We start from the raw sequence: 57671 nt of genomic DNA on the forward strand, positions 1-57671 counted from the left end.
CGGTGTTGGTGCCTCTGTTGCGATAGATTTCGAGCAAAACCGCGCCGAAGCATCATTGCAAGACAACTCCACACTCACAAACGCAGGTAAGTTGACGCTTGCCGCCACCTCAGACAATAGCAGCGCTACAAGTGCCAAGGCTGGTTCGGCAGGTAAAATCTCTATCAGCCCGACAGTGGCACTAACAATTGTCAGCAATAATACTTTAGCCACAATTGGTACTGGTGGGACACTCACAGTTGGCAGCTTAGATGCTGTAGCCAAACATTCTGGTAATACGAGTACAACTACTGATGCTGCTGCCGCAGGAAGTACAGTCGGGATTGGTGCAGCACTGTCACTCAACATCGTTGATGACACGACAATTGCAACGACAGCAAGAAACATCACCTCGACAGTAGGTGACATTAGCTTTGGTGCATATGCTTATGCAGCTACAGGTGCGACCGCAAAAGCTGGTGCTGCTGGTGCTGACCCTGATGCCGAGCAAAAAGAAGGTGAAAATACAGCAGAAGACCAAGCTGCTGATCAAAAGCCTAAAAAGACATCTGAAGACCAAGCGAATGAACAAATAGATAGTGTTGAAGACAACCCAAATGCTGACAAACATAAGGGTGCGATTAAAGGCAAGGCGAAAACGAGCAGTGGCTCGGTATCAATTGCCGCAGGATTAGCGCTTAACCTAGTTGATTCCACTGCCAAAGCATCACTCGCAGATGGTTTAATAATTAACTCTGCAGGCTCATTTAAACTCGCAACATCAAATGAGACAGATGCAGGTGCAATTGCTGATGGTAGTGCAGTTGGTGGGGTGTCGGCGATTGGTGTGGGAGTTGCAGTTGCGCTCAATATCGTTGATATCACCAACGAAGCCACAATTGGTCAAAGTACAACAGGTACAGCCAACGTTACGGCTAAAGGCGTCATCCTCGAAGCTAAGATGAGTGATTCATCACTCAAAGGTGATGGATTTAGTAACTTTACTGCCCAAGCAACCGCAGGCGCAGGAGCTAACAATGTTGGAGTCGCTGGTTCGTTTGCCCTAAATGCGATTGGTGAAAACTCAAGCATCGCTTTAATTAAGAGTGGGGCAATTGTCGATGCTGGTGGTGGTGATGTTGAGATCATCGCCCAGAACAACACCAACTCGGTAACTTTAGCAGAGGCAGTGCAAGTTGCTAGCCCAGATGGCACACCCCAAGTCGGTGTTGGCGCCTCTGTTGCGATAGATTTCGAGCAAAACCGCGCCGAAGCATCATTACAAGACAACTCCACACTCACAAACGCGGGTAAGTTGACGCTTGCTGCCACCTCAGACAATAGCAGCGCTACAAGTGTTAAGGCTGGTTCTGCAGGCAATATTTCTGTTAGCCCCGCAGTAGCGCTGACGATTGTTAGCAACAACACAAAAGCTACCATTGGCAGTGGTGGAACACTAACAGTCGCTAGCCTTGATGCTGTAGCCAAACATTCTGGTAATACGAGTACAACTGCGGATGCTGCTGCCGCAGGTAATACAGTCGGGGTTGGTGCAGCACTGTCACTCAACATAGTTGATGACAACACAATTGCAACGACAGCAAGAAACATCACCTCGACAGCAGGTGAGATCAGCTTTGGTGCATATGCTTATGCAGCCACAGGTGCGACCGCAAAAGCAGGTTCAGCAGGTGCTGACCCTGATGCTAAAGAAGAAAATGATAACAACACACCCGAAGACCAGGCTGGTGAAAAACGTAAAAAGACATCTGAAGACCAAGCTAACGAACAAATAGATAGTGTTGAAGACAATCCAAATGCTGAGAAACATAAGGGTGCGATTGGAGGCAAGGCAAAGAGTAACAGTGATGGCGCGGTATCAATTGCTGCAGCATTAGCGCTAAACCTTGCTAACTCGACGACGAAAGCAATATTGGCAGATAACCTTGTAATCAATGCTGCTGGTGCATTTAAGCTAGGCGCATCAAACGAAACCGATGGGTCTGCAATTGCTGATGGTAGCGCCGTAGACGGCTCGAATAAAGTCGGTATTGGGGCAGCCGTCGCTCTAAATATCGTGAATGCCTCTAATCAAGCAACCTTAAGTACTGGAGCAAAAGTATCTGCCGATGGGGTGACTCTCGAAGCCAAGATGAGTGACGAAACCCTCGGAGGTGATGGGGTCAGTGCCTTTAAGGCAGAGTCAACATCTGGTGCAGGAGCACAAAACGTTGGTGTTGCAGGTTCATTTGCCCTAAACTTTGTCAACAACAGTAACGAGGCAGTTATCAAATCAGGCGCAAACGTCAACGCAGGCTCTGGAGATATTACCCTAATAGCAGCAAATAACGAAACTGACGATGTTAAAGCGACCTCAGATGCTAGTGGTGGTAATGTTGGTGTTGGTGCTTCCATAGGCATGAACCTCTTATTGAAAAATTCAGTCCGTGCCGAAATAGAAGATAACGTAATACTTTCAGGCGGTGGCTCGCTGACGTTAGATGCAAAATCAGAGCGTGCCGTTACAACAACCGTTGAAGCTGGAAGTAGTGGTGGCGTTGCGGTCAGCCCTGCGGTAAGTATTGCGATTGTTAACAATGATACAACTGCACGACTTGGAGCAGGTGCTGGCACGCTCGATTTGAGTGGCAATGTAAGCATAAAAGCTGAACGTATAGGCTCGGTTATCACTGAAGGTAACGCAACGGCTGCAGGCGATAAGGTTGCCGTGGGTGCGATTGTAGCAGTGAATGTCGTAAAAGATAACACAAGCGCTGCGTTAATGCGCGACATCACAACGAGCGGTGGAAGCGTAGTCGTTGCATCGACATCTAACCTGACCAGTAACGCTCTGGTTTTAGCCAGCGCATCAGGGAACAAGCAAGATGGAAGGGAGGCTGACGATGAAGCATCCGCTCAATCTGGTCAAAAGACAATGCCCAGCGCCAAAGACAGCGTTAATCAATCTAATAGTAGCGCTAGCTCATCATCTGGCGGCACTGGCGGTGCTGGTGTCGGTGTGGCAGCCGCAGTTGGCGTGAACTGGCAGATAGCTACAAACAAAGCGATAATCGGTAGCAATGTGCGCGTGATTACCAAAGGCGGTGCGGTTACTGTCAGCGCCACAAATCAAACTAATGCTAAAGCAAGAGCCATCGGTACCAGTATGAGCGACACAGCCACAGCGAACGTCAGCGCTGCTGTGGGACTTAATGTTGCGGATGTGAACAATATCGCCAGTGTTGGCTCGCAGGCTATCATCAACGCTCAAAGCACCGATGGTAAAAAAGGCGATATTAAGATTGAAGCGGTAACACCCGATGAAAGCACTAATGAATTCATAGTTTGGGGCTTCGCTGCTTCAGGTGGTAATAGCGAGAACAGTAAAGCTAGCGTTGCTGGTTCAATTGGTGTAAACGTACTAACATTCAACAGCCAAGCTTTGGTAGGAAATGAAGCGCAACTAGCAACATCTGGCGCAATAGATGTTATTGCGAATAGTCCAATTAGCTTACAAAACTTGGCGATTTCAGGAGCATTCTCGACAAGTACTACTGGTGGGGCAGCAGGTGCGGCGATCGTAGTTAATGTTGTTACGCAGAGTAGCATAGCTTCAATCGGTGCAAACGCCACCCTCGATGCATCAGAAAGCATCTCCGTAAGTGCCGAATCTTCACTAAGTCCGCGCGCAGCAAATATTGAAGATCTTCTAAGCATTGTTGATGCTGTCAGCGGACAATTAGGTTCTTTAGCCCCAGAGATACCTGGTCTCGATGAACTATTTGCTCCTCTCCAAGAAGTGGAACAACCTCTAGTAGATCAGATTCGCACAGTCATTAACGAGCAGAAAAATGCCTTCCCACCCGAACTTACCCCACCAATATACGATTTAGCATTGCAAGAGCTGGATAACTTAGTCGCTCTGAAACAACAAGGTCTAGTAGATTTAAAGACATACCTACAAGAGTTAATTGATCTAGCTAAATCAATAGCCGCAGATTTCTTCAAAGATTTTGCAACTGAAGTACTCAACCTCGTGCCTTTCTCTAACGTCGCCATTGGTGCTGGTGTGAGCGATGGCAAGGTTGGCATTGGCGGCTCAGTGATTGTAAACATATTTAATGCCAATACCTTAGCCTATGTCAGTAGCGGCACACAAATCAATCAAGGCGCAAACACAACAGCAGGAAACGACCAAAGTGTCAACTTGTTCGCAAAAGATACCACCAAGGTCAAAAACGTTGCTGGTGGTCTAGGTGTAGGTACTGGTGCTGTGGGCATTGGTATTGGTGTAGATGTTGAAATCCTCTACCGAAATGTGGGCGCCTACATTGATTCGTCAACCACAACTGCAACCAAGGTTAAAGCAGCCAAGGGAGTTTCGGTTCAATCATCCACGGATCAAGACATCTTCAATCTAACGTTATCGGGTGGTTTGGGTGGAAAATTAGGTGTCGGTGGTACAGTCGCAGTAAATCAAATTACTAACAACGTCATAGCAGGTATTTCAGGAACCATCCAGACAGAAGGTGATGTAAGTATTGCTGCAATTGACAACTCGAAGATTCTAGCCCTTGCAGGTGGCTTGGCAGTTGCAGCCGAACTAAAACAAGCACCTGAAGGTGGTCCCAAAGCCTCCATCGGCGCAGCAGTAGCAGTCAACAAGATTGCCAGCACAACCTACGCCACTATCAATAGGGCAAATGTAACAACATCGGGAGCCTTGAACGTCAATGCGAATTCTAATGCCGAAATTAAATCAGTAACAATCGCAGGTAGTGGCTCGGTATCAAAAGGTAACAGTTCGTTATCATTTGCTGCAGGGGCTTCCATTGCAATTAACACGATCAACAGTTCAATCATTGCCGAAATCGCTAATGGTTCGACCGTTAAAGTAGGTGGTCAAAACACTCTTGCCATCAGCGCAAAAGACAACTCTAAAATCGAAGCCTTTGCACTTGGTGGCGCACTTGCAGTTGCCGTAAGTAGTGGTGGTACAGGAGGAACGCTTGCGATTGGAGTATCTGCCGCTAGAAACGAGATCAACAATACAACTGCAGCTTACATTGACAGCTCTACAGTTGGCTCATCGAACAATACCGATGTCAATATCGATCTACAAGCTTTATCAACAAATACTATCAGTGCCCAGTCAATTGCCGTAGCAATTTCTGTTGCCAAAGGCAGCACTGGTGTGGCTCTAAGTGGCGGTGGCGCCGGAGCTGGTAACTTTATTTTGACCAAGACTAATGCCTATGTTAAGGACTCGAACCTCTCCAACAATATTGGTAATGTTGCAATCAAAGCAAATAACACTTCCAATATCGACGCAACAGTGGTAGCAGTGTCAGGTTCAGTTGCGATTGGTGATAGTACAGGTGTTGGTGCATCGATTGGAGCAGCTGTCGCTAATAACTTCATCGGTTATGACGAAGGCAGTAATCGTAAGCCATCCGAAGTACAGGCTTATATCCAAAATTCGAGTGTGAAAGCCAATGGTAATCTCACCCTAAATGCACTTGCGGATGAAAACATCGTTGCGAGAGTTGGAGCAGGTTCCGTTGCAGTTGCGGCTTCAACAGGAGGAACGGGTCTAAGTGGAAGTGGATCGGGGGTCGTTACGCTTAACAAAATAGCCACCTTGATTAAAGCCTTTGTCAATGGCGCCACGAGCATTGAGGCAAAAACTGCGACTCTAACTGCCACAGACTCCTCAAAGATTAAAGCTGATGCAGGTGCTGCTTCAATAGCAGTGGCGGCGGCTAGTACTACTGGCGGCTCGCTCTCGATTGGTGTATCTGTAGCTACCAACTTGATTTCCAACGAAGTTGAAGCATTTATAAGTGGTGCAAGCAATGTAAGAACAACCACAGGTGGAATCTCACTTTCTGCGATTACTAAGCCAACAATTGAAGCTGTATCAGTTGCTGCTTCGATAGCAGTTGGAGCCGCTGGTACTACAGGTGTGGGAATTAGTGGAGCAGGCGCTGCGGCAATTAATACCATACTGACGAAGACCAATGCCTATATTAAAGACAGTGTTATCGCTAGTGCTGGTGCAATTGCCTTAGCTGCAACAAATACGGCAACGATTGACGCAAAGATTGCGGCAGTATCAGTTGCAGTTGGTGGTGGTGGCACTACTGGTGTGGGAGTTTCGATTGGTATGGCTGTAGCTAATAACTACATCGGCTATGACGACAGCAACCGTCAACCGAGCGAAGTACAGGCTTACATTCAAAACTCTAGTCTTACTGCAAATCAAGACCTAACGTTAAATGCGTTATCTGGCGGAATAATTACTGCAGGGGTCGGTGCAGGTTCAGCCGCAGTTTCTGGTGGCGGTACTACAGGAGTTGCAGCAGGTGGTTCTGGGGTCGTTACGCTCAACAAAATTGCGACTTTGGTCAAAGCCTTTATCGATGGAGATGGTAAAACGGGCATTCAAGCCAGCACCGCGACTCTGAACGCTAAGGACACCTCTAAGATTACGGCTGATGCTGGAGCAGCTTCCCTCGCTATTGGTGGTGGTGGCACTACGGGAGTTTCTTTATCGATTGGTGTATCCGTAGCTAGTAACTTAATCTCCAATGAAGTAGAAGCGTTTATCAAGAACGCGGGTAATCTGAAGACAACCACAGGCTTGCTATCACTAGCTGCTTCCACAGACGCAGCTATTAAAGCCGTATCAGTTGCCGCTTCGATAGCGGCTGGTGGCGGTGGTACTGCGGGTGTAACAATTAGTGGCGCAGGCGCGGCGGCGGTCAATACTATACTGACGAAGACGAATGCCTATATCAAAGACAGTGTGGTAACAAGTGCAGGGTCAGTTAATTTGGCTGCAACCAATTCCGCAACAATTGATGCCAAAATTGCGGCAGTGTCAGTCTCAGCTGGTGGTGGCGGCACTGCTGGTGTAGGAGTTTCGATTGGTGCTGCTGTTGCCAACAACTCTATTGGTTATGACGGCAGCACTCGTCAACCCGCCGAAGTACAGGCTTACATTCAAAATTCCAGTATGTCGGCTGCTAGTGGCGACTTAACCCTGAGTGCGATTAACAATGGAAGCATTACCGCAGGGGTTGGCGCCGGTTCTGCTGCAGTTTCTGGTGGCGGTACTGCGGGAGTTGCAGCAAGCGGTTCGGGAGTCAGTACAGAGAACAAGATAGCCACTTTGGTAAAAGCGTTTATCGATAAAGATGGCGCAACAGGCATTCAAGCAAAAACTGCCACATTGACTGCGAAGGACTCTTCAATAATTAGTGCTGATGCGGGAGCAGCTTCGGTAGCTGCATCATTTGGTGGTACGGCTGGAGTTTCTCTATCGATTGGTGTATCCATAGCCAATAACTTAATCTCCAACGAAGTCGAAGCATTTATCAGGAGTGCAAACAATGTCAAGACAACCACAGGAAATATTTCACTGTCTGCTACTACAGATGCAAGTATTAGAGCCGTATCAGTAGCTGCTTCCATCGCCGCTAGCTTCGGAGGCACTGCCGGTGTCGCAATTAGTGGAGCAGGCGCCGCGTCTATCAACACCATACTGACGAAGACTAATGCTTATATCAAAGATAGTGCGGTCAACAGCGCTGGTGCAGTTAGCCTCGATGCAAGGAACACGGCTACAATTTCCGCTACAGTGGCGGCAGTGTCAGCGTCAGTTAGTGGTGGCGGTACAGCAGGTGTGGGAGTCTCAATAGGTGCTGCTGTTGCCAACAACTCTATTGGTTATGACAACAATGGCGATCGTACTCCCGCAGAAGTACAGGCTTATATTCAAAATTCCAGTTTGGCGGTTGGTGGCGACCTAACCCTAAATGCGATTAACGATGGAGCCATTACGGCAGGGGTTGGCGCTGGTTCCGCCGCAATTTCTGGTGGAGGTACTGCGGGAGTCGCAGCAAGCGGTTCAGGAGTCAGTACAGAGAACAAGATAGCCACTTTGGTGAAAGCGTTTATCGATGGAGATGGCGCAACGGGGATTCAAGCAAAAACTGCGGCGCTGACTGCGAAGGACTCTTCAACAATTAGTGCTGACGCAGGAGCAGCTTCAATTGCGGCATCGTTCTCTGGTAATGCATCAGTTTCTTTGTCGATTGGTGTAGCCCTAGCTCGTAACACAGTTACTAACGAAGTACAAGCATTTATCCAGAACGCGGATAGCTCTGTGAGAACAACTACAGGAGATGTTTCACTTTCTGCCACCACTGATGCAAATATTAAAGCCTTATCAGTTGCTGCTTCACTTGCAGTTGGAGTTTCAGCCACTGCGGGTGTAGCAGTTAGTGGCGCCGGCGCTGAGTCTACCAACACAATCTCAACCAAAACGAACGCTTATATCAAAGATAGTGTGGTTAATAGTGCTGGCGCAGTTGGTATAAATGCTAAGAATACTGCTGGAATCAGCGCCAAAGTTGGTGCTGGTTCTGCTGCAGTCGGAGGTGGTAAAGGGGGAGTAGGAGCCTCAATTGGGGTGGCAGTCGCGCGGAACTTAATTGGCTGGGGAGTAGATACAACCGATAAAAACTACAAATACACTACTGGAAGCGGGACGCAATCTCTAAATAAAGGCGACAGAGTTCTTATCGCCCAAGGAGCTAGAGCTGGTGACATTTATGAATTTACTGGTGATCCTGCATCGATTGATTTGGAAACTGCCGACTACGCTAAAACGTCGGATTGGAAACAGGTCAACCTCAAGCAAAATGCGTCCGAAGTTCTTGCTTACGTCAATAGCTCTAGCATCAATGCAGGTAATGCACTAACACTAACATCGCTTTCAAGTTCCACCATCGAAGCAAATGTTGCCTCTCTCTCAGTAGCTGTCTCAGCCGGAATTGGCGGTGCATCACTCAGTGGTGCTGGGGTTGGTACTGAGAACAAAATTGCAACCAAAGTTCAGGCTTACATTGATGGAGATGGAAGTGCTGGCATTAAAGCTGGTAGCGTCGGCTTAACGGCAAATGATACATCATCGATATCCGCGTCGGCTGAGGCTGCTTCGATCGCCGCTACATTTGCCATCGGTGCCGCAATATCGGTGGGAGTATCTATAGCCATAAACGAGATTGCAAACGATGTTAGAGCGTTTGTCCAAAATGTTAAAAATGGTTTAACAGCAACAAGTGGTAGTATCCAACTAACGGCAAAAGAAACATCAACGATTACTGCCATCTCAGTAGCAGCATCGGCGGCAGTAGCTCTTGTGGGAGTTGCAGGCGCTGGTGCCGTTGCAACTAATACCATCACCAATGCAGCTAAGAGCTATATATCAAATGCTGCTCAGGTTAAAGCCAATGGGGATGTGGCGCTAACATCATCCGACACCTCCACTATTAGATCGCTGGCGGGACAATTCTCAGGTGGAACAGCAGCAGCAATAGGTGTTTCCGTTGCCACCAATACCATTAGCAACCAAATTATTGCGGAAGTCGCTAATTCCAATGTCATCTCTTCGACCGGAGCAATTGGTATAAATGCTACCTCGAATAGCACGATTGAAACCCTTGGTATAGGTGGCTCAGTTGGTGGCGCCGTTGCTGCCGCAGGTGCTACCACCCTTAATAGAATTACTAGTACTACCAGTGCCAATACGAGAGGAGTGTCTACCCTACAAGCGGCAGGCGCAGTCACCCTGGTCGCATCTGACGACTCAACCATCAAATCTTTAGCTGGTCAACTTAGTGTTGGTGGCGCCGCTGGGGTTGGAGCTGGGGTGGCAACCAATGACATCGCCAACACTATAATCGCAGAACTTGGTGGTACCGCAGTTACCGCTGGTTCTGTTGCCCTCAGCGCTACTTCAAATGGCTATGTTGGTTCGATTGCTGTGGGCGCCAGTAGTGGTGGTGCCTTCGCTCTTGGCGGTGCGATCACACTCAATAAGATTGCCAATGTAATCAGGGCAGGTACTAGTGGTGGTTCTTCGATCACGACCACAGGCAGTGTAAGCTTACAAGCTTCTGACACCCCAACGATTGAGTCATTGGCTGGACAGGTTTCTGATGCTGGCGGCGCCTCCGTCGGTCTCTCGCTCGCCAAAAATGAAATTAGTAGTCAGGTGATTGCTGAAATTAGTAACACCACGTTTAAGGCTAAGGCTGCCTCTGTTTCCTTAACTGCAACCTCTGTAGGTAGCATTAGGTCTGCTGCTGTGGGTGGCGCAGCTGCTGGTGCCTTGGCTGCGGGTGGTTCCGTCACCCTCAATACAATTCGCAAGGTGGTAAAAGCAGCTATCAGCGATGGCTCAGACGTTCAGTCGCAAGGCGCGGTGAGCTTAACTGCTTTTGATAACTCGCCCATTTTATCTCTTGCTGGTCAAGTTGCCGTCGCTGGCGCTGCGACAATAGGTATAGCAGTAGCAACCAACGACATAGCTAACCAAGTTATTGCTGAGGTTAATAATTCTAAAGCTACCTCGTTAACTGGTGTAACGCTCAATGCGACTTCTACAGGCTCGATTAAGACCCTCGGCATAGCTGGAGCAGTTTCAGGAGGATTTAGTGGTGCTGGTGCTGTCACGCTCAATAGTATTGCGAATGTAATCAAGGCTAATATCGTCAATGGCTCAGATATTCAATCTGCGGGCAATCTCAACTTGACAGCTAAAGAGGATGCCAAGATTGAATCTCTAGCTGGTAGTATATCTGTTGGTGGAGCAGCTTCTGTAGGCGCCTCTGTAGCTACAAACAACATTAGCAGTCAAATAATTGCTGAGGTGAACAATTCTCAAGTTGCAGTATCAGCAGGTGATATAAATCTCAGTGCAACTTCAACAGGCACAATTGATTCGCTTGCTGCAGGTGGCACAGACGCTGGAACCTTTGCTGCGGGTGGAGCAGTTACCGTCAATAACCTTAGCAACACAGTTCGAGCTAATATCGCCAATGGCTCAGATGTGCAAGCTCAGGGTAATGTCGGCTTAACAGCAACAAACAGCGCAACAATTCAATCTCTGGCTGGACAAATAACGGGTGCCGGAGGCGCCGCGATTGGTGCATCCGTTGCTATAAACAACTCTTCTAACACGACACAGGCGTACATCAGTGATAGTACAGTTGATTCAAAAGGACTTCTTAAAGCTGTTGCTAAAAATACAGGAACGATAAAGAGCGCTTCGGCAGGGGCTTCAATCTCTGGAGGCGTTGCACTAACGGGGTCTGTCTCAGTCAACAATATTACAAATACCACTGATGCCCATGCTAGCAATGTAACTATCTCTAGTTTGAGTGGCGTAGAAATTTCTGCTGTAGACGAAGCTACAATACAGTCTTTTGCAGGACAAATTAGTGTTGGTATCGGAGCGGCAGGGGTCGGAGCTGCTGTAGCTTACAACAATATTGGCAATATTGTTACAGCCTATGTCACAGCCGAGGATGGGAAAAACACAACTATCGATACATCGGGTAACGTGATTGTCAGCGCATCTGGCAAGGGCATAATTGACACAATTGCAGCTGGTGGTTCCGCTGGTCTATTTGTAGGTGCTGGCGCCTCGGTAGCAGTTAATCAGATGAGTAATAACGTCTCGGCTTCCGTCCAAAACAACAGCACTATTAAGGCTAAAGGCAGTGTAGGTGTATTGGCGGATTCGACGAACTCGATGACAACTAAAGGCGGAACCTTTAGTGCAGGCTTTATCGGCTTAGGTGGCACAATTGCGGTCAACAACCTGGAAAATACTACCCGTGCTTATGTAAATAATTCTAGTATTGATGCAGGTAGCGAACAAAGCATAGTTATTCCAAAAACCGATGGAAGTGGTACAGATGAATCTTTCCAAGGTGTCGCTGTACTGGCAACAAGCAAAGATAATCTCGGAGTCACGATTGGTACTGGTGGAGTAGGTGGATTTGCTTTTGTTGCCAGCGTCGCTGTCAATAACTTCAAAAATATAACCGAAGCTTATGGTAACAATGTCGCGATTAATGCAACCAGTGGTTCTTCAATTCCTCAACAAAGCGTTTACATCAAAGCTTTCAACGACAGTACTGTAAATGTCAATGCCGGAACAGCAGGAGGCGGTTTAGCAGCAGTTGGTGTTGGCATTGATATCACCACGATGAAGAATGCTACGTCAGCATACATCAACTCCAGCGATCTGATAAATTCTCCAGGGTCGATTGTAAACGCTAACAAAGACTTAGTTGTAGAGGCAAAAACTCAAAAATCCTTGAACTCCAATGTTGTTGCTTTGGGTGGAGGGTTAGGTTTTAGCGTTCAGGGAGCGGTCTCCATCATCAACGTCAGCAGTGCTATGTCTAGTGATGGCGTAAAAGCCGCTAGCGACACCCAAAATCGAGTCGAGCAGCAGTTAAGAGACTTGAATGGGATGGGTAAAGATAGTAATGGCAAGTCGAACATTAGTACCAAATCAGTCTCCAACAGTTTTGCTACGAGTTTACCGACCCTTCAAGGAACCACAGCATTCATTACAGGACGTGCAAGTGCTGGAAATAACCTGATTGTTAATGCCTATGAAACCACCAAGCTCAATGTTGCGGTCGGATCCCTATCTGCTGGTCTCATAAGTGTTGGTGGTGCAGTGGGAGTTGCTAATATCACGCACAATGCTTCAGCTTACGTAGGAGAGAGATCAAGATTAACTGGTGGCAATATTACAATTCAGTCAACTGGTTTTGTAGACTCTACGGCAGTGAGAGCTGTGGCTGGTTCGGCAGGAGCTGTGGGATTAGGGGCTGCTGTTGCTTATCTGAGTTCTGAAAACAACTCTAAGGCTTATGTTGGCAATTACGCTGTCGTCACTCAAGCAAGTAATGTCGATGTAATTGCTAGGTCGTCTTCCAATTTAAATGCACAAGGGTTAGGGGCATCTTATGGACTTGCTGCTGGTGGAATTGTGATTGCAAATGTTCGGGAAACTGGCACAACTCAAGCCTATATCGGTGACGAGGTTGCAGTCGAGAATACTGATAACCTGAATGTCAAGGCGATTGCTAACGAAGCGGTGACAGCGACTAGTCAAGCATCCTCTGGCGGTATTATTTCGGGCAATAGTACTGAGACTAGCGCTACCGTTAACCCTAACGTCGCTGCGTATATTGGTAACAACAGCACAATTAAAGTCGCCAAAGATGTAAATGTGGTTTCTGATGTCTCTGTGGATGGAGATGCGGCAAGTAAAGGCGGAAGTTATGGACTCGTAGGAGTTGGGTTGGCGTTCTCTCAAGTTAATGCAAATCCAGTAATTAATACTTACATCGGTACGAATACAACGATTGAAGCTGGCAACGTCACAATCTCAAGTAGCTTAGGCAAGGCGCCTGTTAGTGCTGATACATCATTTAATCCTGGCAATGCCGTTAACAACACTGCAGATAGCATTACCTTTACCAACAATCACGGGCTTAGAACAGGAGATACAGTAGTTTACTCGAATGGTGGCGGCGGTAACATTGGCGGATTAGAAAACCAAGCTAGTTACACGGTGATTGTTGTCAATGATGAAACCGTTAAGCTGGGTAGTGAGTTTACTGGAAGCGAAGTTGACACGAAATTCAACACTATTAAGTTTGCGAATGGACATAACTTCAACAATGGACAACAAGTCATTTTTGAAGCAGAGAATGGAAATAATGTCGGCGGTCTAACCTCTGGTCAAAAGTACTATGTCAAAGTAATTGATGGTAGCACCATTCAACTATCAAACACCTCCAACATCGACGACATTACTGAAGGCGCTCGTTTGAGTGGCATCACGACAGTGGCGGGCGCTACAACTATACAAGCCAACAAAGACAAAGATACTGCTAACATATTCCAAAATGGTGATACCGTTACGTACAAAAAACGTTCAGCCTTGTTTACAGTTGATGAACAACTTCCCGATACTGGCGGTAAACCAAATATCTTTAACCTCAATACTGGTGATATTGTTTCAAAGGATACAATTAATTCCGCTAGTCACGGCTTTGAAACAGGCGATCAAGTTATCTACACTGCGACTGGAACGGCTTTGGGTGGCTTAACTAGTGGTCAGAAGTACTACGTCAAGAAGGTTGATGACAATAAGTTCCAACTCTCTGCAACCCTAGGAGGCGCCACAATTGATATTATCGGTGCGACCGCAGGAACAAGTCACAAAATTACTGCTGTTGGACTAAGACTTGCGACTATAAGGAACTTTACCTATGAGACCGCAAATAACAATCTAATTAGTATGGCAAATCATGGCTTCAGTTCAGGACAAGCAGTTAGGTACAACAGTGGACAAAAATCAATTGGCGGATTAACAAATGGCGAAACCTACTATGTAATTAAAGTTGATGACAACAGTTTTAGGCTAACGTCTACTAGTGGTGGTGCGGCAATTTCTCTAACAGCTACTAATGCTTCCGGTTTGCAGTCACTGACAGCAGTTGGTCCCGAACTAGAAGAGGGTTTAAGTTACCACATTAAAAACTCGACAGCAACTACTTTCCAATTGTCTGAAACATCTGGTGGTCAGGCGATTAGCCTCGACACAGTGGGATTAACTGGTACAGGTGCAAGCCATCTGTTTGTCAAACAATCTGCTGTTGATTTAACTAGTGCTAGTGCAGGAAGGTACAACCTGCACCTCGACCTGGAGAATGGAACGGCAACGGGAACAAAACACTTGCTGTCATCGGGAGCTTCGATAGTTTTACCAAGCCAAGGCGATCAGGTATTCTCTGCATACTCTCAAGCATCTTCAGGAGCGGCTATCGCGGGTAGTGGAGCAAAAGCGGGAATTGGAATTACGCCTACAACCAATACCTATGTAGGTAACGGTGCTTCGATTCTGGCAACAGGTAATGTTAAAGTTCAGGGGCTATCCAACGTTCAAGTTACTGGAGCCGCAAGTACCAATACAGGTGGAATAGTCGGGGTTGGAATCGGTGAGCTTAATGCTAAGATTGAGAACAACAACAAGACGACTATCTTTAGTAACGCGATAATTAATGCTGCTGGCAACGTGACAATTGATGGTCAATCAACCCACAAATTCAACGTATCGACTGATAGTACTGCTGGTGGTTTGATTCCCATTGGTAGGGCTACAGCAACTGCAACTGTTATCCATAACACCATCACTGACATTGGCTCCCAGGCGAATATTACCTCCCAAAGAGATTTGATGGTTTACTCCGGAAGCGACACAAGTGGTTTTGTGAATGCAAGTGCAAATGGCGGTGGATTAATACCATTTGCCTATGGAACCGCCAATATAAATGTAGAGGGAGCTAATGAAGCCAGGGTCAATAGTGCAACCTTAACAGCAAGAAAATTAACAGTTGAGTCTGCTGTTGACAATCTAAATGTAAATGCTTTGGGTCTAGGAAAAGCTGGCGGTTTAATTGGAATTATCCAAGGCAAATCTAATATTAATTTGAATGGCACGAGAGCAATAACCACTATCGGTTCTGGAGCTTCGCTAAAAGCTGACGAACTTAATCTCAATGCTATTTTCAGAAATGTCAACAGTAATTCTACGGCTTTAGGTTATTGCGATGGATTAGGTGGCAAAACAGACTCAGATGCCACAAATTACATGAATCTGACGGCAGCAGTTAATACAGACGCAAACTCTACGTTAACTGTCAACTCACTCAATGTGAAGTCAGGCTTTGATATTTTCAACGAAACCACCTACGCATATAGTAAGAAAGCTTGGGAACTGAGAATTTGGACTCCATTTGGCGACATTGTAATTACCTTGGACTTTGGAAGAGCAAAATCAGATGATAAACAGATCAATCCTCAATCTTTCACCAACTTCAACTCAAACGTTGTTCGCCTAGCACGGCAAGTAAACCCTGTCCTAGTCGTTAATGCCAGTGGACAAGTCTCGCTTAAGAGCGACAACGTTACAGTTACCGATAATGGTACTGATATTAATGTTGGTAACATTAGTGCCACTGGTGGCGGAAAAGTAACATTTAGCTCCGGAGCAAAATCGACAGGTGGATCATTTATCGATAACGGTAAGTATTCGGCGACTGATCCTGCGTTCGACTCGGTTGAAATTCAGAACTATTCCAATAAAAACCTGATCATTAATGACATTGGCGCCATATCTACTGGTTCTGGAGTTTCTTTAGCTGACTACAGCAGAGTCAATGTTAGCAAAACGATTAATGCTACTACTTCATCTGGTCCCCTAGCAACCAACCCAACGTTAGTTACGATTAACAACTGGGGTAACTCAAACTTGATCCTTAAAGGCGTAATTAACAACCCTCACGACCGCACTATCCTTTATAGCAATGGCAACATTTTCAGTCAGGGCGCCACACAAAAAATTATTACTCGCGATCTGAAAATGACGGCGGTAAATGGTAGCATTGGCGCCAATGGTCAACGTATTGCCGCTCAGTTGAATCAAGGCTACACCCCAGTTACTTCAAATGTGCTTTCGAGTAATATCGCTCTAGATGTCGAAGCAGAAAATTCGACCTACCTAGACTTAACTGCAAAAGGTCTTGACGACAATCCACTAACGGTCAATATACAAAAAATGACCGCCAAGAGAGGAGAAGTTAATCTTACCATCGGTCAAACCACAAATAAATCGAACACCTCTATCTCAGCTCTTTATAAGTTTACCGGCAAAGATGCCTCTAACCGAGGGATTAGTGCGGGGACAAATATTGCCATCAATGCTGGAAGCACAACCACGAATATTAATACCACAACAGAGTTTTCTGGTATAGCAGGCTCGCTTGATGTAGTAACGGGAGGCTTGATTAAAATTGAAAACGTGGGCGAGGAGTTAAATATCAAACAGGCAGTCAGCCATCAAAATTCAGTCGAGTTAAGCGGAAAAAATGTAGCTTTAATAAATGATGCGTTAGTTCAAGCTGCAACAGACGTGACTTTAACTGCGACAAAGCTATCGATGTTAAATAATGCTAACTTGCAAGCTGCAACAGATGTGACTTTCTTGGTGGAAGAGAACTTCCAAATCAACTCAACGGCAACGGTCAATGCTGGTAACAACGTGATGATTCAAGGAGATTACAACAATAAAGCCTTGACGGGAACCTCAATCACAATTGACGGTTGGATTTATGCCCAAAACATGTCTATTTACGGTAACACCAAAAAAGACATTTTCAATATTCGACGACTCGCTACCACAACCAATGTTTATACAGGTGGAGACGACGATATTGTTAATATTGGCAGCAGTCAGAACCAGGTCAACGAAATTCAAAAACGCTTAAGTGTTTACGGAGGGATGCAGAACGATGTTGATACTTTGAATATAAATAATTCAGGAGATACCTCCAATAGTATTGGGGTGTTAACGAATACATCTGTAACTGGATTAGGTATGGGTGAAGGAATTTACTACGATGGCTTTGAGGTATTAAATATCAACTTAGGTGCAGGTAATGATGACTTTACAATGCTCAATACTAGCGCAACAACTAATATTGATAGCGGCGCCGGTAACGATAAGTTCCGTATTGGTTCCAAACTAGATGCGAATGGCAATGTATTGGATGAAACAATAGATGGAATTGTTATATCCGGAACTAACATCCTAGGAACAAGCAACGTTACTAATATCAAAACAGGAGCAGGAAACGACTATATCCAAGTCAACCGTAATACTGGTTTGCTGAACATTGAAGGTGAAAGCGGTGATGATGTTTTTGTAATCAATACCCCAATAGCTTATTCAAGCTCACTGGCTAATGCTACTGTTAATATCTCCGGGAATGATGACTATGATACAACCATGATCAATAGCTCTTCTCTGTTGGAAACTATCCAGAATAATGGGTCGTCAGTTAACGTGATCAATAGCCGCCTTATAAATCTGGCAACGATCGAAAACCTCATAATTAATCAAAATTCTTCTGGTACGAGCAGTTCATCAGGTTCGGGTGGTACCAACACAACAAGCGGTGGCGATGACACTTTGGATAGCCTCGCTGATAGAACACAGGTAGATTCAACCAATAACAGTAATACCAATAGTGGTATTAATGCTCTTTTACAAGCACTACTTTCTCGCTAATACAGGTTTTGTAATTGCTTCATTGAAGCCAGCGAACAAACTTTAAACGTTAAAGGTTAAAGAAAAAGGGTAAAGGGAAAGGTACATAGCCACCTTCCCCCTTACCCTTTTCTCTTTCCCTGGCTTTTTTCAAGTTTTTGCACCTACTTCTTCTGCAACCCGCTTGAGGCGCCCTAATTGTGCTTGCATATCTTGTTTGGTAAACTTTTCGGCAAATATCTTAAAACCCCAGGTAACAATAGGATTAGGTATTTGAAATTCAAATCTATTTAGTAAGCATGTACCGTTTGGGGTTGGTTGACATTCCCAGCGGTCTTTGCCTTTAAAAAAGCCTTCAAAACCCCAAACAACTAGTCCTGGCTGTCGTTCTACAATTGTACTATTTAACGTCGGCTTGATTAATGGGATTTCAATCACAAATTTGCTCTTTCCTCCAACATTTGTATTCCAATCTCCAGCGGGATAACATCGTAAGACTGGATTGAGCCAGCGATGCATTAAATTTAACTCAGTAATACAGCGTTCAACCGTTGTAGCTGAAGCATTGATTAGAATTGAATTCTCAATAACTTGGGTTTCGGACATATATTTTTGTTAAGACGAATAGTAAAGCGAGATACAAACAAACAATTCTTTTTTAAAAAAGGCACCATAGTCGTAGAATGTTCAAGATTCTAACTGGTATGCTACTAACTGCCTCTTTAAGGATATTTAAGCATGTCTCAACAGCCTTTTCGATATTCTACAATTGAGCCTGAAGCAAAGGCGCCAACTTTAAAGCGACTGCGACAGCTTGCACGGATACTTGATAAAGCCATTGTGATACCTGGTACACAAGTAGGTATTGGTCTCGACCCAGTTATTGGGCTGTTACCTGGTGTCGGTGACTTTTTGGGCGTGTTACTCTCTAGTTATATTGTCCTCGAAGCTGCACGCTTGGGGGCGCCTGGTCCAACTTTGGGAAGAATGGTATTTAATATAGTCATCGATGGACTTGCTGGTACAGTTCCATTAATAGGAGACTTTTTTGACTTTGCTTGGACTGCCAATATCAACAATATTAAGTTATTAGAAGAATATTTAAAATTTCCAGGAGCGAGGAAAGAAGCTAATAAATGGTTTATTGCAGGAGTCTTAACTATATTGTTACTAGTTGCAATTGTGCTTGTGGCAATACCCGTTATTTTAGTTAGAATGATAATGACAATTATAACAGGTACGTAAAGAAACCTGAGAAACCAGGTTTCTAGGTTTTAGTTGAGTCGAAAGATAAACTTTTTTTTCGTTCGATTCCACAAACTGATGTTTTGGATTAAAATCACTCAATCTAAAATCTTAAAATCTTAAAATCTTAAAATCTAAAATGACAGACTGGTGGCACGCTAATTTTCCTCTAGGTAAGCAAAGCTTAACTATTGCCGACGCAAACGGATATCCGGTCAAAATTGCATATGGCGAAGTTGGTAGCGGAAAACCGTTATTTTTACTACACGGTATCGGCAGTTGGAGTTATAACTGGCGTAACAGCATTAAACCTTTGTCGAAATACTTTCGAGTCATTTGTTTTGATGCTAAAGGTTATGGTTTCTCTGATAAACCGATATCGCGTCGCGAGCAACAAGGACATCAAGTTACAGAACTGGCTAGAGTAATTCGTGCGTTGTGTAATGAGCCTGCTATTATTGTCGGTGAATCTTTGGGCGCCTTAGTTGCTCTTGCTGCTTCGCAAAAGTATCCACAGTTAATTGCAAGACTAATAGTAGTAAATGTACCTATTTTTGCCAAGCGTTTACCGCATTGGGGAATGTCTTTGCTTTCTCAAATACCAATAGAAGTGATACAAGCTATTGACACTTCACGTTTAAGTTATTTGTTTGCTCCTTTAGTGCGTGAAGTTATGGCAATTGAGCGGCGTAGTGTTTTATACGACCCTTCAACATTGACCCCAGAAGATGTATATTGGATTACTTATCCATATATTGAGTTTCCTGGAACTTTAACCAAAGTAGCAGAAGAATTAAAAATTGCCGCGCAAGAAATTGAGCTAGCACAAGCTAACAAACCAAACTGGTTAACTAATACTCAAAATAATCTCTTTAAAATTAGCTGTCCTACGTTAATTTTATGGGGTAAGCAAGATTCTTGGTTTCCTGCAAGCGATGGTAAAAAGTTACAAGAATGTATTCCAAATTCATATTTAAATATCATTCCTAACTGCTGTCATGATGCTTCGTTCGGCGCCTCGGCTATTATAAATAAAACAGCAGTGAGGTTTTTACAAGAAAGCGGTTACTGCTAAGGCGCCAAGAAACCGGGTTTTTAAGCAAAATTATCATGTTATTACAATATTTTCACAAAAAAACCCGGTTTCTAAGATTTTAAATAATAAACGGATGTAACAGGTAATTTATTTGTTACATCCGTTTATTATTTTATGCACCGTAATTAACACCATAGAATATAATAACTTTATTCAATTAAAAAAAATTATTCGTTTGTCTTGAATAAATGTTCAAGCATATGGCGATTTTCATTTTGGACTCCTTTAACTTGTGAAACTATAATTTCAAAGTTTTCCTGAATAACCTCAAAATTTTTTTGAGTGAGATTCATAGCAGTAAATACATTGGAGGCAGCACTATTTAATTCTTTAATAGAAATTGTATTCGACTCTAAAATCGTTTCAATTCTATCTAGTCTTTTTGAAGATGCTAAACTTGCTTCTTCCAAACGAGCGATACGTTCCGACGCTGCAATATGTAAATGTTCTAACACTACCATACGCTTCGATGATTGGTCACAAGAATTCTCCATGAATGCAAGAACACGTTCAAATACTTCATCCAATTCTTTCTGTCTTCTATTAAACATAAATATCTTTGTATTAATCATAATCTTATATTAGTTTATTCCACTTAGTTTAAGTTGAGTCATTTGTATCTAAAGACTAATATTTTTATAATAACTTAATTTTATTTTGCAATTAATTGATGTAATCAAGAAACCGGGTTTTTACCTAAAATCTTTGTTTTTATTATAAGATGTCAGCGAAAAACCCGGTTTCTAATAAAGACTGAAATTCCCAACTTCTTTGAGAAGTCGGGAATTTTATGCTTTAAAATAAAACAGAAAATAAAAATTATGTCTTTTTTATACATTTAAAGACATAGAAGCTTAATTGCCTCCTTGCACATAATTATTCTTGTATACCAAACAAATGGTCAAGAATATTGCGACTTTCTGACTGAAGTCCTTTAATTTGGGAAACAACGACTTCAAAATTTTTCTGAATCACTTCAAAATTCTGCTGACTGATACTAACAATGTTAAATATATTAGCAACTGCTGTATTCAGTTCTTTGATAGAAGCAGCATTTGATTCAATTGCGGATTCTATCTTGTCCATTCTCTGTGATGCAGCTATATGTACTTCTTCAATGCGAGTCATGCGGTTAGATGCTGCTAGGTGTTCTGCCTGTAAGGTAGTGATAAGGTGTGATGTAACAAAATGCGCTTCTTCTAAACGAGTCAAATTCTGTACGGTTTGCTCGCTTTCATTTTTACTTTCTATGATTGAAAGAACACGGTCAACAATTTCGTCAAATTCTTTATATTTTTTTTCCGTTGACATATATAACTCCTTCTCTTTAATAACTATTCTAAATTGATTTATATTTCTTTGTGTGGCTGATAAAATAAATTTGATTAGCTTTTTATTACTTTGATACAAAGTTGAGAAACCGGGTTTCTACCCAAAGTTATCATTTTTATTACAGGATATCAACAGAAACCCGGTTTCTTGGTTGGGTTGCAGAAACCGGGTTTATACCCAAAGTTATCGTTTTTATTACAGGATATCAACAGAAACCCGGTTTCTTAGTAGGTTTATCAAAAAAAGAGGAGCGGGAGGAAGCATATCAAGCGCTTTTCACTCCCGCTCCAGCATTCACCGCTGAAGCGAACAGAAATTTAGTAAAACGTTGTCTCTTAGGGGGCTAATGTGTGGACAACAACGTTTTTACATTTATCTCTGATGCGATGAATACCAAACTTAAATATTTGGATAAGTAGATATTTTGATATTAGATAATATTACTTAAGTAAAGGTACTTGTTATCAGGTTGTAGATGCTTTTATATCATCAATATAATCTGATGATATAGTTGCCAGAGCTAATCTGGCAATGGTGTTTGGTAGTTGAGTACACCCTGATAACAACACCCTTGAAGTCGTTTATCTTTGTTCAAGATAACCGACGAATTCAGGGGTGAGTTGCCAATCTGGCAAGTTTCTTGATAATTTAGTTTTGAGTATTTTTCTTATAAAATAAATATAAAATTGTATATTTGCTTTCAGACATTCAAAAACCGGGTTTACTGAAAAGCCCGGTTTGTTGGCAAATATTGGTTTTTTTACTTGGACTGTTACTTACGCACAACAAAAGAAATCGGGTTTTGTTTGCGGGCTTCGACGGGTTGAGCTAAAGGTTCCTGGTGGATGCCTAAAGAATTGTTATGAGGTGGCAAGATAGTAACTGTTGTATTTGTCTTGCGTGTTGTCGGAGGACTATGTGTACTTGTTTTTGGTGGTACAAAAACTGGGGGCTTTTTAGGCGCCTGTGGTTCTGTTTGATAATAACGACGTTGAGCGATACGTTCTTCGTAACGGTTAACACGCTTTTGATTTTTTGAAGAAAGCTTAGAACTGTTAAGCCAGCGGAAAATAACCAAACACCCACCTCCACAACTCAAAGCAATAGCCATAACCACCCATATTGGAAATTGACTGCTTTTTTCAGCGGTTGGACTAGAACTAGACTCAACTATTTCTACTTGAGCTTGCTCAGTCATATCATTCGTCTGCGACTCTTCTATACGTCCTGCATATCCCAGACTATAAACTGATAGCACGGCACCACCAGCAAATAGACCAAGTAAAGCTACCACCAAAAGCCAAGGATGATAAGCAACCAAGCGTATAAAAAACCTTAACGCTGATTTGTGCTTTGATACAACCGTTTTTTTAGGTTTGTGTTCAGGCGCGTTTTCAGGTGCTGGAGTGCCAGCGTCACTTGTCTCCTGCTGTACTCTCTGACTGTTTTCCATGATTTTTGCGGATTTATACCCCTCTATCCGGCTAATTGTACATCTGGAATACACCTTGAGTATCCGTAGCAAAATGTGGCTCTTTGTAGCATTTTTCTGATACATCGGCTACAAAAAACCACTTTTTTGGCTAAATTTTGGTATTTATTTAGACTTTATGTGCCTAATCTACTGATGAAATAAAACGATTATCAGGACTTTGTTGAAGAATGCCGTTCGAGTGCGAACTGTATTAATTGGTCAACGAGGTTAGTAAAAGGTACTCCTGTATGTGCCCACATTTGAGGGTACATACTTGTCGCTGTAAAGCCAGGTAGCGTATTAATTTCATTAATCAGTATTTCTCCTGTTGATTCAACATAAAAGAAATCTACGCGCGACAACCCTGCTGCATCCACTGCGGCAAATGCTTGTATTGCCATCTCTTGTATTTGCGAGACAACAGAAGAAGGTAACGGCGCCGGAATCAGTAATTCTGCTAATCCTTCTGTATATTTAGTTTCGTAGTCATAAAAATCGCTACTGAAAGTAATTTCACCGAGAACAGAAGCTTTAGGATTATCATTCCCCAAAACCGCGCATTCAACTTCTCTAGCAATTACACCTTGTTCAACAATAATTCGACGGTCATAACTGGCAGCATTATCAAGAGCAGCTTCTAGCTCAGTACGGTTACGAACTTTGGCAATTCCAACAGAAGACCCCAAATTTGCAGGTTTAACAAAGCAAGGGTATCCCAAATTAGCTTCAATATCATCACAAAGCTTTGGAAAAACACAAGGATTAGAATAAACCTGAGCGCGTGTCACCACAACATACTTAACTTGAGCCAAACCAGCTTGTGCAAAAACATCCTTCATGGCAATCTTATCCATACCCGCCGCTGACCCCAGTACACCAGAACCAACATAGGGTACTTGCATCAGCGTCAGTAAACCTTGAATAGTACCATCTTCACCATTAGGCCCGTGGAGGATAGGGAACCAAACATCAACTTGATTGGCTTCAGCAGGGAATTGCCATAAATTTGGAGAAGGGGCAAGATTTTGTAGAGCTTTACCACTATCTAAAACTTGTTGTGCAGTTGCAGGAGCTTGCCATAAACCATCTTTTTGAATATAAAAAGGCAGCACATCATATTTACTAGCATTTTCATCAGCACTTAAGGCGCCTTGTATAGCGCGTGCAGATTTTATTGATACTTCATGCTCGCCCGAACGACCACCAAACAAAAGTCCGACTCGCAGCTTCGCCATGACAACCTCCACTTCTCCATCAAATCCTGAATAGATTACCACAACATGGCACTTTTACTACAAGAGCAAAATATAACATTTCCTTTCCTTTCCATTCCATGCAAAACACAACCACTGCCCCCCAGCTGGTAATAAGCACTTCAGTGCTTCCCCCTCATCACCCACCAAACTCCCCCAACCAACCCCATCAAACTAAAAACAGCCTGCAAAACACAATTCCTAACCCTCAAAAAACGAAAATAACTCCCCGCAAGTAAATGCTGCTCCCGCGCAGTACTCCACAACTCAGACAAAACCAAATACCAAACCCCCACCAAACCCCAAACTCCCCCAACACGCATAGCATCCCAACACATATCCTCAAACACCATAACCATCTGCTCACCAAACTCACATCGAAACCCAACAGGATAAATAACCAACAAACAACTATAAATTCCAACCGATAACTTTAACGCTAATCGTGACACCAACATAACCTTCCTCCTTTGATTAGCGCATTTAAATCGATGAAAGCAAATTTTTAGTCCTAGCCATATCCACCAACTCCTCCAACCGCCGAGCCTCTAACCCAATAACTTCTCGTCCCAACTCAGTAATACTGTAATACCGTCGTCGCTCATCATCACAGGCGCCTGTACCCTCGCATTCCACAATTAACTTATCCATAACCAAACGCTTAATAGCTGTATAAAGCGTTCCAGGGCCAAGCTTAACCAAACCACCCGTCCGAACGAAGACCTCCTGCATAATTCCATAACCGTGACGGTCAGCATCAGCAAGCGAAAGCAGTATATGAAACACTGCGGGTTTTAGCGGCAAAAAATCAATAGCTTTCATATTTAATCACTTTATATCGAATCTAGATATATCATAATATAATATATCCATTTTAGATATACCGGAAATATGATACATGCATACTTACTAATCGCAGCTTCTGCAACCAGCTTATTTTGGGCGCTTTTCGAGCTATGCCAAGCGCTCCAACTCCCAGTCGTGAGAAAAATAGACCCAGACTATCCATCAGAAAGTGGTGTAAGGGCGCCAAAAAGACCTCCTAATGGGCCATTAGATGCATTCGCAACACCAGAAATAGATGGCAGCAACATTTCTCACATCCCCTAAGAAAATTAATTATTACTCTTGTGGAACAGGCATCCTTGCCTGTTTATTTTACTTTGATAAATAATAAATTAAAATAAAAGCCTACTATTTAGTTTTAAATATATGGCAACTCAAAATGCCGAGCAAATATTTCAAGAATACATAACAAAGCTTTATCAACAACATTTACCATCGCAACATACCTTCTTTGCCAATTTACGTTCGTCAAGCAGCGAAAAGCTGAATAATCGAAATTTACTAGGACATTTACACCTACGATATCAAGCAGCATGTCATGCCACGCGCGTCATGGTATATCACATACCACACCTTGATAGCCCATCATTACGAGTACGTAAGCTGCGAGTTATTAACGATGATGATGGTTTAATGAATGGTGATACCCATCATTATCAATTAACTCGTGCATTTGTACGAATGGGCGCCAAAATTTTAATTGATGACGAAGAGTTTGGTAGTTTAAATACACTACAAAATATTCTTGACCCAATTACAGCAAAATTTATATTATTAGTACAAAATTTGTATCCAAAATCATTGGGTCCCTGGTGCGTAATAGAAATGTTTGCCGATGATTGGATGCGCGCGATTATGAATAGTTTATCTAAATGTTTTCCTTTTATTAAGGAAGAAGCTTATTTTGCTGACTGTTTTAGCGAAGGAATAGAAACAAGACACGCACACGAAGCTTTAGATTTAACTAGTTTAGTTATTAGAGATAACCCTGAATTATTAAATGGTACTATTGAAGGCGCCCGAGTTATGGCGAATGGGTTGGATATGCTATGGTCTGGATTCGATGATTTATTACAGCATTATTGGCAACGGATATAACGGATGTAACGGATGGCAATACTGCCAATACTGCTCGGTTAAGAAAATGCGATAAAACCATAAACCTTGTAGAGACGCGATTAATCGCGTCTCTACGTGCCCTCTGCGCCTCTGTGGTAAAAAATAATCATAGTAACTGCACAGCCCCGGAAGGCTGTGCTACGAAATCACAAGGGGAGATTAAGCTGATAATAGGTTTTGTTTACTATAAGTAGATTCTATAAATCCTTGGAAAATGCGCTCATGGTTGGGGTCATTTTGGGACATTTCAGGATGCCATTGTACTCCTACTGCCCAAGGATGGTGTATATGTTCTGCTGCTTCTATTACTTTATCTTCGACAGAGTGAGCTACCGGGCGCCAGTTAGATGGTAGTATACCTACTGCTTGGTGATGCCATGAAACTACTGATATATGAGTTTTTTGTATCAATTTTCCTAAGCGACTATTTGCTGTAATTGTTACATCATGTTCTGTAGATTTACGAATACCTGGTTCTGGTTCTAAGCGATGTGAAACTGATGTGCCATAATCATCTGGAATATGCGGTATTAAAGTACCACCAGAAGCAACGATGAGTATTTGTAACCCACGACAAATGCCCAATACGGGTATGTGATTTTCTAATGCGAACTTTGCTAAGTTGATTTCAAATGCATCGCGCTCGTTATCTACCGAATATACCATCGGGTGAGCGGCGCCGTTATATAAAGCTGGGTTAATATCTCCTCCACCTGTAATTATCAAACCATGAAGTGGTTTTAATAGCGTTGCCGCATTACTTTCTCCTGGTGGCAACAATACTGGAGTACCACCTGCTTTACGCACTGAGTCTAAATAGGTACTTGGTAAAGAAAAAGGAATTGGATCGTGGCGCCCATATGTTGTAATACCAATTAATGTATTCTGATAATTAGAATAAGTTTTACTCATCTTCTTTAATAGCTCCTAAAGTTTTTAAAGTGTTAATTTGGGCTTTTGTAAGATTAACAACACCAGTAATATTCAAACCTTCGTAAAGTCTTGGCGCCCGGAGTGAATATAACTGTTGACCTGTGGTAACATCCCAAAGTGCGATATTACCGTCTTCACTGCTACTAGCCAAAGTTTGACCATCAGGACTAAAAGCTACTGACCATAGTCTTTCTCGATGTCCTGGCAAAGTTTTGTATATTTCATTTGTAGTTATATCCCAAATTTCTAAATTCGCACTACCACCACTTACAGCTAAAAAGCGGCCATCGGGACTAAAAGCAATTGAACGCACCCAACCAATGGAAACTTTTAATGTCCGTATTTCATTACCTGTCGTCACATCCCATAACTTGACTGTTTTATCTTCGCTACCACTCGCAAGTATTTTGCCGTTGGGGTGAAATTTTACAGACCGAACCCAATCATTATGACCTTTGAGAGTTTGTATACACTCAAGGGTGTTCGCATTCCAAAGCTTAATCGTTTTATCTTCGCTACCACTAGCTACCCTAAACCCATCTGGACTAAATGTTACAGACCAAATCCAACTATTGTGACGTTCGGTAGTTTTGCGAAGCTTTCCACTTTCAACATTCCAAACTCGCACCAATTTATCATCTCCTGCACTCACCAGGTTTTTACCGTCTGGACTAAAAGCTATCGAGAGAACTCGGTCGGGGTGGTCGGTAAAAGTATTTATGAGATTACCGCTTTTGATATCCCAAAGCTTTATTGTTTTGTCGTCGCTACCACTGGCAATAATAGTGTTATTACTACCACTAGGACTAACTGCTATCGCACGTATTCTATTTTGATGCGCTTCAAGCGTTTTAGTTAATTCACCTGTATTAGTATCCCAAATTTTGATAGTTTGGTCTTCATCACCACTTACTAAAATACCATCTGAACTAAAACCAACCGACCAAGACCAATTTGTGTGACCTTGAAAAGTTTTTAAACATTCACCGGTATCAACATCCCAAATTTTTACAGTTTTGTCATCGCTACTGCTAATCAAGGTTTCACAATCTTCACCGCAGAAAGTTACGCACCAAACCCTTGCAGTATGTCCACGTAAAATATTTTTGCGTTTACCTGTACTAACGTTCCAAATTACAACATCGCAATCTTCACCAGCACTAGCTAATAAATTACGCTTTGAATGAAAAGCTACTGACCGCACCCAACTTTTATGTCCTATCAGGGTTTTTAACTCTTTACTGCTTTCAACATCCCAAAGAATAATTTTAGAATCATCGCTGCTGCTGGCTAAAATTTTACCATCTTGACTAAACGCGATAGACCGAACACGTGCGGTATGTGCTTGTAGAGTCTTTAAATATTCTCCGCTTGTTGCATCCCATAAAATCACACTCTTATCACTGCTACCACTAGCTAATATATTGCCATCGGGACTAAATGCGACACAACGCACCCAGTTAACATGTTTTTCTAGTACTTTGTATTCACCTGTATCTAGGCGCCAAAGTCGAATTGTTTTATCTTCGCTTGCACTTGCGATAATATTACAATTGGGACTAATTGCCACAGACCAAACCCGTTGTTGATGACCTTTTAAAGTTTTTAAACATTGCCCAGTAGATGTGTCCCAGAGCATAACAGTTTTATCATCGCTAGCGCTAGCAAGAATTTTACCGTTACTGCTAAAAGCAATCGAACGCACCCAATTAGTGTGTCCTTCCATTGTTATCCATTGCTGACCTTCACTATATCTCACACGAATTATACTTTTTGTATCACCCATTGCCCAAATTGAATCAACAGGACTAGAAGCTAATGATAAAACTGTACCAAATGATTCGGTAAAACGAGATTTGTTTAAGTCGGAGTTAGTAAAGTTAACGTTGCATAACTTTGCACCACGCAGGTAAGCTTGCCAAATCGTTAAATTCGATAAATCTAAACCTGATAAGTCATAATCTTTGTAAAGCAATAAGTTAATAATATTACCTACTGCATAATTAGTTAATTTATCTTTTGCTTTTTCAAGTGCTTCAACAAGCTTTAAATTAATTTCTGATGCTGATATACTTTGACAAATAGGTTCTAATATAACTTCGATTTGCCGATTTCTAATGTAATCTTTAGCTGTAGCTTCAATCAAAGCATATTGATTTAATAAATCGTATTCTCCAGTTTTAATTTCTTCACTCACTTGTCGAATGAGTAAAGCAATCATATACTCCATCACAACGTTTTGGAGTGTAAACTTGCCGTCAACTGTTTCAATTAAAGAGCGTGTTTTGAGTTTTTCTAAGCTATCAACTAAGTCAAAAAATACTGGCTTATCAACTATTTCATCGAATAAATCTTTGATTTTAACTGGTTCACGATTAATAGCTAACCAGTACAAAACCTTTTTTTCTATATCAGACAAATTATTAAACTGACCATCTAATAAACTTTCAATTCCTACAAAAGCTGTTAAACCTTGTTCAATAAACTCATCTATATCTCCACTGAATAAATCTTTAATAAAAGTAGAGACAATTTTTAATGCTAAGGGATTACCACTATATAGCTGTACTAAGTCAAGCATTGCTTTTTTAGACCCGATTAATCCCTTATCTTCTAAAATATTTAACCCTTCATCTTCTATTAACCCTGGTAAAAGCAGTGAACGAATCGGTAAATGTTCTCCTTCTTGAACTGCAATATATTCAGGTTTAATACGACTAGTTATAACTAAACAGCTTTGATGGAACGATTCAGATATCCGCTTAATTAATACATTATAGTCTTGATACTCTTTTCGATATAATCCAACATTTTGCTCTGTATCGAGAATCGATTCAAAATTATCGAGAACTATCAAACAACGTGATTTACGCATATACTCGATTAATATCGATATATCGCTAACATTACCCTTAATTTTGATTTCTTTTTGGTCAGAGAAAAATTTGATGCAGTCTACTAATATTTTCTCTAACTTCGGCGCCTCTCTTAGACTTCGCCAAATAATAAAATCAAATTGCGGAGACTCAAAATCATTCAACAATTCAATCAACTTAACAGATAGAGTAGTTTTACCTAACCCACCCATCCCCAAAAGAGTCACGACACGACAATGCGTTTCAATTATCCAGTATTTTAACGTTTCTAATTCGTTTTGGCGCCCATAAAAATTTTGTGTACTGGGTGCTTCTCCTAAGTCGAGTCGCGTTTTACTGACAACTGGCAAAAATTCAGAAACATCATAAACAGGAAATTCCTTATCGTAATGGCTAAAGAGCGTCAGCAACTCAACCCGCTTGCTAACTCCAAACGCTTGATACAATCTTTCTAAGTATTTTCTGACCGTAGCTGGTTTGATGCTGAGTACATTAGCAATAGCATCATCCGATTCACCTACTAACACCATTTGCAACACCTCTTTACGTCGAGGTGTTAGCTTGTCGAAAATTTGCTTAATATTTTCGTCCATTATTAGCTCCAGACTTTTGTGACAATATTCTTGTATAAACGGTCTTTGTGTGACACGTGTCACGGATATTATCTTATCGTATTGTCACAGACGCGACATGTCGCGTCTCTACACCCAAATGTAAACTTTTACAACATTTTCTCAGCAATATTGACAGGTATAGAAAAGTAGTGCTAGATTTTAAGTGTCACAAATTACGTAAGTAAATGTCACAAAGCTGCGGTCAGAGGGTGTGAATAAAATAGCGTTGCAGCATTAGTTAGATGCACGGTGAGGAGAAGGTGACAATTCAGATGGAAATGGTTTACTAGTAAAAATATACCTACCTAGTCTTCTTGAGTCACAAAGCGAGCATATTACCATGACTACTAATAATTACAGCCCACTATTTCGTTTGGTTGCAAGATTCATCAAATACTTCTTGCTAATGAGTTTGGGAATTGCGATAGCTTATACACTAGCGAATGTTTTAGGAGCATCGCATTTTGGTATGAGCTTAGTTGGGATTGCATTTGGCTGGTTCTGGCGCCTGGGAGTAATGTTATTGTGCTTGATAGCAGTAACAATGATTTATGAATCTTTACGATGAAAATCTTAGAAACCTGGTTTCTACCCAATAAGAAACCAGGTTTCTGATTACACAAGTGCAGGTTCTTGAACCTTTACAGGAACACCCGTCAAACTAAAAGCACGAACTTCGGTAATTTTAACTTTGACTAACTGACCCTTGAGTTGGTTAATATCTCCGGTAAAGAAAGTCAAACGGTTTCCACCGGTTCTACCCATAACTTGGGTGACATCTTTAGGGTTTTGGTCTTCTACAAGGACTTCTTCGATACGTCCCATATATCTTTGCGAACGTTCTGCTGCTTTGATATTAACGAGATGATTGAGACGTTGTAATCTGTCACTTTTAACTTCTTCGCTCAATTGATTATCCCATACTGCCGCAGGTGTACCGGGTCGAGGTGAGTATGCAGCAGTATTCAACATATCAAAGCCAATATCTTCAGTTAGTTTGAGGGTATTTTCAAACTGCTGTTCTGTTTCTCCAGGAAAACCAACAATTGCATCAGCGCTAATCGATGCATCGGGCATGTATTCGCGAACTTTATCGATGATACGTCGATATTTTTCTTGGGTGTACCCGCGTGACATTCTTTTTAACACTTCGTTATCACCTGACTGAAAGGGGATATGAAAGTGTTCGCACACCTTGGGTAATTCTGCACAAGCTTTAATCAACCGTTCGGTAAAATAGCGGGGGTGAGAAGTTGCAAATCGAATTCGTTCGATACCTGGTACATCGTGTACATAATATAGTAAATCAGTCAGCGTGTGGAGATGGCGCCCTTCGGGAGTGCTACCAGGTAAGTCACGTCCGTATGCATCTATATTTTGACCCAATAACGTAATTTCTTTGTAACCCTGGCGCCCTAATTGTTCAATTTCGGCACGAATAGCTTCGGGAGTACGGGACTGTTCAACACCTCGCACACCAGGAACAACACAATAAGTGCAGCGTTCGTTACATCCATAAATTACATTAACCCACGCCGTCACCTTACTATCGCGACGGGGCTTAGTAATATCCTCCATAATATGTACAGCTTCTGTAGCAACAACTTGGTTGCCATCAAAAACTTGCTGTAACAAATCTTTAAGACGGTTAGCGTGCTGTGGCCCCATCACCAAATCTAATTCGGGAACACGTCGCAATAAAGATTCTCCTTCTTGCTGCGCGACGCAACCAGCAACAACCAAAGTTAAATCAGGTTCTGAGTGCTTGCGCTTCGCTTGCCTACCTAAATAAGAATATACTTTTTGTTCGGCGTTATCACGAATAGTACAAGTATTGTAAAGTATTACATTCGCTTGGTTTGGGTCTTCTGACCACTCAAAGCCCATGTCTTCTAGAATACCAGCCATGCGCTCCGAGTCAGCTTTATTCATCTGGCAACCGAAGGTAGTAATATGGTAGCGGCGGTTAGAAGTGGTCATAATAAACGATAGCTTAAAAACGAATATACTTAATGTACCTTCTAAATTATATGAAAAATGTTGAAGTTACTTGTTAACGCGCCAAAAGGTGGAATAGGTAAAACAACGATAGCGACCAACGCAGCACTCCTTTTAGCAAAGGAAGGTAAAAAAATTTTAGCCTGTAAGTTGTCTGGTTCATCCCGAATGGACGAACACATTCAGGCAAAGCAACTTGAATACCCTGGACTTTACGATAGTATTACAGTTTGGGAACCCGATAACGACAAGCTGCCAACAAATTTCCAAGGACAAGGAAATCCTGATGTTGTAGTGGTAGATTCAGATGATTAGTGGAAAATACTAAACGATTTGGTGGATAAGAAAAACAAAGGCTGGAGGGTTATTGCTCCCATTGTGCCTAATGAACCAGAGGGAATGCAAGTTATACCCGATGAACTAGCTACGGTTTTTATGCAATCTCAAATTACTGGGGTCGGCATTAAGTTAAAAATATTACCAAACAAATGTGGTGAAAAAGATACTATTGAGAACGATATTAGTCTAGTTAAAATAAGATTACAACAAAAATCCTTATTAAAAGCACTCAGTTCTTACTATTTACCTTACGCGGGCATGTTTTACCCACCTGTATTTATTGATACAAATAACCTCTTTCGAGATCAGTTACGTGCAGCACTTAAGGAGCTAGGAATTTAAAATTAATAAAAGGAGCGAGTTTTTATGGCAAGTAAGCAATTAATGGCTAGTTTGACTGCAAGCTTAAAAAATAGTCTCAATCGAAAACAAAAGCTTGTTTTGAATGAAAATAAACTGAACTGCGATATATTGAAAGATGTTAAAATAGGACTTGATATTCATAGTACAAAGCGTGTAATTGAAATAGTTTTTCGTATATTAGCTGTTGCGGAACTTGAAAAAAAACAATCTATTTATAAGTTTTCTTCATATGATTACGTAAATAAAATAGAAGAATTATCAAATTTATCAGATGGCGATTGTATAGTTAATATTCCAATTTGGATGTTGATTGCAACATCAGATATAGTTCGTGAGAAATATAATCAATTTGAGTTTAAATTTATAGAAGATGTAATTGAAGTGTTACTACTTAATTCTTTTTTACAAATACAGTTTTTATGGAACCCTAAATGAGTATTAATAAGTATTTAGTTCAATCCTTTGTTAATGATTTGCTAGAAGGAAGTCCTGAAGATAAATTATTTTACCAGAATAGGATTATCGATTTATTAGGTGGAGATTCAACGCTAAATGTTAATAATTTACCACCTAGAAGAGGGAGAGCAGATGAGGATTAGATGGTCGTATTCCTGTAATTGCTCCATTAATTATAAAACAAACTTTACCTAATACCTTACTGCCTAATACACGTGGAATTTTATTCGAGATAGGTAATAACGTGCTTCAAGAAGCCGGAATAAATATTAAAATTCAAAAACAAAAATTTAGTACAGAACAATTTGGTGGTTTCAAAGATGCCCTTGAACGTGAAAAATTGTACATAGGCATAATTATTACAGCTTTAGATTTATCTCCAGATGTAAAACAAAGAATATATGATATACAGCAAGATAAAATTTATATTTTTGCTCATATTTTATTGCAAGACTTGCTAATGGGTGAGATTAAGGTTAAAGGATTTGAATTCGCTTGTGGAGATATATCTTTACAAATTTTTAGAGAACTCTCAAAATCGATTGAATGACTTAACCGTTTGTGTGCGACAGTCTAAAGGTACTTAGTGGCGCCGTTTCTAAACTTGATAAATCGAAAATTGATGTAGAAACGCCTTGAGTGATGGCGCCTCTACAAAATAGTACAGTAAATGGTACTAAATTTACTGGTTAAAGTAAGCTAATAATTCCTCGCGCGGCTTTAATAGTAAAACTGTATATTCTTCAGTTGGCAATGTTAACAGAGAGGGAATGATGCTAGCTAGCTCAGGGTCAATTTTACCAAAACGAGCTTTGAGTAAATTTTCGATTACAAGACGCTGCTCTTGTTGGCGCCCTTGCTCAAGTCCTTGCTCAAGTCCTTGCTGCTTGGTTTTTTCTTCCCACTCTTGGTAAACTTCAGATAAAAGCATAGCTACTCTCCTTTCTTCAGCATTAGTTGTTTCAGCTACATCTATAGTAATTTTCCAACTCGATAATAGCCTTAATATTTGAGAACGTTGATTATCATTGTCAGGTAAAGCTAAAACTTCTTTGACTGCCCGTTTCTGAACTTTACCAGTTCCAAACAGCCTAAAAAATAAAGTTTCTGTTGATGAAGATTGCTTGCAACGGATAAAACGGATGTAACGGATGTCTTATGTTACAATGTAATATATAGTTTCAATTCTGTTTATGGATAGTGCAAGTTGGAAATATAGTAGTTATGAGAAGATATCAGAGGGTCTGAATCAATTGCAGTTGAATGAGTCGGACTATCGGTTATTAAAGAAGGTTGACTGGGTTGTAACAGAGAAAATTCACGGCGCCAATTTTGGTATAATTGTAACATTAAATAGATTGAAAAATGTTATTTCAAAAGTCGGAAGATTTTCTGGAAATGACAATCAAAAAGAGCGACAATTAAAATTAATAGTGGAGTTATTAATATGGGATATTTTAGATAGTTTTAATGAGACGGGAGCTGAAAAAAGTTTTAATAATTTGTCTAGTGAAAGTCAGCAATTGATTATTAATAAGTTAGAAGAAGCAGGACTCAAGCTAGTTGAAGAATATTATGATTTATTTAATTCAACAAGTTAATAACTGTCTCAATTAACTTTTCTGGTTTGACTGGTTTAGATAAATGCGCTTGAAAACCAGTTTGTAGTGCTAGTTGATAATTAATTTCTCCAGCATAAGCTGTTAATGCAAGCGCTTTGACTTGACTAAGATGTGGCGCCAATTTTCTTATTTGTTTTATGAGCATATAGCCATTCATATTTGGCATTCCAATATCGCTGATTAACACATCTGGTTGAAACTTGGCTAAAGCTGTTAATGCTTCTTCTCCTGAAGCTGCTGTAATTACATCTGCTGCTGCCTGTTGTAATATAAAGGCAATAACGTCTCTTGTATCGATTTCATCATCGACTACTAAAATTTTGGTGCCGTTTAAATCCAAAGCTGGTTTTGAGGGTTTATTATTATTCTGTACTACTTGTTGAATGGGGATGAGTGGAAGTTTTACGGTAAAAGTAGAACCTAAATCAAAGCAGCATTAATTTCCAAAGCGGCTTGAGTTAACTTTTGTAGCTGATTATTGACAATTTGTAGTTTATGTGCGCGTAGAAAAATCTCAGCTTCCATTTGGGAGGTGCGAAGTTGGAGTTCTGAGTTTATACGGCGCCTTTCCGAGTCTTGTTGTTTCAACAGCATAAACTCAGTAACATCTTCAGCTCGGTTGATAATAAAAGTAACTTCTCCGTCTGCATTCAAAACAGGTGAATTAATTGGACTCCAGTAGCGCACCTCAAATCCCCCTCCTTCCGATTCTGGGCGCCGAATGTCATACTTTAGTATTGCCATCCGATGTGGCAATACTAAAGTATGATTTTACCGCGAAATTTACTAATTGCGGTTACTTCAGCGGGTCAAGGAGGTTTAATCAAACCACTTGGTCATCACCAATTGCTGTTGGTATTGCTATTGAATGGCACTTACTTAAAAAATTGTAGGTTGGGTGGAGGCTTTGCGTAACCCAACATAACGTCAAAATTTGTTGGGTTCCGTTCCTCCACCCAACCTACGATCGAGTTTTGCGTGATCCGCGTAAGCGACATTCCACCCTACTATTCTTTCCAAGTACCGTGGAAACTGTGGGGTATGGCGCCAGGTAATTCAAGTTTACAAACAGGTTCTTCGTTTAATCTCGAAGCATCATAAATCCAAACTTCACTTGCATTCGATTTACCATCATATACAACGGTAATGACCCATGTTTGTGATGTATTTTCTAGGTCTTTGACATAAATTGGTTCGGATGGGTAACGATTTTCGCCAACATCAGCAATTGTAAGGGCGCCTGTATGATGGTCGTAACGTGCAATTGCGTTTAATATTTCTGTACTAATATCAGTTCCGGGTCGAAATGTTGATAAATATGTATACCGAGAATCTTTACCAACATATTCCGGTGGGACGTTAGGAAATTCACACTGACAATCTAATATTTTCTCAATTTTATTAACTTTGCCAGTTTGAGGGTTGAGAGAAACGCGCGATAAATGACTTTTCGCTGGTGTGTGTGTTTCACCGGTTGCGACTTCTTTCAAATATTGATTCGTTTGAAAATCATCATAGCGGGCAATATCTACAATTATGGCGCCTTCCGCATCAACATAACCGTTAGAAAAGTGCCATTGATACCAAGGTTCTGCTTCACCACGACTTACTATTTTCAGCGTTTGACGGTCAATAACTATAATTTGAGTACCTTTACTTGGTAGCCATTCTAACGCATCACTGAAGCATTTTGAAGCAGTAATGGCACCTAAGAAATTTAATCGTACTGGAGGTATAAAAAAGACTAAATATTGTCCTGCTAAAACAAAATCATGCACTAACGGTACACCATCAATATTATGTGCGGCTTTTTGCACTATTCGACCGCTAGCAGTACTTTTATAAATATGTAGCGTCGAATTTAACCCAGGAGTCATACCAAAATTATATATTTCTCCTGTATCAGCCGCACGCTTGTAGTGAGCAGAGTAAGGTAAGCTATCACTTAAGCCACCTAAATCATCTTCTCCATATGTATCCAGCGTCTTTAAATTCAAAGCATGAGGTTTACCACCTTCCCATAGAGCCAATAGTTTATCAGGTAACGCTAGAACAGAAGTATTTGCGGCATTTTTCACATCTTTAAAAATTTTATCCCAAAGAGAACCAGGCGCCACCATTCCATAGTTAGCGTATATTAATTTATTGGCAGTAGATTCTTCTTGATAACCACTAGTTTGAACGTAGCGATAAACTGCATTAGCACCAGAGTTATTAAAGTCAACAGCTAAAATGGCGCCATCTCCATCAAACCAGTGTCCCATACGAACACCACCACGTTCTAATCTACCTGGGCCATTACGATAAAGCGTACCACGCAAACCTTGAGGCATTTTTCCAGAGATAGTAGGCAGAGGAGTATGAGGAAATTCTTTGGCAGGTTCTAATATGACACTTGCCCAAGCTTTTTTATTGGCAGACACATTTACAGCAGTAGTCATGGGGGGTTACAGGTATCGGGTTATGCAACAACTATAGCTTGATGTAATATAATTCGATTACCATCAGGGTCATAAGCGTATATCTCTCTACCGTGAGATGCAGTAACTATGGCGCCTGTTGGTGGATGACCCAAACTTGTAAACTGTGCAATAACATCTTCTAAATCATTTACCTCCAAACACAAACTCATCTTACTTTGAGTCGCGTTTTTGAATTCATCTTCACTTGTCGTTTTCGGCTTGAAAATTCCCAATCTAATACCAGGTAAATGAAACTCAGCGTAAACATTGGGAATATAACTTTTAGGTTCGCCCAGTAATTTTGTATAGAATATAACCAACGTCTCCAAATTAGTCGATGCGATAGTTACAAGTGAATTTTTTAATTGTAAAACCATTGCGAATAGAATACTATAATATTAAATTTAATAATTAGATTGTAATCTAAAACAAATAATAATTTGGGATTTGTTTATAAATGAAATTATTAATAGAACCGTATTTAGAACAAGTAAAGCGTTTGCCTTTGTCTGGGCGCCATATTTTGGCTCAGTTTGACCAAGAGTCTATCGTAGTTTATCAAGCTTATAATTCAAATATTGGAAAGTTTGCTGCAAATAATGGTTACTTTGGCGGAGAATTTATTTTTGACAGGATGAGTTGGATTAAAACAAGTTTTTTGTGGATGATGTATAGGTCGGGATGGGGAACTAAACCAAATCAAGAGGTTATTCTCGCTATCTGGATTAAGCGTTTTGCTTTTGATGATATTTTAGCACAAACAGTGAGTTCTGATTATGTACCTGAACTTTATAGCAGTAAAGAAGAATGGCAACAAGCTGTCAAACATTCTTGTGTTAGGTTACAGTGGGATCCAGATTATGACCCGTGTCAAAAGCCTGTAGAAAGACGAGCTATACAGTTAGGGTTGCGTGGTAAAATATTAGCTCTTTATGCAAATGATTTTATTTTACATATAGAAGATATTTCCTCGTTTGTACGTGAGCAATATGTAAATAGGCTTGTTCGTAATCAAGAGCATTTATTAGTACCTGTACAATCGCTTTATTCGGTTGATGATTCAATAACTAGAACTAAAATTGGATTATTGCACTATAAAACCTCAAAGTGCCATAAATGACAATTTTATAGTGGCATTGATTTGAAGCTAAGGATAAACTATAGCAAAATCATAATTCCTCAGCTAAATGCCCCAAAAATTAATGGCGCCCAACTCCAAAATATATTAAGTGGCGCAGTTACAAACCAGAAGGTACCTGGCGCCGTGATGTATGTATCTACTATGCTTGCTTATACGTGATAACACTTGGCGCCAGATGAAAGCACCGTATTCGCTGGCGCTTTCATTGTAGCCTGTAATTCTAAAATAAAATGCTGTGTTTTACCCCGTAGGTGTGATACCCGTGTAAGGTGTGAGGGGTTATTGTATTAATCGCCAGAAACCCGGTTTCTTTGTAAAGTGTTGCGATTTGTATAGAAAATAAGTGTTTTAAAATTATTCTGTTGGATATGTTGTATGGATGAATAGCTTTACTAAGAGTTAATATTTCTTGTAATAGCATATTGTCTGATACCACTATGATTAACACTACTATTTATTCAGTAATTTGCCATCCAGAGCGTATTTTTACGGTATTTTCTACCGAATCTAAAGGATGGCAGTTTCGAGTTCTAAGTTCTGGAGGTGCAGTATATGGAGATGATAAGTTTTACTGCACCCAAGTAGCAGCAGAAAGAGCAGGTAGAAAATGGTTGAAATAAAGCAAATTCTCAGTATTATTACGGTTGTGCTTTGTTAGATAGCTTTCTTTTGAAATATACGCAATTGCTCAACTATGTGGTCTTCTATTTCTTGTTTATCTCGACTACTAGCACTTCGCTGATAGTTTCGACCAGTTTCTCTGACAAACTGACGTTTCTCACTTGTAGAAGACTTTGCTTTTGACCCTGGTTTTAAGAGAGTTTTCTGCAACTCTTCCCAAGTTTGTTCTGCGACAGCTTCACCGACTTTAACAAGTGCAGTCGGTAACAACCTTCGTGCTTCTGCACGAAATTCATCTTCGGTTTCAAGCGTTGATAAATCAACGCTTGCCAAACTGATATCACTAAAATCTACACTGTTTAAGTCAATCTTCATTTCTCTCTATCTCTTCAAAAAACTCATTCGTTACATCCGTTATATCAGTTGAACCGCGTTCCTCCAACTTCACAATTGCATTATAATCGGCGCCTGGATAAACTCTACCACGATACTCGCCTAACTCGTTTCTGAAAATTACAGCATTTCCCAGTATATAGTGGTCTATGTCACAAGTTTTGAGGAGTTGGTTAGCAACGGTACCACTCCTGTAACGGGTGATTTATTTGATACAAACAAATTTTTTTTTTTAAACGGCGCCTCCATTAAACGAATCAACTATCCGTTACATCCGTTCATCATCCGTTGCACTCCCTACCCACCAAAATTAATGACACAGTCCAGTAGTTTAAACTTACTTGTCCCAACGAGTTGCCATTCAAAAAACAGCAATATAGTATAATTGCACTTTGTTAAACATCTCTATTTTTAGAATAATCTGTCGAGGGGAAGAGTGTGATCACAACTGCTAACGCTAATGTATAACATGTGGTTAAAATTATTTTCTTGTTACTATGCTCCCCAAGGCAATTGTTTTTTTATGAACCACAAAGGTGACAAAGTTATTAAGGAAGATTAAGAGTCATTTAAAACCTAGTTTTGAATACCAGTTAGGTTTAGATTGAATGTTAGACTAAAAGGTTTTATTTTATTCTTTGTGGTTAATGATTTATTAATCTTTTATATATTTTAATTTTTAGTATAAATGTTATTTTAAAAGCAAGGTTGTACGTTTAGTTACAGAGATAAATATATGACTACGACAATGGCATCGCCTTCTTCTATTGAGTCTGTTTTAGGACAAGAAGCAGAAGATTTACTTAGTTATGAAGCAAAGGTTTCTAAGGATTTATTACATTTACCAGGGTCAGATTTTATTGACCGCGTTTGGTTAAGTAGTGACCGTACACCTCAAGTTATTCGCAGTTTACAAACTCTTTATTCTACGGGTAGACTTGCTTATACGGGTTATATATCTATTTTGCCTGTAGATCAAGGTATTGAACATTCGGCAGGCGCCTCTTTTGCACCAAATCCAATTTATTTTGACCCTGAAAATATTATTAGATTAGCAATCGCTGCTGGTTGTAATGGTGTGGCAACTACTTTAGGTGTTTTAGGGTCGGTATCACGTAAATATGCTCATAAAATTCCTTTTATTGCCAAAATTAATCATAATGAGTTGTTAACTTTTCCGAATCAGTTCGACCAAGTTATGTTTGGTGATGTTGAACAAGCTTGGAATTTGGGGGCAGTAGCTGTTGGCGCCACTATCTATTTTGGTTCTGAAAATTCAACGCGGCAAATTCAAGAAGTAAGCAAAGCATTTAAACGCGCGCATGAGTTGGGAATGGCAACTATATTATGGTGCTATTTGCGTAATAATGCTTTTAAACAAGATAAAGATTACCATATTGCCGCTGACTTAACAGGACAAGCGAACCATTTAGGGGTAACTATCGAAGCTGATATTATTAAGCAAAAGTTACCTGAGTGCAATAATGGTTATGGTGCAGTCGCGAAGGCAACGGGTGAGAGTTACGGCAAGACTAACGAAAAAATTTACAGCGAATTAACTAGTGACCATCCCATAGACTTAACCCGTTACCAGGTGTTGAATTGTTATTGTGGACGCGCAGGGTTGATAAATTCTGGTGGCGCCTCTGGTAAAAACGATTTTGCTGAGGCTATACGTACCGCAGTTATTAATAAACGTGCGGGTGGAACTGGGTTAATTTCGGGACGTAAAACATTCCAGCGTCCTTTTGAAGAAGGTGTGAAGTTATTTCATGCTATTCAAGATGTATATTTGTCTGACGAAGTAACAATAGCTTAAGAATAGATATGGATGGGGTTGGGTTGTCACCCAACCTACTTCAATATCTAACACTTGGTAGAAAAAATAAATCTACGGTTTCGCCAAATCCTAAACTCAAACCAGCAGATATAACTATTAATAAAAATCGATCAGACTTGCTCAACCCAGTAAAGCGCAATTCCATATCAGCAAGCATTGCAGTTGCCAAAGGCATTAAAACTAAACTAAATATTATTGACCAGCTAGCAACCAACGCGATAGAAACACTTAAAAACAAAACTACTACCAGAGTTCGTGAGCCAAATTCGATTAAACTTTCTAACCAAGAAGTAGTTTGTCCAATAACAGCTAAGACAGAAATAGTCACAACACTGCCAACTAACCAAACGATATGGTAAGCAGCTAAATACCAACCTAGCCAATTATAAGCAAAGCACAGTAGTATTAACGACCTGAGTGGAATTCGCGCTCCTACATTGAAGCTCATAAGTAATTATATCTATTATCTATATAGAATTATTCATATTCTTATTTTAAATAATAGCAGCTAAAACTCTTAAAAGTGCGGAATTAATCACAGCAAGGGCAATAGAACCTATTAATGCGCTCCAAAAACCATATCTTAATCGAAAGCCGTTTACCAAGTAAGCAGCTATACCAAAAATCATTGAGTTTAAGACAAATAAAAATAATCCAATTGTTAAAATAATTAGCGGAAAACTAAAAAAGGTTAAGATAGGTAATAAAAGCGCATTTAGTATTCCAACCACAGCGGCAGACATAAGTGCCTTGCTAAAACTATCAATTTCTACTCCAATAGGTAATTTGGAGATAATTAGAAAGCTTAATGCAGTTACGAACCATGTTATAAGTATTTCAACCATAATTAAAGTTGTGCATATCACAAAGTTTGCTAATTTACCTTCACCCTATCGGTAGAAGATATGGTGATAATTTTTCTACTGGTAGTTAGAGCGTATAAATCTTTGGAAAATCTTATTCTTAAGACAGGGCAATTAAAACAGCAATTAGTTTTAATTTGGACTTAATTGCTGCTATAGAGACATTACCATTTTACCGTCCTAAGCTACTTCCCCCGCTAGACGTATCTTAATTAATTTAAAAATACGATAGTTCCTAGGTAGCTATTACCTTGAGGAAAATTTATGCCTTTAAACAAAAATCTGAGACAGTACCCAGCAACAGAAGGTAATATAACTGACTTTAATAGCAATACAGATACCCACGTAACTGTAGATGCTAATTCATATGATAACAGTAATGTCAATCAAAAAAAGTTTGAGCCTTCATTGGGTGATACCGTTATATTAGTTACACCAATATTATTTGTATTGACGACTGTAGGAGTTGTATTTTATAGGTTGAAGCAAGTTAAAGCTGTTGCGCTTCCATGTAAAAAATGTCAGTACTATAATAGTAACAATTACCTTAAGTGTGCAGTCAATCCAGCAGAAGTACTTACAGAGAAGGCTAAAGATTGTCGCGATTATACATCACAACGGCGAAAGTTTTCTTGGTCTTGGAAAGGGTTTAATAAAAGGTAGGCAACGGATAAGAACAGATGTAACGGATAAACCATCCGTTACATCCGTTATATCCCGTTGCCAGGATGTCTAACCTAAAATACACCCACTTCGGGCAGGTAGATGTAGGGTTACTTGTTTTGTTTCTGATTCTTTATTCCATTCAAGTTCGGCGCCCCCGTATAATACGTTGTTGGGTAAAGAATGTAAGCTGCTAACATCTAAGTTTGTTTTGGAATCAGATGTACCTGCATTAACCGCAATAACTAGTTGTTCGTTATCAAGTGTACGAGTAAATATATATACTTCCCCTTGTGCGTACAAAACTTTGTAGTCTCCTGTTCGCAAGCACGGGTACTTGTGACGAAGTGTAATTAGTTGACTATGTGTATTAAGTATTTCATTATTCCAAGCTGCTTCTAAAGGAAAACCTCGACGTGAGTCTGGGTCTAATGCTCCTGGTAATCCAACTTCATCACCATAATAAATGCTAGGGGCGCCGGGAAATGTCATTAAAAGCAGTGTACATAATTCAATACTCGGTATGTCTCCACCTGCAATGGACATTAAGCGTGCAGTATCATGACTGGCAAGTAGGTTCAACTGCGTTAATTGAATTTCCCAAGGATACAGTTCTAATAATTCCTGAATTTTTTGAGCATATTCAGCAGCAAATAACGGAGGATAAGGTTTGTAGTCGCGACTTTGTACTTGGTCGAGAACTACTCTATCTCCTGCTGCAAATGCAATAGTCGGGCCAGCAAACAAGTAATTCATTACTCCGTCAAATTGTTTGCCGTCTAACCATTGTCGTGAATCTCCCCAAACTTCACCGACAATATAAGCATCGGGGTTAATTGCTTTTACACGGTCTCGAAACTCTTCCCAAAATCCTGGTGTCTTAATTTCAAATGGTACATCCAGGCGCCAACCATCGATACCAAATTTGACCCAATACTCAGCAATTTCCATAATGTACTCGCGTACTTCTGGATTATCATGGTTAAACTCTGGTAAAGCCCGATTTCCATCCCAACTTCCATAGTTAGCTGGTGCATCCCCTGTATAAGGTGCAAGGGGCCAACCTTCAATTTTAAACCAATTTACCCAAGGAGAGTGAGGGCCATTTTCTAACACGTCGTGAAAAAAGAAAAAACCACGACTCGAATGATTAAATACCCCATCTAATACAACTTTGATGTCATGTGCATGTGCAGCATCGAGTAATTCACGAAACGCTTCGTTACCACCCAACATTGGGTCTACCTGATAATAATCGTGCGTATGATAACGATGGTTACTAGCTGACTGAAAAATTGGCGTAAAGTAAATTGCATTAATTTCTAAAGACTTAATATAGTCTAATTGTTCTATAATTCCCCATAAATCACCCCCCTTGTAACCTTGGAGTGTGGGCATTGCCTCCCAGTCTTCCCAGCGCGCATCATGTAATAATCGCTTCCGAGGTTGTTTGCTTTTTGCAAAGCGGTCAGGGAATATTTGGTAGAAAACAGCGTGCTTTACCCAGTCTGGTGTTTGAATTTGCATACATTACTTAACATGACTTTATAGCAATAGTTACAAATACATATCCCATAACGGGTCTTACTTCTGGTAGAAATAATCAAATTTCACACCAAAAACAATCCAAACCCCTTCCATTCGCTACAATGAATTTCCCAATCAAAATACTTTACTGTTCAAGCTGAAAGTAAATATTTTGCTTCGGCGCCTACATAATACTCATTTTTTCTATTTATTTTGTAACTGATGATACTAAATAACTTATTTTTACCTAAAAAGCAGATAGTTAAAATTAATCAAATCAAATAAAAAAGAAAAAGTTTATTTATATACATTAACGTAGGTAGGCAAGAGCGCGCATGACTTTGTATGTACATGAACTGGACTAGCTTGCTCAAATCACAACAAGTAGATTTTCTCACTAGAGTCAAGAAACCCAAGACTTATGAGGTTTCTTTACTAGAAAGTTCTGTAAAGGGTTGTCACTGTGAGATTATGGCGTTTAAAGGTGAAGCATTGACGAAGCTTTACACAGTAGCACGTCAACAAGCTGAACTTGTCGCAAAAAATCCACCCCCAGTCCCTCCAGAATATCCAGAACCCCCAGACTGGACGATACCTTTCCCCAGATTTTTTCAGCAACAAGCTATTGATTATTTGTTACGAGAGCAAATTGTCGAAAGGGTTATGCAGGAACGCTTGGGTAAATTAATTAAAAAAGTGCCACATGATGTCTTGACAAGTATTGCTTTAGATGATGAAGGAAATTTGAGGAATGAAAGTAAGTTTTGTTACTCACTCTTCAATAATCCTAAATTTAGTATTCAAGTTCATGTCGCAGATGGTGAGAGTTTTAACGGCATTAAAAAAGATAAGATTAAGTGGACTATTACACAAGATGATTTAAAGAGCGACTTATTAATTTTTCTATGTTTGTTTTATCCATTTACTGGTAAACATGGAGACGAAAGACAAGTTGTAATTGCCGGGTTTTTACCGACAGATTTAATTGAATCTAGTGAGCCTAAAATAACTGTGGTTCCAAGTAAATTATTATATTCGGGTGGTTTGAATTGGTATTTAGACTCATTTACTACTAACGAGGATGACATTGATGTTGACGAAGAAATAATCCTAGCTGAGACTATTCAAATTGCATCAGACCATATTAGTGGTGACTGGGAATACTGGCAAACTTTACGTGGTCATACACGAGGCATTAATTGTTTGGCTTTTAGTCCTGGTAATAAAAATAAGGCGCCATTACTTGCAAGTGGTAGTCGGGGTGAAACGAAGTTATGGGATTTAAATAAAGGTGAGTTAATTTGTACTTTTTCTGAGCTACCTTGGAGTAAATCTGGACTAGTTGATGAAATTAATGCATTAGCCTTTAGTCCAGATGGGCAAATTTTAGTAAGTGGTGGCGCCGACTCTACAATTAAAATATGGCATGTAGGCGCCAAAGATTTAATAGATATTTTGCACAAGCATAATGGCATGGTACGGGGAGTGGCTTGCAGTCCTGATAATAGAATGATATTTACAGGTGGTGATGATAGAAGAATTTTATATTGGGATTTACAGTCGCGAAAAGTAAACAGTTCGTTTTCACTTGATGATACAACTGCTCATGCACTTGTATTAAGTCAAGATGGAAAAACTCTTGTGACAGGAAGTTATCGTAAAATTAAAATTTGGCGCCTAGACGGTGAAGAAACACTGCTACAAAATTCATTCAGCGCGCATTCGCATATCGTTAGTTGCTTATGCTGGAGTAATGATAGCAAAATACTAATAAGTGGTAGTCGTGACCAAAGTATAAAAGTATGGAATTTAGAAACAGGTACACTAATTAGAACTATAAAAGGACATAGCGGAGGAGTTTTTGCTATTGCCCTTAGTCCTGACGGTGAAATTATAGCTAGCGGGAGTGCAGACAAAACCATTAAACTGTGGCATTTAGAAAGTGGGGAGTTATTAGCAACATTTATTGGTCATACTAATAGTGTTACTGGGTTAAAATTTACAACATCAGGAGAAATACTTGTGAGTGCTAGTTTAGATAAAACAATTAAAATTTGGCAACGAGCATCGTAATAAGCACTTCAGTGCTTGTAAAGTGCTTGTAAAGTGCTTTCCATTTGAGAAGCACTAACATTTCACAGGAACTGTAATTATAAACTCAGTACCTTGCCCCAATTGAGAATTAACCTCAATACTCCCACCATGTTTTTCCACAATAATTTGCCGCACAATAGCCATTCCCAACCCCGTTCCTTTACCAACTTCCTTCGTCGTAAATAAATAATCAAATATTTTATGTTGAACTTCTAGCGCCATACCAATACCATTATCTTTAATATAAATCAAAACAGACTTACTATCAGCAGACAATTCAGTTTTTATATTAATACAGTTAGGATTCGCGGTAATATCTTGGTAACTTCGTCCAACATTACCTTCTTCTAATGCATCAATCGCATTTGCTAAAATATTCATAAATACCTGATTCAATTGACCAGCACAACACTCAATACAAGGTATTTGACCGTATTGAGTAATAATTTTAATTTCAGGTCTAGCGTCTGAAGCTTTGAGACGATGTCTAAGAATTAAAATAGTGCTATCAATACCTGCATGAATATCTACGTCAGTAGAAAAATTATTGTCAGACCGAGAAAAAGTTCTTAAACTTTTACTAATATCCTCAATACGATGAATACCCACCTGCATAGACTGAATAATTTTGGGTAAATCTTCGCGCAAGTAATCAAGCTCAACCTCCTCCAGTTGATTTTGAAGTTCAACAACAGGTTGAGGATAGTGATGCTGATAAGAGTCAACTAATCTTAATAAATCTTTAATATATGTTTCCGCATGAAAGATATTATTGCGAATAAAACCAACAGGGTTATTAATTTCGTGAGCTACACCCGCAACAAGTTGTCCGAGTGCGGACATTTTTTCACTCTGAATAAGTTTAAGTTGTGATGCTTGGAGTTCAGATGCTTTTTGATAAACTTGATATTCAAGGTTTTGAGTTAAGCGACGCAGTTGTAAATGTGTTTTGACCCTTGCTAATACTTCCTTTTCTTGAAATGGTTTAGTAATATAATCTACGGCGCCCAATTCCAGAGCTTGAACTTTACTATCAGTATCAGACAAAGCGGTCATAAATATTACCGGAATATCAACAGTTTTGGAATTAGCTTTAAGGCACCTGCAAGTTTCAAAACCATCAATACCAGGCATCATCACATCAAGTAAAATCACATCAGGCAACCTGCGCTCAAGTTGTTGCAACGCACGTTCGCCACTAGTTGCAATTGCCACATCAAAACCAGCATCGCTCAAAGCTTCCGAAATAACATCCAAATTAGTTGGAGTATCATCAACAATCAAAATTAATCCAGTCATATTAAAAGAGTTAGGAGTTAGGAGGGGCGGGTTTATCTATATCCTGGTAAATAATCGAAGATTTAGGTGAACCCGCCCGTACAGGAGTTGAATATATTAATATGTTTTTGAAGCAAATTTTCGATTTGTTCAGTTTGAAATTGTTTAGAAAGCTGAATAATTTGATTAGTAAATAACAAATAATCGGGATTCTTACCAATTTCTTCAGCAGCTTCGGCTAATTTTTTTAATCGACCTTCTTGAGCGAGTTCGAGTAAAATTTCTAAATCTGCTTTTGGTGGCGCCAATAATATAGTAGCTCCTGTTTCTGTATTACCAACTTGCTGCCAAATATCTTTTAATTCAGGGATATCTTTATAGGTTGCTAATTGCTTTGCTTTTTGGGAATTTGGTGGATAAGCTAGTATATTGCCTTTTTTACTAAGAATAGTGAAATAGCCATTCCCCGAAGTCACAGATTTTTTAACACTCTCAGTTAACGCTGTAACGTTGACATCAGGACCGAAGTAAGAAATTAAATTATCTTTGTCATCATAGACAGGAAGTGCATAAGTAGCAATTGTAATTCCACTCCACTGGTAAGGTTCTAGCCAAATAGGTTTTCTTGCTTCTACTGGAAGTTTGTAATAATCTTGCTGCGTATAATCTTCTAAAGATGCTACATCTACATAGCGAATACCCTTGTATGGAGATGGTAGAGCTTCACCAATTTGATTAGGAGTATTTGTATCAATAAAAAAATAGGGTAAATATAATTTGCGACTAGGAATAAGCTGATACGGTGCTTGGGCAACACCAATACCCGTGGTTAACGGTGAGCGATGCAAAAAATTGTCTAGCGATAACTGCCGATAAGCTTCTGCATCTTGGATACCCAAGCGGTGCATTGTCTTAACCGCTGCTGTTAAACTCATCGCAGACTGTTCAACTTTAGCAAGCTCAACTTCAACTGTTTTAGCTTGTGTGCTTAAATTTCCTTGAATTTCTTGTTTTGCGTACCTTTCTAGTGTTTGATAGAAAAAGTAAGACATGCTACCCAAGCCAACTAAAGCACCACTGAGTACGTAAAAGAATAGTCTAGAACCAATGGACTTATGAATTGGGTTAAGATATTTTGGCGCCGAATTTAAAATTGCCTTGGTATCAGAGGTTATAGTCATAGCAGTCAGGCTATATTAAGTCTTTGTTTATAGCTTGCCCACAAAAGTAATAACGATAACATTTAAGCGGAACTTTTCTCGTTACCTAGTTCTTGTTGAATTAAGTCTTCAATTTTTTCAGTTTGGAAATTTTTGACAAATTGAGCTATTTTTTGAAAAAATAGCTGATATTCTGGATTTTTCTGCACAATGGCTTCGCAAGCTTCCGCTAATTTCTTCAACCTACCTTCTTGGGCGAGTTCGAGTAAAATTTCTAAATCTTCTTTCGGTGGCGCCAGTAACTCTGTGTTAGATGCAGCAATTAACCTGCTAGATTAAGACATTGACCCCAAATGCACCGCAAAGGACATAGACAAACAATCTGGCGCCAATAGATTTATGAATTGGATTGAACAGCTTGGCTTTATATTTGGTTTGAGTTGCGACCATGACAGGTAAAACTTTGTTGAGTCATTGGTTATAGTTTGCCCACAAAACAAAGTTTATAAATCTAACACCTAGAAACCGTAGAAACCGTAGAAACCCGGTTTCTTAATTATTGATGTATGGGAATAGTAATCAAAAATTCAGTTCCTTGTCCTATTTCGGAATTAACTTCGATACTACCATGATGCTTTTCAATAATAATTTGATGTACAATTGCTAAACCTAATCCTGTCCCTTTTCCTACTTCTTTAGTTGTGAAAAGATGTTCAAATATTTGATTTTTAATTTTTTGATTGATTCCAAAACCGCTGTCTTTGATAGAAATTAAAACTGATTTTTGATTTTCAGTAATAGTTGTTTTTATATAAATATAATTTTTTTGATTATTATTATAGTTTTTGTGCTGCAAATTTGCTTCATCTATTGCGTCTATAGCGTTAGCAATAATATTCATAAATACTTGATTCAATTGTCCAGGATAGCACTCGATAAGCGGTAACTGACCGTAGTCTTTATATACCTCGATTTCTGGACGAGATTCTGAAGCTTTGAGACGATGTTTAAGAATTAAAATAGTACTATTTATTGCTTCATGAATATTAAACAGCACATATTTATTATTATCAGCGCGCGAAAACGTTCTTAAACTGTTACTGATATCTTTAATACGACTTATTGCTGTGTGCATAGACTCGAACATCTTTGGCAAGTCTAAGCGCAAATAATCTAAATCTACTGCTTCGATACATTCCTGTAAGCAAACACTAGGTTGAGGAAGCTCTTTTTGATAGCAGTCAATAACTTGAAACAAATCTTTAACACTATCTTCCATTAATACAAAATTACCATTAATACATCCCATCGGATTATTAATTTCGTGTGCAACACCTGCAACCAATTGTCCTAATGCTGACATTTTTTCATTTTGCACCAGTTGCAATTGCATTTGTTTGAGTGAATGCAAGGTTTGTGACAATTCTTGAGTACGTTCTTCAACTCGTTGCTCTAATTCGTGTGTCGTCCGCTTTAGCTTGATGTGGATATTGACTCGTGCTAACACCTCTTTTTGCCGAAAAGGTTTTGTAATATAATCAACTGCTCCTAAACTGAGTCCTTTAATTTTATCTTCGCTATCAGTCAGAGCTGTCATGAAAATAATTGGTATTGATTGGGTTATTGCATTAGCTTGCAATCTTCGACAAGTCTCAAAACCATCCATACCAGGCATCATCACATCAAGCAGTATTAAATCTGGCTGTTGCTGTATGGCGATTTCAATACCTTCCTCACCGCTCATCTGCACCAAAATCTCATATTTTGCAGTTACTAAAGTCTCATACAAAACTTCTAAATTTGTTGGGTTGTCATCGATAATCAAAATCGTTCCGTTTGTTTTTGTCATATTTTGATTAAATTAAATTTAGTTTAAGTTGATTTAGTTTAAGTTGATTTAGTTTAAGTTGATTTAGTTTAAGTTGATTTATAAGTGTGCTTACTTCTCGGCGCCATCAAAGCAAACATTATATATAAGTATGTTAACAAACGTTACATCTGTTTATTTTTGGCGTGAATATTTTTACATCATATTACTTCAAGTTGATAAATATACCTAGCGCCAAACAGAAAATATTTGAACGTGGCGCTGAGTGTCACCGACTTGTTGAAGGGGTGTAAAAATTTTATCAAGCTGTACTACGCTCATTCCAACACCTGTATCTTTAATAAATAAATGTAACACTATATTTTCTGCGCTAAAGTGATTAACGTCAATATGCAGTGTGACACTATCGACATCTGTAAACTTAATTGCATTGCCTAACAAATTAATCAGTAGTTGTGCTAAACGTTTTTGGATATACAAGTAACGCTCCAAGACAGATTTATACAATGCCTTGTATAAATGAAGGCAAGTACACAGAATAATGATATAGTTTTAATTGATGCGCTTCAGTTTTGGATAAGTCGAGTACATCGTTTTTATATATATAATTATCTCGGTTGCCATTTTTTTCTAGATTTGACGTATTACTTCTAAAAATGGCGCCCTCCAGCGTTCGTGATTTTGAGTAATTTACTGTCTTCTGCTCATTCAGAAGCAAAACGCACCGGATAGTCATAGCACTAATCGGTCAATAGATAATGAGGATTAGTTTATGCCTATAGGCATAATATTTTTTATGAGTGATTATAGGCATACAAGCTTGGTTAAGATAAGGTTATATGTATGATAAATTTTAGTTAATTAGTTATTATTTAGTCATTTTCGGTCGAGGAACGCCTTTGAATAACTCAAAAATCCCACAAGTAGGAGACAAAGTTTTTATCCTACGTCCAGCTTATGTAGCTGGAAGTGTCGGTATAGTTCGTGGAGAGGAGATTTTGTCAGATGGTAAACCCAGTGGCAACTGGATAATTGAAGTCACTTCACAAGACCTCGTTTTGTCTTTAGAAAGGAATGAGTTCCAAGTCATGAATAAGGAGTAATCAAATGGGTTATTTGTATTAATTTTAGATATATTACTTAAATATCTTGAGTATTTGTTGGCGCCTCTACGCCAATACCCAATTCTTTTTTGCTACGTTTGAGTTGCTTCCACAGCACCTTGACCTGATTATATGCATCTTCTGGTGCGAGTTTGCCAGACGTTTCGAGGGCACTAATATAGCCTACTTTTTGTGCAAACTCTTGAAGATTAGCATTAAATACCAGGTTTTGCGGTTGAACCTTACCATAGTAGCGACTGCGAGGGAAGAGAAGATTATGCTTGTCTTGCTGATTTGAATCTACCATTTCCAAACGGTTCCCTAATAAATTTATACTTTGGCTTTTAAATTCTTAATCTAAGATGCTACTACATTCAGCTAAATATTTTTATCTAACCTGAGATAGATATTGGCAATAATATTTACAATAAATAGTAGTAATTTTACTGTGGCGAATTTATTAATATGGTTATATGTGGGTGAGGTGCGAACTGTAGGTTGGGTGAAGCGCGAGTGCGGAACCGAACGCGACAGCAATTGTTAAGGCGCCACGCACCCTACGTTTATATGACAATGAAGAAGGATAGAAAAATAACAACTAATAAGCAACTAATAAAACGCTCTTATGACTTTCCGTGATGAGTTTAAGCTACTGCTGCGTGCGCGTTACCCGCTAATTTATATTCCGACGTATGAAGAGGAACGTGTCGAAGCATCAATTCGAGAAGAAGCTGCACAATTGGGGAACCGTCCGATTTACACTTGGGATTTTGTGGATGGTATTCAGGGCAACCCAAATGATGCGGGTTTTGGCAAGCGTAACCCTTTACAAGCTTTGGAGTTTGTTGAGAAGTTACCTGCGACTGCATCGGCGGTGTTTATATTACGCGATTATCATAGATTTTTAGATGATGTGGCTATTGCTCGCAAACTCCGCAATTTAGCACGGCTTTTAAAGTCACAGCCTAAAAATATAGTAGTACTATCGCCGCGTGTAGCTATTCCTGATGATTTAACCGAAGTTTTGACTGTTGTGGAATTTCCGCTACCAAGTGGGGGAGAAATTAAAACAGAGGTTGAAAGATTATTACAAGCTACAAACAATTCGCTATCTAGCAAGACGTTGGATGATTTGGTGCGCTCTTGCCAGGGTTTAAGTATGGAGAGAATTAGAAGAGTTTTAGCCAAAGCTATTGCAACTCATGGTGAACTACAACCCGAAGATGTTGACTTAATTTTGGAGGAAAAACGCCAAACTATTCGTCAAACTCAAATTCTTGATTTTATTCCTGCTACTGAGCAAATTTCTGATATTGGTGGGTTAGACTGTCTCAAAGATTGGTTAATTCGTCGTGGTGGTTCGTTTACTGAACGCGCACGTCAGTACGGTTTACCACACCCACGCGGTTTATTGTTAGTGGGTATTCAGGGTACTGGTAAGTCTTTAACTGCGAAAGCGATAGCTCACTATTGGCATTTACCATTATTGCGTCTTGATGTTGGGCGCCTATTTGCTGGTTTGGTAGGTGAATCGGAGTCACGTACTCGACAAATGATACAAGTAGCTGAAGCGTTGGCGCCTTGTATATTATGGATAGACGAGATAGACAAAGCGTTTTCTGGACTTGGTAGCAAAGGTGATGCGGGAACTACGAGCAGGGTTTTTGGTACATTTATTACCTGGCTTGCAGAAAAGTCCTCACCTGTATTTGTCGTAGCGACTGCGAATGATATTCAATCTCTACCACCAGAAATGTTACGCAAAGGAAGGTTTGATGAGATATTTTTTGTAGGGTTGCCGAGTCAAGACGAGCGTAAGGCAATTTTTGATGTGCATTTAACGCGCTTGCGTCCTCATAATCTGAAAAGTTATGATATCGAGCGGTTAGCTTACGAAACTCCAGATTTCTCTGGCGCCGAAATCGAGCAAACCTTGATTGAAGCGATGCACATTGGGTTTAGCCAAAACCGGGATTTTACAACCGATGATATCCTGGAAGCTGCCAGCCAAATTATACCTCTTGCACGCACTGCTCAAGAGCAAATTCAAAAACTGCAAGAATGGGCAGCTTCTGGACGCGCAAGACTAGCATCAAAGCAAAGTACACCCGTGGATGTTTGGCGCCAAGCGAATTAGTTATTATTTACCTTGAGTGTTAGTAATTAGCTATCGACTATTAAACAAGCAAAGTTAAACATGGTTTCAAACTTATTTAAGTATCTTTTAGGATTTATCCTAGCGATTGCGATTCTTGCAGGCAGTGGAGTAGCTGCCACTTTGTACTTCGTGAATCAATCTTCAAGGCTTCCTCCTAAACCAATTTATGCCAACGATGAACCTTCGGTGCGTGCAAGTGCAGGTTTTACTAATACCAAAGCGTCATCAAATGCTGACGTAACTACAAAACCGTCACCTGCGGATAATAACAAAGAAGAAGAACCTATTGCTAAACCAACTCCATCCCCCACCGAAAAACCTGACAGTACAGAACTAAAACCTTTACCACCAGGCGCCTACAACGCACGTGTAACATGGTCACAAGGTTTGAGTTTGCGCTCAGAACCAAAAGCAGACTCTGAACGTGTTGGTGGTGCTGGCTTTAACCAAAAAGTAATAGTTATAGAAGAGAGTGAAGATAAAGTTTGGCAAAAAGTTCGTGTAGAAGGTAGTAACCAAGAGGGTTGGGTAAAAGCAGGTAATACAAAGAAAGATGAGGGACAGGATGATCAATAAGAAACCCGGTTTCTTAGAGAAACCGGGTTTTTAAGAGTAAATCAATTTGGTAATTGATTTTTGAGTGCTTCTAAAGAAGCCCAACGTTTATCTATGAGGGGGTTTTGAGTTGTGCTTTTGGGAGTAGCTGAAATTCCAGCACAATCTTCATCACATAATTGCCGTGGGGGTATTTCCAAGCACATTTGTTCGTATAGCCATTCGCTTGGATAAAAATGTCCTTGCGGCAACAAGGACTCAACCAAATCTTCGACGGCAACTTCGCGCTCTAAAGGTAAATCGTCAAATTGATTGGCTGCTTCGTCTAACCAAATTATTTCGGTTGTATCGACTACTAAACGATGGTTATATTGTTTCAAACAGCGGCAACAAGTACAAGTAATAATTGCCTCAGCTAATGCTGCTACTTCTAAATAATTTCCACAGTGCCGAACGCGAACCATGCCCCGAACGGGTGTGAGTGTATCTAAACCGGGCAGAAACTCTTGAACTTGAATTTCCTCTGTTCGCTCCGGCGCCTGAATTAGCTGCGGAATAAAAATTGCGTCCATAGGATTTGTGAGACATCCTCACTCAAAAAATTAGCAGTATTAGAAACCTGGTTTCAAAATAGATAACCTTTCATAAAAATGGAGATTTTGCATAGAAACCAGGTTTCTCGAACGATAATACATTCTTATTTTAACTTGAAACACTCAAATTCCCGACTTCCTTTGAAGAAATCGGGAATAATAAAGGAGCAAAGAAAAAATTATTCCATTGCTGGACGCACAACAAGGTGACGATGAGGTTCTTTGCCCCGGCTGAATGTTTCCAAGTCGGCATAGTCCTTTAAAAAAGTATGAACTTGACGACGTTCAGCAGAACTCAAAGACTTAATTTCGATTTCGTTGCCAGAAGCGCGTGCAGCAGCAGCTGCATTTTCTGCTAGCGTTCGTATTTCTGCTTCACGTTTAACGCGATAACCATTTAATTCAATGGTATACGAAGCTTGTTCTTCGGGTGGTTGATTAAGATTGAGAATAGAATTTGTCAAATACTGAATAGCATCGAGTACCGAACCGTTGCTGCCAATCAACGTGCTGATTTGCTCTGGTGATAAATTCGCCTCATCAATTGTCAACCAGTAGCTTGCACCCTCATCGTTATCGGGGGGTACATCTTCCTCAGAACCAGTAACTGTTACAGAGAGTCCTGCTTTCTGTAACAGTAAAGTTAACCAATCTTGACCTCTTACGATTGAAGTATCAACCATTATGAATTCGTTGCTTTCTTCTTAGAACTTTTTGGTTCAAACGGTATAGTTTTTGTCTCTGTTTGTTTTTCTTTATCTTGAGATTCTACAATTTTTTGTAGCTCTTCAGGTAAAGGTTCACGCGAGAGAATATACGTTTGTAAGGTTTGGAAAATGTTACCAATTACCATGTACATCAGTACACCAGCGGGTAACGGGAAGAACAAAAACATACCCGAAAAAATAACGGGAGTGATTTTATTAACTGTATCTTGCTGGGGGTTAGAGTTCGTCGAGTTTTGACCAGACAGTAATTGGCTAACGTATAAGCTAACACCAAAACCTACAATCATTGCGACAATATCCCAGTGGACTGTACCATCTGGGTCAATGGCGCCAACGCGACCTAAAGCATCAATGAATAAGAAACCTTTATTAGAAGCCAAGCCAGGAATGCTGGCAGTTATAGTAACATCTCCAGGCTGTAAAGCTTCAATATTTCCCTGCTCATCGATTTTAACTCGGTCTTCGCCCTTAGTAATTTTCCACTCAGGAACTAAGTTAGTTTCGGGATGAAGAGCTAAGAGTTGTTGGAATGGTTTTCCATCAGGAGTTTGGTACTCTATCTTAGTTGTTTCCCCTACAGCCATCTTATTTCCACCAGGAAGGATAGCTGTCACCTTAACATGTTCGCCATCGGAAATATAGATATTTTGGGGTGCAGTAGCAAAAGCCTGTGGTTGAATGCGCTCAATTTGTTCGGCTGGAAACACCTGTAAGTTAACGGTGTAATTAGCAGAAGAAAATGGTGAACCCCGTAATGTTGCAAATAATGCAAGCAGTACTGGCATTTGCACCAAAAGAGGTAAACAGCCCGCCAACGGGTTGCCAAACTCTTGCTGCGTCTTCATCATTTCTTCTTGTTGCTTTTGCGGGTCATCTTTATACCGCTCTTTAACTTCCTGCATCCGCTTTTGCATGAGCGGTTGAACAATTCGCATTCGGCGCATATTGCGAATTGAGCCGGCACTAAGGGGGTAAAGTGCAAAGCGCACTACCAGCGTTAATGCCACAATTGCCAATCCATAGCTTGGTACAATGCTGTAAAACAAGTCTATGATTGGCAGCATCACATTGTTCGAGAGGAACCCGATACCAAAATCCATTATTCTGAATTCAACTAAACGGTAGTG

The 57671-nt window shown here is 40.2% G+C and carries 52 protein-coding genes and 1 pseudogene; 22 read left to right on the forward strand and 31 right to left on the reverse strand.

All coding sequences use genetic code 11. The features are described from left to right. Positions 1–213 (reverse strand): hypothetical protein (locus tag DSM106972_RS53310; protein ID WP_233787881.1); only part of this gene is annotated, 213 nt, incomplete at its 3' end. Between DSM106972_RS53310 and DSM106972_RS10470 the strand changes: the two genes are divergently transcribed. After that, the gene (locus DSM106972_RS10470) at positions 176–17992 is read left to right on the forward strand and encodes a beta strand repeat-containing protein (protein WP_233787882.1); all 17817 of its coding nucleotides are present in this window, start codon (positions 176–178) and stop codon (positions 17990–17992) included. The genes DSM106972_RS53310 and DSM106972_RS10470 overlap by 38 nt on opposite strands. A gap of 129 nt (positions 17993–18121) precedes the next feature. Here DSM106972_RS10470 and DSM106972_RS10475 read toward each other — a convergent pair whose 3' ends face one another. Continuing rightward, positions 18122–18577 (reverse strand): SRPBCC family protein, encoded by a 456-nt coding sequence (locus DSM106972_RS10475; RefSeq protein ID WP_127080635.1) that lies wholly within the window; start codon positions 18575–18577, stop codon positions 18122–18124. A 132-nt stretch (positions 18578–18709) separates the two neighbouring features. Between DSM106972_RS10475 and DSM106972_RS10480 the strand changes: the two genes are divergently transcribed. Both DSM106972_RS10480 and DSM106972_RS10485 read left to right on the forward strand, forming a co-directional pair. Continuing rightward, positions 18710–19216 carry a DUF4112 domain-containing protein gene (locus tag DSM106972_RS10480; RefSeq protein WP_127080636.1) on the forward strand — a complete coding sequence of 169 codons (507 nt, stop codon included), beginning with the start codon at positions 18710–18712 and terminating at the stop codon, positions 19214–19216. 139 nt (positions 19217–19355) lie between these two features. Continuing rightward, on the forward strand, positions 19356–20291 hold the full coding sequence (locus DSM106972_RS10485; RefSeq protein ID WP_127080637.1) for an alpha/beta fold hydrolase: 936 nt from the start codon (positions 19356–19358) through the stop codon (positions 20289–20291). A 188-nt stretch (positions 20292–20479) separates the two neighbouring features. On the opposite strand, the gene DSM106972_RS10490 is transcribed toward DSM106972_RS10485, so the two are convergent. The 6 genes from DSM106972_RS10490 to DSM106972_RS10515 form a co-directional block, all read right to left on the reverse strand. Next, entirely contained in the window at positions 20480–20884 is a 405-nt protein-coding gene (locus DSM106972_RS10490) for a hypothetical protein (protein WP_127080638.1), read from the reverse strand. Positions 20885–21188: 304 nt separating this feature from the next. Next, positions 21189–21623: a hypothetical protein gene (locus DSM106972_RS10495; RefSeq protein WP_127080639.1), complete on the reverse strand. Its 435-nt coding sequence runs from the start codon at positions 21621–21623 to the stop codon at positions 21189–21191. 793 nt (positions 21624–22416) lie between these two features. Beyond that, positions 22417–23097: a hypothetical protein gene (locus DSM106972_RS10500; protein ID WP_127080640.1), complete on the reverse strand. Its 681-nt coding sequence runs from the start codon at positions 23095–23097 to the stop codon at positions 22417–22419. Between the two features lie 191 nt (positions 23098–23288). Beyond that, positions 23289–24353, reverse strand: a complete 1065-nt coding sequence (locus tag DSM106972_RS10505; protein ID WP_127080641.1) for a D-alanine--D-alanine ligase family protein — start codon at positions 24351–24353, stop codon at positions 23289–23291. A gap of 140 nt (positions 24354–24493) precedes the next feature. Then, complete coding sequence (locus tag DSM106972_RS10510) at positions 24494–24829, reverse strand: hypothetical protein (protein ID WP_127080642.1); 336 nt, start codon at positions 24827–24829, stop codon at positions 24494–24496. 25 nt (positions 24830–24854) lie between these two features. Beyond that, entirely contained in the window at positions 24855–25193 is a 339-nt protein-coding gene (locus DSM106972_RS10515) for a PadR family transcriptional regulator (protein ID WP_127080643.1), read from the reverse strand. Positions 25194–25262: 69 nt separating this feature from the next. On the opposite strand from DSM106972_RS10515, the gene DSM106972_RS10520 reads away from it, so the two are divergent. Then, complete coding sequence (locus tag DSM106972_RS10520) at positions 25263–25481, forward strand: hypothetical protein (protein ID WP_127080644.1); 219 nt, start codon at positions 25263–25265, stop codon at positions 25479–25481. 102 nt (positions 25482–25583) lie between these two features. Next, on the forward strand, positions 25584–26315 hold the full coding sequence (locus DSM106972_RS10525; RefSeq protein ID WP_127080645.1) for a hypothetical protein: 732 nt from the start codon (positions 25584–25586) through the stop codon (positions 26313–26315). Positions 26316–26495: 180 nt separating this feature from the next. On the opposite strand, the gene DSM106972_RS10530 is transcribed toward DSM106972_RS10525, so the two are convergent. Both DSM106972_RS10530 and DSM106972_RS10535 read right to left on the reverse strand, forming a co-directional pair. After that, positions 26496–27248, reverse strand: coding sequence for a gamma-glutamyl-gamma-aminobutyrate hydrolase family protein (locus DSM106972_RS10530; protein ID WP_127080646.1), 753 nt, complete (start codon positions 27246–27248; stop codon positions 26496–26498). Beyond that, positions 27241–30738 (reverse strand): WD40 domain-containing protein, encoded by a 3498-nt coding sequence (locus DSM106972_RS10535; RefSeq protein WP_127080647.1) that lies wholly within the window; start codon positions 30736–30738, stop codon positions 27241–27243. The genes DSM106972_RS10530 and DSM106972_RS10535 overlap by 8 nt, the downstream gene beginning before the upstream one ends. Before the next feature lie 361 nt (positions 30739–31099). On the opposite strand from DSM106972_RS10535, the gene DSM106972_RS10540 reads away from it, so the two are divergent. Next, positions 31100–31327: a hypothetical protein gene (locus DSM106972_RS10540; protein ID WP_019495398.1), complete on the forward strand. Its 228-nt coding sequence runs from the start codon at positions 31100–31102 to the stop codon at positions 31325–31327. 47 nt (positions 31328–31374) lie between these two features. Here DSM106972_RS10540 and miaB read toward each other — a convergent pair whose 3' ends face one another. Then, on the reverse strand, positions 31375–32739 hold the full coding sequence (gene miaB / locus DSM106972_RS10545; RefSeq protein WP_127080648.1) for a tRNA (N6-isopentenyl adenosine(37)-C2)-methylthiotransferase MiaB: 1365 nt from the start codon (positions 32737–32739) through the stop codon (positions 31375–31377). 57 nt (positions 32740–32796) lie between these two features. On the opposite strand from miaB, the gene DSM106972_RS10550 reads away from it, so the two are divergent. The 5 genes from DSM106972_RS10550 to DSM106972_RS10565 all read left to right on the forward strand — a co-directional run bounded on the left by DSM106972_RS10550 (position 32797) and on the right by DSM106972_RS10565 (position 34465). Continuing rightward, positions 32797–33072, forward strand: a complete 276-nt coding sequence (locus DSM106972_RS10550) for a nucleotide-binding protein (RefSeq protein ID WP_127080649.1) — start codon at positions 32797–32799, stop codon at positions 33070–33072. Positions 33073–33135: 63 nt separating this feature from the next. Next, on the forward strand, positions 33136–33438 hold the full coding sequence (locus DSM106972_RS10555) for a hypothetical protein (RefSeq protein ID WP_127080650.1): 303 nt from the start codon (positions 33136–33138) through the stop codon (positions 33436–33438). Positions 33439–33462: 24 nt separating this feature from the next. After that, complete coding sequence (locus tag DSM106972_RS10560; RefSeq protein WP_127080651.1) at positions 33463–33894, forward strand: hypothetical protein; 432 nt, start codon at positions 33463–33465, stop codon at positions 33892–33894. Continuing rightward, positions 33891–34058: a hypothetical protein gene (locus DSM106972_RS51340; RefSeq protein WP_158632805.1), complete on the forward strand. Its 168-nt coding sequence runs from the start codon at positions 33891–33893 to the stop codon at positions 34056–34058. The genes DSM106972_RS10560 and DSM106972_RS51340 overlap by 4 nt, the downstream gene beginning before the upstream one ends. A gap of 101 nt (positions 34059–34159) precedes the next feature. Continuing rightward, positions 34160–34465: a hypothetical protein gene (locus DSM106972_RS10565; RefSeq protein WP_127080652.1), complete on the forward strand. Its 306-nt coding sequence runs from the start codon at positions 34160–34162 to the stop codon at positions 34463–34465. Between the two features lie 132 nt (positions 34466–34597). On the opposite strand, the gene DSM106972_RS10570 is transcribed toward DSM106972_RS10565, so the two are convergent. Beyond that, positions 34598–34846 (reverse strand): DUF4351 domain-containing protein, encoded by a 249-nt coding sequence (locus DSM106972_RS10570; RefSeq protein ID WP_127080653.1) that lies wholly within the window; start codon positions 34844–34846, stop codon positions 34598–34600. A gap of 262 nt (positions 34847–35108) precedes the next feature. On the opposite strand from DSM106972_RS10570, the gene DSM106972_RS10575 reads away from it, so the two are divergent. Further along, positions 35109–35516 carry an RNA ligase family protein gene (locus tag DSM106972_RS10575; RefSeq protein ID WP_127080654.1) on the forward strand — a complete coding sequence of 136 codons (408 nt, stop codon included), beginning with the start codon at positions 35109–35111 and terminating at the stop codon, positions 35514–35516. Here the strand turns inward: DSM106972_RS10575 and DSM106972_RS10580 are convergent. Both DSM106972_RS10580 and DSM106972_RS10585 read right to left on the reverse strand, forming a co-directional pair. After that, the gene (locus DSM106972_RS10580) at positions 35500–35877 is read right to left on the reverse strand and encodes a response regulator (protein ID WP_158632806.1); all 378 of its coding nucleotides are present in this window, start codon (positions 35875–35877) and stop codon (positions 35500–35502) included. The genes DSM106972_RS10575 and DSM106972_RS10580 overlap by 17 nt on opposite strands. Positions 35878–35957: 80 nt before the next feature. Continuing rightward, a complete protein-coding gene (locus DSM106972_RS10585) occupies positions 35958–36281 on the reverse strand; it encodes a hypothetical protein (protein WP_127080656.1) in 324 nt (107 codons plus the stop codon). A gap of 21 nt (positions 36282–36302) precedes the next feature. On the opposite strand from DSM106972_RS10585, the gene DSM106972_RS53315 reads away from it, so the two are divergent. After that, positions 36303–36452 carry a hypothetical protein gene (locus tag DSM106972_RS53315; protein WP_233787883.1) on the forward strand — a complete coding sequence of 50 codons (150 nt, stop codon included), beginning with the start codon at positions 36303–36305 and terminating at the stop codon, positions 36450–36452. A 92-nt stretch (positions 36453–36544) separates the two neighbouring features. Here DSM106972_RS53315 and DSM106972_RS10590 read toward each other — a convergent pair whose 3' ends face one another. Together DSM106972_RS10590 and DSM106972_RS10595 are read right to left on the reverse strand one after the other, a co-directional pair. Beyond that, complete coding sequence (locus DSM106972_RS10590) at positions 36545–37978, reverse strand: carotenoid oxygenase family protein (protein WP_127080657.1); 1434 nt, start codon at positions 37976–37978, stop codon at positions 36545–36547. 20 nt (positions 37979–37998) lie between these two features. Then, entirely contained in the window at positions 37999–38376 is a 378-nt protein-coding gene (locus DSM106972_RS10595; protein ID WP_127080658.1) for a VOC family protein, read from the reverse strand. 80 nt (positions 38377–38456) lie between these two features. Here DSM106972_RS10595 and DSM106972_RS10600 point away from each other — a divergent pair, with 80 nt between their 5' ends. Together DSM106972_RS10600 and DSM106972_RS10605 are read left to right on the forward strand one after the other, a co-directional pair. Next, on the forward strand, positions 38457–39119 hold the full coding sequence (locus DSM106972_RS10600) for a DUF4291 domain-containing protein (RefSeq protein WP_127080659.1): 663 nt from the start codon (positions 38457–38459) through the stop codon (positions 39117–39119). A 458-nt stretch (positions 39120–39577) separates the two neighbouring features. Further along, the gene (locus tag DSM106972_RS10605) at positions 39578–39760 is read left to right on the forward strand and encodes a hypothetical protein (protein ID WP_127080660.1); all 183 of its coding nucleotides are present in this window, start codon (positions 39578–39580) and stop codon (positions 39758–39760) included. Between the two features lie 34 nt (positions 39761–39794). On the opposite strand, the gene DSM106972_RS10610 is transcribed toward DSM106972_RS10605, so the two are convergent. After that, positions 39795–40136, reverse strand: coding sequence for a hypothetical protein (locus DSM106972_RS10610; protein ID WP_019495384.1), 342 nt, complete (start codon positions 40134–40136; stop codon positions 39795–39797). A 754-nt stretch (positions 40137–40890) separates the two neighbouring features. Here DSM106972_RS10610 and DSM106972_RS10615 point away from each other — a divergent pair. Beyond that, positions 40891–41973, forward strand: coding sequence for a class I fructose-bisphosphate aldolase (locus tag DSM106972_RS10615; RefSeq protein ID WP_127080661.1), 1083 nt, complete (start codon positions 40891–40893; stop codon positions 41971–41973). A 40-nt stretch (positions 41974–42013) separates the two neighbouring features. Here the strand turns inward: DSM106972_RS10615 and DSM106972_RS10620 are convergent, their stop codons facing one another. Next, positions 42014–42442: a hypothetical protein gene (locus tag DSM106972_RS10620; protein WP_127080662.1), complete on the reverse strand. Its 429-nt coding sequence runs from the start codon at positions 42440–42442 to the stop codon at positions 42014–42016. 46 nt (positions 42443–42488) lie between these two features. After that, positions 42489–42839: a phage holin family protein gene (locus tag DSM106972_RS10625; protein ID WP_127080663.1), complete on the reverse strand. Its 351-nt coding sequence runs from the start codon at positions 42837–42839 to the stop codon at positions 42489–42491. A 282-nt stretch (positions 42840–43121) separates the two neighbouring features. Between DSM106972_RS10625 and DSM106972_RS10630 the strand changes: the two genes are divergently transcribed. Next, the gene (locus DSM106972_RS10630; protein ID WP_127080664.1) at positions 43122–43520 is read left to right on the forward strand and encodes a hypothetical protein; all 399 of its coding nucleotides are present in this window, start codon (positions 43122–43124) and stop codon (positions 43518–43520) included. A gap of 69 nt (positions 43521–43589) precedes the next feature. On the opposite strand, the gene DSM106972_RS10635 is transcribed toward DSM106972_RS10630, so the two are convergent. Next, positions 43590–45047: a glycoside hydrolase family 13 protein gene (locus DSM106972_RS10635; protein WP_127080665.1), complete on the reverse strand. Its 1458-nt coding sequence runs from the start codon at positions 45045–45047 to the stop codon at positions 43590–43592. A gap of 351 nt (positions 45048–45398) precedes the next feature. Here DSM106972_RS10635 and DSM106972_RS10640 point away from each other — a divergent pair, with 351 nt between their 5' ends. Beyond that, entirely contained in the window at positions 45399–47120 is a 1722-nt protein-coding gene (locus DSM106972_RS10640; RefSeq protein WP_127080820.1) for a WD40 repeat domain-containing protein, read from the forward strand. Between the two features lie 54 nt (positions 47121–47174). Here DSM106972_RS10640 and DSM106972_RS10645 read toward each other — a convergent pair whose 3' ends face one another. The 3 genes from DSM106972_RS10645 to DSM106972_RS54835 all read right to left on the reverse strand — a co-directional run bounded on the left by DSM106972_RS10645 (position 47175) and on the right by DSM106972_RS54835 (position 49788). Then, positions 47175–48440 carry a sensor histidine kinase gene (locus tag DSM106972_RS10645; protein WP_127080666.1) on the reverse strand — a complete coding sequence of 422 codons (1266 nt, stop codon included), beginning with the start codon at positions 48438–48440 and terminating at the stop codon, positions 47175–47177. Between the two features lie 62 nt (positions 48441–48502). After that, complete coding sequence (locus DSM106972_RS10650) at positions 48503–49600, reverse strand: PDC sensor domain-containing protein (RefSeq protein WP_127080667.1); 1098 nt, start codon at positions 49598–49600, stop codon at positions 48503–48505. Positions 49601–49662: 62 nt separating this feature from the next. Then, entirely contained in the window at positions 49663–49788 is a 126-nt protein-coding gene (locus DSM106972_RS54835) for a hypothetical protein (RefSeq protein WP_267901091.1), read from the reverse strand. 1 nt (position 49789) lies between these two features. On the opposite strand from DSM106972_RS54835, the gene DSM106972_RS54840 reads away from it, so the two are divergent. Then, positions 49790–49918, forward strand: coding sequence for a hypothetical protein (locus DSM106972_RS54840; protein WP_267901092.1), 129 nt, complete (start codon positions 49790–49792; stop codon positions 49916–49918). 217 nt (positions 49919–50135) lie between these two features. Here DSM106972_RS54840 and DSM106972_RS55745 read toward each other — a convergent pair whose 3' ends face one another. The 4 genes and pseudogenes from DSM106972_RS55745 to DSM106972_RS53320 all read right to left on the reverse strand — a co-directional run bounded on the left by DSM106972_RS55745 (position 50136) and on the right by DSM106972_RS53320 (position 52143). After that, positions 50136–50972, reverse strand: coding sequence for a sensor histidine kinase (locus DSM106972_RS55745; RefSeq protein ID WP_411675298.1), 837 nt, complete (start codon positions 50970–50972; stop codon positions 50136–50138). A 95-nt stretch (positions 50973–51067) separates the two neighbouring features. Further along, positions 51068–51428, reverse strand: a pseudogene (locus DSM106972_RS55750) (response regulator); the annotation flags it as partial. Between the two features lie 207 nt (positions 51429–51635). Beyond that, the gene (locus tag DSM106972_RS10660; RefSeq protein ID WP_186538841.1) at positions 51636–51914 is read right to left on the reverse strand and encodes an ATP-binding protein; all 279 of its coding nucleotides are present in this window, start codon (positions 51912–51914) and stop codon (positions 51636–51638) included. Next, positions 51907–52143 carry a hypothetical protein gene (locus DSM106972_RS53320; RefSeq protein WP_127080670.1) on the reverse strand — a complete coding sequence of 79 codons (237 nt, stop codon included), beginning with the start codon at positions 52141–52143 and terminating at the stop codon, positions 51907–51909. The genes DSM106972_RS10660 and DSM106972_RS53320 overlap by 8 nt, the downstream gene beginning before the upstream one ends. Positions 52144–52306: 163 nt before the next feature. On the opposite strand from DSM106972_RS53320, the gene DSM106972_RS10670 reads away from it, so the two are divergent. Continuing rightward, a complete protein-coding gene (locus tag DSM106972_RS10670; RefSeq protein WP_073619729.1) occupies positions 52307–52510 on the forward strand; it encodes a hypothetical protein in 204 nt (67 codons plus the stop codon). 37 nt (positions 52511–52547) lie between these two features. Here the strand turns inward: DSM106972_RS10670 and DSM106972_RS10675 are convergent, their stop codons facing one another. Then, the gene (locus DSM106972_RS10675; RefSeq protein ID WP_127080671.1) at positions 52548–52817 is read right to left on the reverse strand and encodes a DUF7219 family protein; all 270 of its coding nucleotides are present in this window, start codon (positions 52815–52817) and stop codon (positions 52548–52550) included. Between the two features lie 318 nt (positions 52818–53135). Here DSM106972_RS10675 and DSM106972_RS10680 point away from each other — a divergent pair, with 318 nt between their 5' ends. Together DSM106972_RS10680 and DSM106972_RS10685 are read left to right on the forward strand one after the other, a co-directional pair. Continuing rightward, positions 53136–54647: a Ycf46 family AAA ATPase gene (locus tag DSM106972_RS10680; RefSeq protein WP_127080672.1), complete on the forward strand. Its 1512-nt coding sequence runs from the start codon at positions 53136–53138 to the stop codon at positions 54645–54647. 60 nt (positions 54648–54707) lie between these two features. After that, on the forward strand, positions 54708–55244 hold the full coding sequence (locus DSM106972_RS10685; RefSeq protein ID WP_127080673.1) for an SH3 domain-containing protein: 537 nt from the start codon (positions 54708–54710) through the stop codon (positions 55242–55244). A gap of 41 nt (positions 55245–55285) precedes the next feature. Here DSM106972_RS10685 and DSM106972_RS10690 read toward each other — a convergent pair whose 3' ends face one another. The 3 genes from DSM106972_RS10690 to yidC form a co-directional block, all read right to left on the reverse strand. Beyond that, positions 55286–55795 (reverse strand): YceD family protein, encoded by a 510-nt coding sequence (locus DSM106972_RS10690; protein WP_127080674.1) that lies wholly within the window; start codon positions 55793–55795, stop codon positions 55286–55288. Between the two features lie 200 nt (positions 55796–55995). After that, positions 55996–56499: a Jag family protein gene (locus DSM106972_RS10695; protein ID WP_127080675.1), complete on the reverse strand. Its 504-nt coding sequence runs from the start codon at positions 56497–56499 to the stop codon at positions 55996–55998. Continuing rightward, positions 56499–57644: a membrane protein insertase YidC gene (gene yidC / locus DSM106972_RS10700; protein ID WP_127080676.1), complete on the reverse strand. Its 1146-nt coding sequence runs from the start codon at positions 57642–57644 to the stop codon at positions 56499–56501. The genes DSM106972_RS10695 and yidC overlap by 1 nt, the downstream gene beginning before the upstream one ends. Between the last annotated feature and the right edge of the window lie 27 nt (positions 57645–57671).

It is taken from the genome of Dulcicalothrix desertica PCC 7102, from assembly GCF_003991905.1.
Lineage (GTDB): Bacteria > Cyanobacteriota > Cyanobacteriia > Cyanobacteriales > Nostocaceae > Dulcicalothrix > Dulcicalothrix desertica.

Bases quoted from the DNA above. Each gene is read 5' to 3' on its own strand.
- DSM106972_RS10575 (WP_127080654.1), top strand. From the start codon at position 35,109: ATGGATAGTGCAAGTTGGAAATATAGTAGTTATGAGAAGATATCAGAG.
- DSM106972_RS10640 (WP_127080820.1), top strand. From the start codon at position 45,399: ATGAACTGGACTAGCTTGCTCAAATCACAACAAGTAGATTTTCTCACT.
- DSM106972_RS55745 (WP_411675298.1), bottom strand. From the start codon at position 50,972: ATGCAATTGCAACTGGTGCAAAATGAAAAAATGTCAGCATTAGGACAA.
- DSM106972_RS10495 (WP_127080639.1), bottom strand. From the start codon at position 21,623: ATGTCAACGGAAAAAAAATATAAAGAATTTGACGAAATTGTTGACCGT.
- DSM106972_RS10530 (WP_127080646.1), bottom strand. From the start codon at position 27,248: ATGAGTAAAACTTATTCTAATTATCAGAATACATTAATTGGTATTACA.
- DSM106972_RS10490 (WP_127080638.1), bottom strand. From the start codon at position 20,884: ATGATTAATACAAAGATATTTATGTTTAATAGAAGACAGAAAGAATTG.
- DSM106972_RS10475 (WP_127080635.1), bottom strand. From the start codon at position 18,577: ATGTCCGAAACCCAAGTTATTGAGAATTCAATTCTAATCAATGCTTCA.
- DSM106972_RS10560 (WP_127080651.1), top strand. From the start codon at position 33,463: ATGGCAAGTAAGCAATTAATGGCTAGTTTGACTGCAAGCTTAAAAAAT.
- DSM106972_RS10625 (WP_127080663.1), bottom strand. From the start codon at position 42,839: ATGGTTGAAATACTTATAACATGGTTCGTAACTGCATTAAGCTTTCTA.
- DSM106972_RS10685 (WP_127080673.1), top strand. From the start codon at position 54,708: ATGGTTTCAAACTTATTTAAGTATCTTTTAGGATTTATCCTAGCGATT.
- DSM106972_RS10680 (WP_127080672.1), top strand. From the start codon at position 53,136: ATGACTTTCCGTGATGAGTTTAAGCTACTGCTGCGTGCGCGTTACCCG.
- DSM106972_RS10635 (WP_127080665.1), bottom strand. From the start codon at position 45,047: ATGCAAATTCAAACACCAGACTGGGTAAAGCACGCTGTTTTCTACCAA.
- DSM106972_RS10510 (WP_127080642.1), bottom strand. From the start codon at position 24,829: ATGTTGGTGTCACGATTAGCGTTAAAGTTATCGGTTGGAATTTATAGT.
- DSM106972_RS54840 (WP_267901092.1), top strand. From the start codon at position 49,790: ATGGCTTCGCAAGCTTCCGCTAATTTCTTCAACCTACCTTCTTGGGCG.
- DSM106972_RS10485 (WP_127080637.1), top strand. From the start codon at position 19,356: ATGACAGACTGGTGGCACGCTAATTTTCCTCTAGGTAAGCAAAGCTTA.
- DSM106972_RS10535 (WP_127080647.1), bottom strand. From the start codon at position 30,738: ATGGACGAAAATATTAAGCAAATTTTCGACAAGCTAACACCTCGACGT.
- DSM106972_RS10550 (WP_127080649.1), top strand. From the start codon at position 32,797: ATGTTGAAGTTACTTGTTAACGCGCCAAAAGGTGGAATAGGTAAAACA.
- DSM106972_RS10585 (WP_127080656.1), bottom strand. From the start codon at position 36,281: ATGGCAATACTAAAGTATGACATTCGGCGCCCAGAATCGGAAGGAGGG.
- DSM106972_RS10595 (WP_127080658.1), bottom strand. From the start codon at position 38,376: ATGGTTTTACAATTAAAAAATTCACTTGTAACTATCGCATCGACTAAT.
- DSM106972_RS10570 (WP_127080653.1), bottom strand. From the start codon at position 34,846: ATGCTTTTATCTGAAGTTTACCAAGAGTGGGAAGAAAAAACCAAGCAG.
- miaB (WP_127080648.1), bottom strand. From the start codon at position 32,739: ATGACCACTTCTAACCGCCGCTACCATATTACTACCTTCGGTTGCCAG.
- DSM106972_RS10520 (WP_127080644.1), top strand. From the start codon at position 25,263: ATGATACATGCATACTTACTAATCGCAGCTTCTGCAACCAGCTTATTT.
- DSM106972_RS53315 (WP_233787883.1), top strand. From the start codon at position 36,303: ATGATTTTACCGCGAAATTTACTAATTGCGGTTACTTCAGCGGGTCAA.
- DSM106972_RS10610 (WP_019495384.1), bottom strand. From the start codon at position 40,136: ATGAAGATTGACTTAAACAGTGTAGATTTTAGTGATATCAGTTTGGCA.
- DSM106972_RS10620 (WP_127080662.1), bottom strand. From the start codon at position 42,442: ATGAGCTTCAATGTAGGAGCGCGAATTCCACTCAGGTCGTTAATACTA.
- DSM106972_RS10505 (WP_127080641.1), bottom strand. From the start codon at position 24,353: ATGGCGAAGCTGCGAGTCGGACTTTTGTTTGGTGGTCGTTCGGGCGAG.
- DSM106972_RS10630 (WP_127080664.1), top strand. From the start codon at position 43,122: ATGCCTTTAAACAAAAATCTGAGACAGTACCCAGCAACAGAAGGTAAT.
- DSM106972_RS51340 (WP_158632805.1), top strand. From the start codon at position 33,891: ATGAGTATTAATAAGTATTTAGTTCAATCCTTTGTTAATGATTTGCTA.
- DSM106972_RS10605 (WP_127080660.1), top strand. From the start codon at position 39,578: ATGATTAACACTACTATTTATTCAGTAATTTGCCATCCAGAGCGTATT.
- DSM106972_RS10645 (WP_127080666.1), bottom strand. From the start codon at position 48,440: ATGACTGGATTAATTTTGATTGTTGATGATACTCCAACTAATTTGGAT.
- DSM106972_RS10600 (WP_127080659.1), top strand. From the start codon at position 38,457: ATGAAATTATTAATAGAACCGTATTTAGAACAAGTAAAGCGTTTGCCT.
- DSM106972_RS10650 (WP_127080667.1), bottom strand. From the start codon at position 49,600: ATGACTATAACCTCTGATACCAAGGCAATTTTAAATTCGGCGCCAAAA.
- DSM106972_RS10480 (WP_127080636.1), top strand. From the start codon at position 18,710: ATGTCTCAACAGCCTTTTCGATATTCTACAATTGAGCCTGAAGCAAAG.
- DSM106972_RS10500 (WP_127080640.1), bottom strand. From the start codon at position 23,097: ATGGAAAACAGTCAGAGAGTACAGCAGGAGACAAGTGACGCTGGCACT.
- DSM106972_RS10675 (WP_127080671.1), bottom strand. From the start codon at position 52,817: ATGGTAGATTCAAATCAGCAAGACAAGCATAATCTTCTCTTCCCTCGC.
- DSM106972_RS10615 (WP_127080661.1), top strand. From the start codon at position 40,891: ATGACTACGACAATGGCATCGCCTTCTTCTATTGAGTCTGTTTTAGGA.
- DSM106972_RS10525 (WP_127080645.1), top strand. From the start codon at position 25,584: ATGGCAACTCAAAATGCCGAGCAAATATTTCAAGAATACATAACAAAG.
- yidC (WP_127080676.1), bottom strand. From the start codon at position 57,644: ATGGATTTTGGTATCGGGTTCCTCTCGAACAATGTGATGCTGCCAATC.
- DSM106972_RS10515 (WP_127080643.1), bottom strand. From the start codon at position 25,193: ATGAAAGCTATTGATTTTTTGCCGCTAAAACCCGCAGTGTTTCATATA.
- DSM106972_RS10540 (WP_019495398.1), top strand. From the start codon at position 31,100: ATGACTACTAATAATTACAGCCCACTATTTCGTTTGGTTGCAAGATTC.
- DSM106972_RS53320 (WP_127080670.1), bottom strand. From the start codon at position 52,143: ATGACTATCCGGTGCGTTTTGCTTCTGAATGAGCAGAAGACAGTAAAT.
- DSM106972_RS10590 (WP_127080657.1), bottom strand. From the start codon at position 37,978: ATGACTACTGCTGTAAATGTGTCTGCCAATAAAAAAGCTTGGGCAAGT.
- DSM106972_RS10695 (WP_127080675.1), bottom strand. From the start codon at position 56,499: ATGGTTGATACTTCAATCGTAAGAGGTCAAGATTGGTTAACTTTACTG.
- DSM106972_RS10690 (WP_127080674.1), bottom strand. From the start codon at position 55,795: ATGGACGCAATTTTTATTCCGCAGCTAATTCAGGCGCCGGAGCGAACA.